Source organism: Pseudomonas helleri, assembly GCF_001043025.1.
Classification (GTDB): Bacteria; Pseudomonadota; Gammaproteobacteria; order Pseudomonadales; family Pseudomonadaceae; genus Aquipseudomonas; species Aquipseudomonas helleri.
In genome coordinates, this window is sequence record NZ_JYLD01000009.1 from 1 (window position 1) to 57,671 (window position 57,671).

At 59.1% G+C, this 57,671-nt stretch carries 47 protein-coding genes (1 of these 47 running past the window's edge); 19 read left to right on the top strand and 28 right to left on the bottom strand.

Annotated features, from left to right (window positions below):
- Positions 1-156: 156 nt before the first annotated feature.
- Both cysS and TU84_RS15435 read right to left on the bottom strand, forming a co-directional pair.
- Complete coding sequence (gene cysS, locus TU84_RS15430) at positions 157-1,539, bottom strand: cysteine--tRNA ligase (protein ID WP_048370409.1); 1,383 nt, start codon at positions 1,537-1,539, stop codon at positions 157-159.
- Between the two features lie 21 nt (positions 1,540-1,560).
- Positions 1,561-3,258 (bottom strand): glutamine--tRNA ligase/YqeY domain fusion protein, encoded by a 1,698-nt coding sequence (locus tag TU84_RS15435; RefSeq protein ID WP_048370411.1) that lies wholly within the window; start codon positions 3,256-3,258, stop codon positions 1,561-1,563.
- Positions 3,259-3,529: 271 nt separating this feature from the next.
- On the opposite strand from TU84_RS15435, the gene TU84_RS15440 reads away from it, so the two are divergent.
- Both TU84_RS15440 and lpxH read left to right on the top strand, forming a co-directional pair.
- Positions 3,530-4,033, top strand: coding sequence for a peptidylprolyl isomerase (locus tag TU84_RS15440; RefSeq protein ID WP_048370414.1), 504 nt, complete (start codon positions 3,530-3,532; stop codon positions 4,031-4,033).
- Positions 4,030-4,785: a UDP-2,3-diacylglucosamine diphosphatase gene (gene lpxH / locus TU84_RS15445; RefSeq protein WP_048370416.1), complete on the top strand. Its 756-nt coding sequence runs from the start codon at positions 4,030-4,032 to the stop codon at positions 4,783-4,785. Before TU84_RS15440 ends, lpxH begins: the two co-directional genes overlap by 4 nt.
- A 100-nt stretch (positions 4,786-4,885) precedes the next feature.
- Here lpxH and TU84_RS15450 read toward each other — a convergent pair whose 3' ends face one another.
- From TU84_RS15450 to miaE, 5 genes are all read right to left on the bottom strand, one after another.
- On the bottom strand, positions 4,886-6,415 hold the full coding sequence (locus TU84_RS15450) for a DHA2 family efflux MFS transporter permease subunit (RefSeq protein ID WP_048370417.1): 1,530 nt from the start codon (positions 6,413-6,415) through the stop codon (positions 4,886-4,888).
- 63 nt (positions 6,416-6,478) lie between these two features.
- The gene (locus TU84_RS15455; RefSeq protein WP_048370419.1) at positions 6,479-7,684 is read right to left on the bottom strand and encodes an HlyD family secretion protein; all 1,206 of its coding nucleotides are present in this window, start codon (positions 7,682-7,684) and stop codon (positions 6,479-6,481) included.
- Positions 7,685-7,698: 14 nt separating this feature from the next.
- The gene (locus tag TU84_RS15460) at positions 7,699-9,168 is read right to left on the bottom strand and encodes an efflux transporter outer membrane subunit (RefSeq protein ID WP_048370420.1); all 1,470 of its coding nucleotides are present in this window, start codon (positions 9,166-9,168) and stop codon (positions 7,699-7,701) included.
- Entirely contained in the window at positions 9,165-9,638 is a 474-nt protein-coding gene (locus TU84_RS15465) for a MarR family winged helix-turn-helix transcriptional regulator (RefSeq protein WP_048370423.1), read from the bottom strand. The genes TU84_RS15460 and TU84_RS15465 overlap by 4 nt, the downstream gene beginning before the upstream one ends.
- Before the next feature lie 213 nt (positions 9,639-9,851).
- Positions 9,852-10,460: a tRNA-(ms[2]io[6]A)-hydroxylase gene (gene miaE / locus TU84_RS15470; RefSeq protein ID WP_048370424.1), complete on the bottom strand. Its 609-nt coding sequence runs from the start codon at positions 10,458-10,460 to the stop codon at positions 9,852-9,854.
- A 220-nt stretch (positions 10,461-10,680) separates the two neighbouring features.
- Between miaE and TU84_RS15475 the strand changes: the two genes are divergently transcribed.
- Positions 10,681-11,535, top strand: coding sequence for a universal stress protein (locus TU84_RS15475; RefSeq protein WP_048370426.1), 855 nt, complete (start codon positions 10,681-10,683; stop codon positions 11,533-11,535).
- Positions 11,536-11,595: 60 nt separating this feature from the next.
- Here the strand turns inward: TU84_RS15475 and TU84_RS15480 are convergent, their stop codons facing one another.
- Complete coding sequence (locus TU84_RS15480; RefSeq protein ID WP_048370428.1) at positions 11,596-12,066, bottom strand: DUF1289 domain-containing protein; 471 nt, start codon at positions 12,064-12,066, stop codon at positions 11,596-11,598.
- 405 nt (positions 12,067-12,471) lie between these two features.
- Here TU84_RS15480 and acnB point away from each other — a divergent pair, with 405 nt between their 5' ends.
- Complete coding sequence (gene acnB, locus TU84_RS15485) at positions 12,472-15,072, top strand: bifunctional aconitate hydratase 2/2-methylisocitrate dehydratase (RefSeq protein WP_048370429.1); 2,601 nt, start codon at positions 12,472-12,474, stop codon at positions 15,070-15,072.
- Positions 15,073-15,144: 72 nt separating this feature from the next.
- Here the strand turns inward: acnB and TU84_RS15490 are convergent, their stop codons facing one another.
- Positions 15,145-16,215 (bottom strand): AI-2E family transporter, encoded by a 1,071-nt coding sequence (locus tag TU84_RS15490; RefSeq protein ID WP_048370431.1) that lies wholly within the window; start codon positions 16,213-16,215, stop codon positions 15,145-15,147.
- A 32-nt stretch (positions 16,216-16,247) separates the two neighbouring features.
- Positions 16,248-16,487, bottom strand: coding sequence for a sulfurtransferase TusA family protein (locus TU84_RS15495; RefSeq protein ID WP_048370433.1), 240 nt, complete (start codon positions 16,485-16,487; stop codon positions 16,248-16,250).
- Between the two features lie 128 nt (positions 16,488-16,615).
- Here TU84_RS15495 and TU84_RS15500 point away from each other — a divergent pair, with 128 nt between their 5' ends.
- Positions 16,616-18,046: a M48 family metalloprotease gene (locus TU84_RS15500; RefSeq protein ID WP_048370435.1), complete on the top strand. Its 1,431-nt coding sequence runs from the start codon at positions 16,616-16,618 to the stop codon at positions 18,044-18,046.
- Positions 18,047-18,146: 100 nt separating this feature from the next.
- Here TU84_RS15500 and nadA read toward each other — a convergent pair whose 3' ends face one another.
- From nadA to TU84_RS15525, 5 genes are all read right to left on the bottom strand, one after another.
- Positions 18,147-19,205: a quinolinate synthase NadA gene (nadA, locus tag TU84_RS15505; protein ID WP_048370437.1), complete on the bottom strand. Its 1,059-nt coding sequence runs from the start codon at positions 19,203-19,205 to the stop codon at positions 18,147-18,149.
- 226 nt (positions 19,206-19,431) lie between these two features.
- Complete coding sequence (locus TU84_RS15510; RefSeq protein ID WP_048370438.1) at positions 19,432-20,118, bottom strand: type 1 glutamine amidotransferase domain-containing protein; 687 nt, start codon at positions 20,116-20,118, stop codon at positions 19,432-19,434.
- 129 nt (positions 20,119-20,247) lie between these two features.
- Positions 20,248-21,627 carry an efflux transporter outer membrane subunit gene (locus tag TU84_RS15515; protein WP_048370440.1) on the bottom strand — a complete coding sequence of 460 codons (1,380 nt, stop codon included), beginning with the start codon at positions 21,625-21,627 and terminating at the stop codon, positions 20,248-20,250.
- A complete protein-coding gene (locus tag TU84_RS15520) occupies positions 21,624-24,752 on the bottom strand; it encodes an efflux RND transporter permease subunit (protein ID WP_048370442.1) in 3,129 nt (1,042 codons plus the stop codon). Before TU84_RS15520 ends, TU84_RS15515 begins: the two co-directional genes overlap by 4 nt.
- A 2-nt stretch (positions 24,753-24,754) precedes the next feature.
- Positions 24,755-25,954, bottom strand: a complete 1,200-nt coding sequence (locus tag TU84_RS15525) for an efflux RND transporter periplasmic adaptor subunit (RefSeq protein ID WP_048370444.1) — start codon at positions 25,952-25,954, stop codon at positions 24,755-24,757.
- Between the two features lie 112 nt (positions 25,955-26,066).
- Here TU84_RS15525 and baeS point away from each other — a divergent pair, with 112 nt between their 5' ends.
- Positions 26,067-27,485, top strand: a complete 1,419-nt coding sequence (gene baeS, locus TU84_RS15530) for a sensor histidine kinase efflux regulator BaeS (RefSeq protein ID WP_048370446.1) — start codon at positions 26,067-26,069, stop codon at positions 27,483-27,485.
- A 3-nt stretch (positions 27,486-27,488) separates the two neighbouring features.
- On the top strand, positions 27,489-28,151 hold the full coding sequence (locus tag TU84_RS15535; protein WP_048370449.1) for a response regulator: 663 nt from the start codon (positions 27,489-27,491) through the stop codon (positions 28,149-28,151).
- On the opposite strand, the gene TU84_RS15540 is transcribed toward TU84_RS15535, so the two are convergent.
- Together TU84_RS15540 and TU84_RS15545 are read right to left on the bottom strand one after the other, a co-directional pair.
- Complete coding sequence (locus TU84_RS15540) at positions 28,148-28,762, bottom strand: FMN-dependent NADH-azoreductase (protein WP_048370451.1); 615 nt, start codon at positions 28,760-28,762, stop codon at positions 28,148-28,150. The genes TU84_RS15535 and TU84_RS15540 overlap by 4 nt on opposite strands.
- Positions 28,759-29,202 carry a GNAT family N-acetyltransferase gene (locus tag TU84_RS15545; RefSeq protein ID WP_048370452.1) on the bottom strand — a complete coding sequence of 148 codons (444 nt, stop codon included), beginning with the start codon at positions 29,200-29,202 and terminating at the stop codon, positions 28,759-28,761. The genes TU84_RS15540 and TU84_RS15545 overlap by 4 nt, the downstream gene beginning before the upstream one ends.
- Before the next feature lie 201 nt (positions 29,203-29,403).
- On the opposite strand from TU84_RS15545, the gene TU84_RS15550 reads away from it, so the two are divergent.
- The gene (locus tag TU84_RS15550; protein ID WP_048370454.1) at positions 29,404-30,288 is read left to right on the top strand and encodes a hypothetical protein; all 885 of its coding nucleotides are present in this window, start codon (positions 29,404-29,406) and stop codon (positions 30,286-30,288) included.
- 58 nt (positions 30,289-30,346) lie between these two features.
- On the opposite strand, the gene fabF is transcribed toward TU84_RS15550, so the two are convergent.
- Positions 30,347-31,615 (bottom strand): beta-ketoacyl-ACP synthase II, encoded by a 1,269-nt coding sequence (gene fabF, locus TU84_RS15555; RefSeq protein WP_048370457.1) that lies wholly within the window; start codon positions 31,613-31,615, stop codon positions 30,347-30,349.
- Between the two features lie 105 nt (positions 31,616-31,720).
- Between fabF and TU84_RS15560 the strand changes: the two genes are divergently transcribed.
- Positions 31,721-32,224 (top strand): winged helix-turn-helix transcriptional regulator, encoded by a 504-nt coding sequence (locus tag TU84_RS15560; RefSeq protein WP_048370459.1) that lies wholly within the window; start codon positions 31,721-31,723, stop codon positions 32,222-32,224.
- A 119-nt stretch (positions 32,225-32,343) separates the two neighbouring features.
- On the opposite strand, the gene TU84_RS15565 is transcribed toward TU84_RS15560, so the two are convergent.
- On the bottom strand, positions 32,344-32,862 hold the full coding sequence (locus tag TU84_RS15565) for a cupin domain-containing protein (RefSeq protein ID WP_048370461.1): 519 nt from the start codon (positions 32,860-32,862) through the stop codon (positions 32,344-32,346).
- 206 nt (positions 32,863-33,068) lie between these two features.
- Between TU84_RS15565 and TU84_RS15570 the strand changes: the two genes are divergently transcribed.
- Together TU84_RS15570 and TU84_RS15575 are read left to right on the top strand one after the other, a co-directional pair.
- Positions 33,069-33,542, top strand: a complete 474-nt coding sequence (locus tag TU84_RS15570) for a MarR family winged helix-turn-helix transcriptional regulator (RefSeq protein ID WP_048370463.1) — start codon at positions 33,069-33,071, stop codon at positions 33,540-33,542.
- Between the two features lie 274 nt (positions 33,543-33,816).
- A complete protein-coding gene (locus TU84_RS15575; protein WP_048370465.1) occupies positions 33,817-34,236 on the top strand; it encodes an organic hydroperoxide resistance protein in 420 nt (139 codons plus the stop codon).
- A 75-nt stretch (positions 34,237-34,311) separates the two neighbouring features.
- Here TU84_RS15575 and TU84_RS15580 read toward each other — a convergent pair whose 3' ends face one another.
- Positions 34,312-35,487: a cystathionine gamma-synthase gene (locus TU84_RS15580; protein ID WP_048370466.1), complete on the bottom strand. Its 1,176-nt coding sequence runs from the start codon at positions 35,485-35,487 to the stop codon at positions 34,312-34,314.
- Entirely contained in the window at positions 35,484-36,860 is a 1,377-nt protein-coding gene (locus tag TU84_RS15585) for a pyridoxal-phosphate dependent enzyme (protein ID WP_048370467.1), read from the bottom strand. Before TU84_RS15585 ends, TU84_RS15580 begins: the two co-directional genes overlap by 4 nt.
- Before the next feature lie 326 nt (positions 36,861-37,186).
- On the opposite strand from TU84_RS15585, the gene TU84_RS15590 reads away from it, so the two are divergent.
- The 5 genes from TU84_RS15590 (at position 37,187) to TU84_RS15610 (ending at position 42,639) form a co-directional block, all read left to right on the top strand.
- A complete protein-coding gene (locus tag TU84_RS15590; RefSeq protein ID WP_048370800.1) occupies positions 37,187-37,906 on the top strand; it encodes an energy transducer TonB in 720 nt (239 codons plus the stop codon).
- Positions 37,907-37,977: 71 nt separating this feature from the next.
- On the top strand, positions 37,978-38,706 hold the full coding sequence (locus TU84_RS15595; protein WP_048370469.1) for a MotA/TolQ/ExbB proton channel family protein: 729 nt from the start codon (positions 37,978-37,980) through the stop codon (positions 38,704-38,706).
- Positions 38,706-39,131, top strand: coding sequence for an ExbD/TolR family protein (locus tag TU84_RS15600; RefSeq protein WP_048370472.1), 426 nt, complete (start codon positions 38,706-38,708; stop codon positions 39,129-39,131). The genes TU84_RS15595 and TU84_RS15600 overlap by 1 nt, the downstream gene beginning before the upstream one ends.
- A gap of 114 nt (positions 39,132-39,245) precedes the next feature.
- Positions 39,246-41,366: a TonB-dependent siderophore receptor gene (locus TU84_RS15605; protein ID WP_048370801.1), complete on the top strand. Its 2,121-nt coding sequence runs from the start codon at positions 39,246-39,248 to the stop codon at positions 41,364-41,366.
- Positions 41,367-41,373: 7 nt separating this feature from the next.
- Positions 41,374-42,639, top strand: a complete 1,266-nt coding sequence (locus TU84_RS15610) for a histidine-type phosphatase (RefSeq protein ID WP_048370473.1) — start codon at positions 41,374-41,376, stop codon at positions 42,637-42,639.
- Positions 42,640-42,654: 15 nt separating this feature from the next.
- Here TU84_RS15610 and TU84_RS15615 read toward each other — a convergent pair whose 3' ends face one another.
- Positions 42,655-43,581 (bottom strand): AEC family transporter, encoded by a 927-nt coding sequence (locus tag TU84_RS15615; RefSeq protein WP_048370475.1) that lies wholly within the window; start codon positions 43,579-43,581, stop codon positions 42,655-42,657.
- A gap of 172 nt (positions 43,582-43,753) precedes the next feature.
- Entirely contained in the window at positions 43,754-44,632 is an 879-nt protein-coding gene (locus tag TU84_RS15620; RefSeq protein ID WP_048370478.1) for a LysR family transcriptional regulator, read from the bottom strand.
- Between the two features lie 109 nt (positions 44,633-44,741).
- Between TU84_RS15620 and TU84_RS15625 the strand changes: the two genes are divergently transcribed.
- Positions 44,742-45,212: an RES family NAD+ phosphorylase gene (locus TU84_RS15625; protein WP_048370480.1), complete on the top strand. Its 471-nt coding sequence runs from the start codon at positions 44,742-44,744 to the stop codon at positions 45,210-45,212.
- Here the strand turns inward: TU84_RS15625 and ptrR are convergent.
- Positions 45,209-46,096 (bottom strand): putrescine utilization regulator PtrR, encoded by an 888-nt coding sequence (ptrR, locus tag TU84_RS15630; protein ID WP_048370481.1) that lies wholly within the window; start codon positions 46,094-46,096, stop codon positions 45,209-45,211. The two genes, TU84_RS15625 and ptrR, sit on opposite strands and share 4 nt — an antisense overlap.
- Positions 46,097-46,199: 103 nt before the next feature.
- On the opposite strand from ptrR, the gene TU84_RS15635 reads away from it, so the two are divergent.
- Entirely contained in the window at positions 46,200-47,591 is a 1,392-nt protein-coding gene (locus TU84_RS15635; protein WP_048370483.1) for an aldehyde dehydrogenase family protein, read from the top strand.
- Positions 47,592-47,671: 80 nt separating this feature from the next.
- Here the strand turns inward: TU84_RS15635 and TU84_RS25250 are convergent, their stop codons facing one another.
- From TU84_RS25250 to TU84_RS15655, 3 genes are all read right to left on the bottom strand, one after another.
- Entirely contained in the window at positions 47,672-54,619 is a 6,948-nt protein-coding gene (locus TU84_RS25250; protein ID WP_053225248.1) for an NEL-type E3 ubiquitin ligase domain-containing protein, read from the bottom strand.
- A gap of 128 nt (positions 54,620-54,747) precedes the next feature.
- Positions 54,748-55,620 carry an NAD(P)-dependent oxidoreductase gene (locus TU84_RS15650; RefSeq protein ID WP_048370485.1) on the bottom strand — a complete coding sequence of 291 codons (873 nt, stop codon included), beginning with the start codon at positions 55,618-55,620 and terminating at the stop codon, positions 54,748-54,750.
- Between the two features lie 15 nt (positions 55,621-55,635).
- Entirely contained in the window at positions 55,636-56,262 is a 627-nt protein-coding gene (locus tag TU84_RS15655; protein WP_048370487.1) for an RraA family protein, read from the bottom strand.
- Positions 56,263-56,361: 99 nt separating this feature from the next.
- On the opposite strand from TU84_RS15655, the gene TU84_RS15660 reads away from it, so the two are divergent.
- Positions 56,362-57,261, top strand: coding sequence for a LysR family transcriptional regulator (locus tag TU84_RS15660; RefSeq protein WP_048370489.1), 900 nt, complete (start codon positions 56,362-56,364; stop codon positions 57,259-57,261).
- 69 nt (positions 57,262-57,330) lie between these two features.
- Here the strand turns inward: TU84_RS15660 and TU84_RS15665 are convergent, their stop codons facing one another.
- Positions 57,331-57,671 carry the 3' portion of an MFS transporter gene (locus TU84_RS15665; protein WP_048370491.1) on the bottom strand. It continues 1,003 nt past the right edge of the window, so only the last 341 of its 1,344 coding nucleotides appear in the window; its start codon lies beyond the right edge, outside the window — the gene reads right to left on this strand; its stop codon occupies positions 57,331-57,333.

Genomic DNA, 57,671 nt, shown 5'->3' on the forward strand with positions numbered 1-57,671 from the left:
TCGGTTGGCACGTACTGATTGGTCGTCGTATTCTTTTTCATGGACTCGCCCTCGCTGTCGTTGGCTTCTAATAGAATGCCACCGTGGCGCACAGACGCCTCGGCTTGGGCGAGTCCATGTAATTACAGGGAATGTCGCCAACCCTGTAGTCGCGATTTAGTCAGCCAGACGCCAGGTAGTGCCACCCTTGCCGTCTTCCAGCACAACGCCCATTGCCGTGAGCTGGTCGCGGATGCGATCCGACTCAGCCCAGTCCTTGCCCGCGCGCGCAGCCAAACGAGCCGCAATCAAAGCATCAACTTGCGCCGCATCAACTCGCCCTTCAGCGCCCGCCTGCAAAAAGTCATCGGCTTCGAGCTGCAATACACCCAGCACATCGGCCAACTCTTTAAGACGCGCTGCCAAACCGGCCGCCGCCAATTCGTCCGACTCACGCAAACGGTTAATCTCGCGAACCATTTCGAATAGCACCGCACAGGCTTCGGGCGTACCGAAGTCGTCATTCATCACTTGAGTGAAGCGTTCTACAAACGCCTCACCACCGGCCGGCGCCACTTTCGGCAAGCCTTTGAGTGCGTGATAGAACCGCTCAAGCGCCGCTTTCGCGTCCTTGAGGTTGTCTTCGGAGTAATTGATCGAGCTACGGTAGTGGCTGGAAACCAATAGGTAACGCACCACTTCCGGATGATATTTCTCCAGAACGTCGCGAATGGTGAAGAAGTTGTTCAAGGATTTGGACATCTTCTCGCCATTGATGCGAATCATCCCACAGTGCATCCAGGCATTGGCGTAGGTTTTACCCGTGGCCGCCTCGCTTTGGGCGATTTCGTTTTCATGGTGCGGGAATTCCAGATCGCTGCCGCCGCCATGAATATCGAAGGTCTCGCCCAGGCAGCAGGTCGACATCACCGAGCACTCAATGTGCCAGCCCGGACGCCCTGGACCCCACGGCGACTCCCAGCTTGGCTCGCCCGGCTTGACGCCTTTCCACAGCACGAAGTCCAGCGGATCGTCTTTGGCCTCGTCAACTTCGATGCGAGCACCGATGCGCAAGTCTTCGATCTTTTTGCGCGACAGCTTGCCGTAGCCCATGAACTTGGCAACGCGGTAGTACACGTCACCATTGCCGGGAGCGTAGGCGTAGCCCTTGTCGATCAAGGTCTGGATCATCGCGTGCATGCCGGCGATATGGTCGGTGGCACGCGGCTCCATGTCCGGCTTCTTAATGTTCAGCAGGGCTTCGTCTTCATGCATCGCGGCGATCATGCGCTCCGTCAGCGCTTCAAACGTTTCACCGTTTTCATTCGCACGATTGATGATCTTGTCGTCGATATCGGTGATGTTGCGCACATACGTCAAATCGTAACCGCTAAAACGCAACCAGCGCGTCACCAGGTCGAAGGCAACCATGCTGCGACCGTGACCCAGGTGGCAGTAGTCGTACACGGTCATGCCGCACACGTACATGCGCACCTTGTTGCCATCCAGAGGCTTGAAAACTTCTTTGCTCTTGGTGAGCGTGTTGTAGATCGTTAGCACGAGCTCTTCCTTAAAACTTGATCACTGGCCCCACGAATCACGCAGAGTCACGGTACGGTTGAATACCGGCTGACCTGGTTTCGAGTCCTTGATGTCTGCGCAGAAGTAACCTTCGCGCTCGAACTGGAAACGGTCTTCCGGCAGTGCATTGCCCAGCGAGGGTTCAGCACGACAACCGGTCAGCACTTGCAGTGAGTCAGGGTTGATGTTTTCCAGGAAGCCAGCGCCATCCTCGGCCTTTTCAGGGTTCGGCGAACGGAACAGGCGATCGTACAGACGCACTTCACACTCGACGCTGGCAGCCGCCGGCACCCAGTGCACCACACCTTTGACCTTGCGGCCCTCAGGGTTTTTGCCCAGGGTTTCAGGGTCGTACGAGCAGTGCAGCTCAATGATGTTGCCGTCAGCATCTTTAATCGCTTCATCGGCACGGATCACATAGCTGCCGCGCAGACGCACTTCGCCCGCAGGCTCAAGGCGCTTGTAACCTTTTGGCGGCTCTTCCATGAAATCGTCACGATCGATGTAAATCTCACGCGCGAATGGCAGCACGCGCACACCCATGTCTTCTTTAGGGTGGCAAGGCAGCTCAAGGTTTTCGACCTTGTCTTCAGGGTAGTTGGTGATGATCACTTTCAACGGGCGCAGCACGCACATGGCACGCGGGGCGCTGTGATCGAGGTCATCACGGATGCTGAATTCCAGCATGCCGAAATCCACTACACCGTCCGAGCGGTTAGTGCCGACCATGTCGCAGAAGTTGCGGATCGACTTGGGCGTGTAACCACGACGGCGGAAACCCGACAGCGTCGACATGCGCGGGTCGTCCCAACCGTTCACGTGCTTTTCATCCACCAGCAGTTTGAGCTTGCGCTTGCTGGTGATGGTGTAGTTCAGGTTCAGGCGCGAGAACTCGTACTGACGCGGCTTGCTCGGCACCGGCAGGCTGTCGAGGAACCACTCATACAGAGGGCGATGGCTTTCGAACTCCAGGGTGCAGATGGAATGGGTGATGCCTTCGATGGCGTCCGACTGACCGTGAGTGAAGTCGTAGTTCGGGTAGATGCACCACTTGTCACCGGTCTGGTGGTGGTGGGAATGGCGGATGCGATACATGATCGGGTCGCGCAGGTTCATGTTCGGCGAAGCCATGTCGATCTTGGCACGCAGCACGCGGGCGCCGTCCGGAAATTCACCGGCGCGCATGCGGGCGAACCAGTCCAGGTTCTCTTCGACCGAACGGTCGCGGAACGGGCTGTTCTTGCCTGGCTCGGTCAGGGTGCCACGGTATTCCTTGGCTTGCTCAGGACTCAGGTCGTCGACATAGGCCTTGCCAGCCTTGATCAGCTCGACCGCCCAGTCATGCAACTGATCGAAATAGTGCGATGCATAGCGCACTTCGCCAGACCACTGGAAGCCCAGCCACTTCACGTCGCTTTCGATCGCGTCGATGTATTCCTGGTCTTCCTTGGCCGGGTTGGTGTCGTCAAAGCGCAAGTGCGTAACGCCGCCAAATTCCTCAGCCAGGCCAAAGTTCACGCAAATGGATTTGGCGTGGCCAATGTGCAAGTAGCCGTTAGGCTCAGGCGGGAAGCGGGTCACGATCTGTTGGCATTTACCCGATTCAAGGTCCGCCTGCACGATTGGGCGCAGAAAATTGGCCGGTACAGCTGGGCCAGCCTTTGGATTCAGAGTGGGGTCGACAGTGGGCTTGCTCATAGGATCCTTGAACGTAACGGGTGCGCGGCCTGGAGCGGCCGACGAAATCAAAGCGCCTATCATAGCCGATGCTGTCAAGTCCCTGACAGAGCAGGCGACCAATCAAAGCAATTGAAATAGGGCTTTTAGCCCCCATATCGCAAAAACACCATCGAAATGCTCTGCGGTCAGGCTAAACTTCGCCCGCGGCTGTATCTACCCAGCCCAACCGGGGCTGACGGTGTCATACGATTTCCTCGCCCAACGAATTCTCTGATAGAGCGATAACGACATGTCAAAAGTAAAACTGACCACCAACCACGGCGACATCGTGATTGAACTGAACGCTGAAAAGGCGCCAATTACTGTCGCTAACTTCCTCGAATACGTAAAAGCCGGCCACTACGAAAACACTGTTTTCCACCGTGTAATCGGTAACTTCATGATTCAGGGCGGCGGTTTTGAACCTGGCATGAAAGAAAAGAAAGACAAGCGCCCAAGCATCCAGAACGAGGCGGATAACGGCCTGTCGAACGACAAATACACCATCGCCATGGCTCGCACCATGGAGCCGCATTCGGCTTCCGCGCAGTTCTTCATCAACGTGGCTGACAACAGCTTCCTGAACCACAGCGGCAAAAACGTTCAGGGCTGGGGCTACGCAGTGTTCGGCAAAGTGACCGAAGGCCAGGACGTTGTTGACAAGATCAAAGGCGTTTCGACCGGTTCCAAAGCGGGCCACCAGGACGTACCGGCAGAAGACGTGATCATCGAGAAAGCCGAGATCGTTGAGTGATACTGCTGATTTCAGATTTGCATCTGGAAGAGGAGCGCCCGGACATTACCCGGGCGTTTCTGGATTTCCTGTCCGGGCGCGCGCGCTCGGCACAGGCGCTGTACATTTTGGGAGATTTCTTTGAAGCCTGGATCGGCGACGATGCAATGACGCCCTACCAGCGCTCCATCTGCGAAGCGCTACGCGAATTGAGTGACAGCGGTACGAAGGTATTCCTGATGCACGGCAATCGCGATTTTCTGCTCGGCCAGGCCTTTTGCAAGGCGGCTGGCTGCACCCTGCTTAAAGACCCGAGCGTGGTCGATTTCTACGGCGAGCCGGTTTTATTGATGCACGGCGACAGCCTGTGCACCCGCGACGAAGCCTACATGCGTATGCGACGCTACCTGCGCAACCCGGTGACGGTGTGGATCTTGCGCCACTTGCCGTTGAGCACTCGCCATAAGTTGGCGCGCAAGCTGCGCAGCGAAAGCCGTGCGCAAACCCGCATGAAAGCCAACGACATTGTCGACGTGACCCCCGAGGAAGTACCGCGGATCATGGAGCACTTCGGCGTCAAGACCCTGATCCATGGCCACACCCACCGCCCCGCGATACACAAATTGCAACTTGGCGATTACGCCGCCAAGCGCATCGTACTCGGCGACTGGGACAAACAAGGCTGGGCCTTGCAAGTGGATGAACAAGGCATGCAACTGGCGCCGTTTGAGTTCGTCAATTCGCAACTGGCGCTACCTCACGCCACCCAATAAACACTGCCCACTGTAGGAGCGAGCTTGCCTCGCGATCTTTTAAAAGATCAAAAGATCGCGAGACAAGCTCGCTCCTACGAGGTTTGCGTCCAATCAGGCGTTAATGCCCGCTCGCTGCCGGTCCTGGCTTGGCGGCAAATGGCGGCTTGGCCAGCCATACCAGCAAGATCAAGCCCATAAACATCCAGCCCATCAGCGTGAAGTAGTCCACGGTCGAGAGCATGTACGCCTGGCTGGTCAGCACTTGATCGAGCTGGGCATACGCCTGGTTGCTCGCCCCACCCAAGCTGTCCAGCGCATGCCGGGTGACCGGATCATAGGTACTCAAGCTTTCACTCATGTAGGCATGATGCTGATCGGCACGACGAATCCAGATCCAGGTGGTCAGGGACGCAGCAAAACTACCGCCCAATGTCCGCAGGAACGTGGCCAGGCCCGCGCCGTCAGCAATTTGATGAGGCGGCAAGTCCGACATCAAAATGCTCAAGGTCGGCATAAAGAACAGCGCCACCCCGATCCCCATAAACAGTTGCACCAGTGCAACGTGCTGGAAGTCGACCTCATTGGTGAAATCGGCACGCATAAAGCAGCTCAGGCCGATCGCCAAAAAGGCCAGCCCGGCCAGCAGGCGCAGGTCGAACTTGTTCGCGTACTTGCCCACAAAAGGCGACATCAATACCGGCAAGATCCCAATCGGCGCCACCGCCAAGCCCGCCCATGTCGCGGTATAACCCATTTGAGTCTGCAACCATTGCGGCAAGATCAGGTTGATACCGAAGAACCCGGCATAACCCAGCACCAACACGATGGTGCCGATACGGAAGTTGCGGTAGGCAAACAGGCGCAGGTTCACAATCGGGTGTTTGTCAGTCATTTCCCATATGACAAAAGCCGCCAACGCCACCACAGACAACGCCGTGCCCATCAGGATGAAGTTGGATTCGAACCAGTCCAGGTCATTACCCTTGTCGAGCACAATCTGTAGCGCGCCGACGCCAATGATCAGCGTAATAAGCCCTACGTAGTCCATCGGCTGACGAGTAATCACCACCGGCCGCGCCTTGAGCTGCTGACGCACCACCAGCACCGCAAAGATGCCAATCGGGATGTTAATAAAGAAGATCCATGGCCAACTGTAACTGTCCGTGATCCAGCCACCCAAAATTGGCCCGGCAATCGGCGCCACCACCGTGACCATCGCCAGCAATGCCAATGCCATCCCCCGTTTCGCTGGGGGGTACACCGCAATCAACAAGGTTTGCGTCATCGGATACAGCGGCCCGGCCACCAGACCTTGCAGCACACGAAAACCCACCAGCTCAGGCATGGACGTCGAAATACCGCACAAGAATGAAGCCAGTACAAACAGCACCGTGGCCCACAAAAACAGTTTCACTTCGCCAAAGCGCCGGCTCAACCAGCCCGTCAATGGCAACGCAATCGCGTTACTCACCGCAAAAGAAGTAATAACCCACGTACCCTGCTCCGAACTCACCCCCAGGTTGCCGGAGATGGTCGGCAAGGCAACGTTGGCGATGGTGGTGTCGAGCACCTGCATAAAGGTCGCCAGCGACAGGCCAATGGTGGCGAACAGCAGGCTGGGCGGGGTAAAAGACGCGTTTGTGCTCATCGCAAATCCTTTAAAACCAAGGGGACAGCCCCGCCAGTGCAGCGGGGCTTATGGATTGGCGAATTAGCGTTGGGCGGCGGAATTGCCCGCCACAGCGCTGTTGCTTTCAATCAGGCGGGAAATCAGGGTGTCTGCTTCAGCCAGCTGTTGCTCGTACACGTTGGTGGTGAACATCGCCTTCTGCGGCGGCTGTTGCGCCAGCACCGGGCCGCTCTGGTCATGCAGGTTCACGTCAACCGTGGTCGACAGCCCGATGCGCAGCGGGTGCTTGGCCAGCTCATCGGCATTGATGTGGATACGCACGGGAACACGCTGAACAATTTTGATCCAGTTGCCGGTCGCGTTTTGCGCTGGCAACAGGGCAAACGCGCTGCCGGTGCCCGCACCGATGCTGTCGACGGTACCGCTGTACTTGACGTTGCTGCCATACAGGTCCGATTCAATTTCAACCGGCTGGCCAATGCGCATCTTGTCCAGTTGGGTTTCCTTGAAGTTGGCGTCGATCCACAGCTGGTTAAGCGGGATAACTGCCATCAACGCGGTGCCTGGCTGAACCCGCTGCCCCAATTGCACGGTACGTTTGGCGACATAGCCGGTCACCGGCGCAATCAACGTGGTGCGTGCGTGTTCCAGATACGCCTGACGCAACTGCGCAGCGGCGGCCAGCACATCCGGATGGTTGGCAATGGCCGTGTTGTCTACCAGCGCGCTGGTGGTGTCGAGTTGCTGCTCGTTATTGCGTAAGGCACTTTGTGCAGACGCCAGGTCATCCCGCGCATGGGACAGCTCTTCTTGGGAAATAGCCCCGCTTGCTGCCAGGTTTTTCCGGCGATTGAAGTTGTCCTGGGCTTTTTGCACGGCGACTTTTTGCGCCGCCACCTGCGCTTTGGTACCGCTTACGTTACTGAACAGGCCGCGAACCTGACGCACCGTACGGGCCAAGTTGGCTTCGGCGCTCTGCAAGCCGACCAGCGAATCGCTCGGATCAAAGTTAAGCAGCACCTGACCTTCATGAACCAGATCGCCATCATCGGCGCCGATGCTCACCACCGTCCCCGCCACCAACGGCGTGATTTCGACCACGTTGCCGTTGACATAGGCGTCATCGGTGCTCTCGCTCCAGCGGCCATACAACTCATGCCAGCCCCAGACGCCCAGGCCGACCAAGATGACCAAAATGGCCAGGCCACTCAGCCAGAGTTTACGTTTACGCTGATTACCAGCGTCCTGATTGTGTTGCGCTTCATTCGGTGTTTGCACAGTAGCCATGACGATTACCTAAATTATTCTGCCAGGGAGGCTTGAACAGGAACGGCCGCAGCCGCATTGCCGGGCTCAAAGCCACCGCCCAGGGCTTGCATCAGTTGAATCGAAAGCGTGATCTGCTCAGCATTCAGGTCAGCCAGCTGGCGCTGCGCCTGGAGCAATTGCTGCTCGATGCTGAGGACATCCAGGTAACTGCCGATGCCGGATTCGTAGCGCTGTAATCCCGAGTCATACGACTGCTGGGCAATATCAGCCGCACGCTTCTGAGTGCTGACCTGCTCGCTCATGGCGTTCAATTGCTCGAGGGTATCGCTGACATCACCGAGGGCGGCCACCAGCGTCTTGTTGTACTGCGCGACGGCCAGGTCGTAATTGGCGTCTTCGGCATCCAGCCCGGCACGCAGACGGCCGCCGTCAAAAATCGGCAGTGAAATGGCCGGGGCGATGCTCATAAAGCGGCTGGCCGAACCAAACAGCGCATCGCCCAGCAACGACTGAGTCCCGGCAGCGGCACTCAAGTTGAGGTTGGGGTAAAAACGTGTTTTGGCGGCGGCAATATTTTTACTGGCCGCTTCGACCCGCCAGCGTGCCGCCACAATATCGGGGCGACGGCCCAGCAACTCGGCGGGCAATGTACTCGGCACAGCCACGGCGGCGGGGGTCAAAATCTGCGGCCGGGCAATCTCGAAGCCACGGTCCGGGCCTTTGCCCAGCAACACGGCCAGGGCGATATGAGCGCTCTTGACCTGTTTCTGTGCATTGATCACCTGCTCCTGGGAGCTGGCTTCCAGGCTTTCGGTCTGCTGGTACTGATAGTGGCTGTCGATACCGGCCTGCAACCGCTGCTTGCTCAAATCGAGCATTTTGCGGGTGCGCTGAAGGTCATCTTTCGACAGATCCAGCACGCTGTAGGCATGCCCCAGATTGCTGTAGGCCTTTGCCACATCGGCCGCCAGGGTCAGGCTCGCAGCATGGCTGTCGACTTCGGCAGCGCGGGCTTCGCTCAAAGCCGCTTCCCAGGCATCCCGCTGGCCGCCCCACAGGTCGAAGGTGTAATTGAAGGTCAGACCGATGTCTCGCACCGTGTCATAACGACCGCCCTGGCCGGTTGGATCCTGGGAGCGCGACAGGCGCGAGCGCGTCACATCGGCCTCGGCGTCCAGCGTCGGCATGCGTGCCGCATTGGCAGCGCCGGCGGCGGCAGTGGCCTGATGCGCACGGGCACTGGCTATCTGCATGTCCGGGCTGTCACGCAATGCCTCGTCGACCAAGCCATTCAACTGGCTGTCGCCCAAGCGCTTCCACCAGTCCTTTTGCGGCCAGGCTGCCGGGGTCACATTGATGCCCTTGAGGGCTTGAGCGGACTGGAGGCTTTTCGCATCCAGGCGCGTGCCTTCGGTGGTCAAACCGCTGTAGCTGGCACACCCCGCCAGCGCAAGGGACACACACATCAGGCTTAAGCCTGTTCGTAGCGTTCTGTTGCTCATTTTTCACCCAAGCGCATGATGGTGATCGGATCCCCGGCCGCCAGCAGTATTTTTTTAAGAATATCTTCCAGCGTTTGCAGCTCTTGCGGGCTGATCTCGCCCGCCAATTGATTCATTGCATTGGTACCGATAATCGGTAGTTCATCGGCCAGCGCCAGGCCGTCATCGGTCAGCACAAGGCGCACCTGACGCCGATCAGCTTCCGAGCGTTGGCGAATCAAAAGATTTTTCTGTTCCAGGCGATCGAGCATGCGCGTCATCGAGCCGCTGTCCAGGGACAGGTGGCGGCACAGCTCGGCCGGGGTATCGACCGCGTACTGAGCCATGATGATCAGCACCTTGAACTGCGCGGCGGTAATGCCGTAAGGCTCCATGTGCGTGTCGATGATGCGATCTTTAAGCAGCGCTGCACGTCCCAGTAACAAACCCAGGGTGCAGTTTCGAAAGGTATCGGGGTGGAAGTGTTTCATCAGGGCACCAGAAAGCTGCCTAAGCAGTAATGTAACCAAATACTACTGCTTAGGCAGCTAATGTCAAGATTATAAATAGCAGGCTAACTATTTAGTCGTAACTGTAGGAACTGCCGCAGGCTGCGATCTTTGAAAAATCAAAAGATCGCAGCCTTCGGCAGCTCCTACGGTCAGGTATCGAACACAGAAAGCCGTAGCCGGTAAATCGGCGACTTAAGGCTGAGCGGGCACGCCGCTGTGGAAGCGGAATTCAACATCGGGGGTTTCAATAAGCTCTTGCTCGGCCGCCCTCACCCGCTCAATGACTTGAGCAATGTCTTTGGCGTCGCCGTATTGATAGGCCAGTTTCAAATAGCCCTGAAAATGACGGGCCTCGCTTTTGAGCAGGCCGTAGTAGAACTTGCCGAGTTCTTCGTCCAAATGCGGCACCAACGCTTCGAAACGCTCGCAACTGCGCGCTTCAATAAACGCCCCGACCACCAACGTATCCACCAGCTTTACCGGCTCGTGGTTACGCACCACTTTGCGTAAACCCGAGGCGTAACGGCCCGCCGACAACTGGCGCAATTCGATTTTGCGCTTTTTCATCAAGCGCATGACCTGCTCGTGGTGCACCAGCTCTTCACGGGCCAGGCGCGACATCATATTGATCAGGTCAACGTGCGAGTGGTACTTGGCAATCAGGCTCAACGCCGTACTGGCGGCCTTGAATTCGCAGTTTTTGTGGTCGATCAACAGGGTTTCCTGATCGGCCAATGCAGCAGCGATCCAGCCGTCAGGGGTACGGCAACCCAGAAACTCATGGATTTCAGGAAGGTTCATCCACGCACTCCCGAACACTGGAGATTGCACAACGGGCCGAACGTGTTTTGAGGTATCGCTGACATGAGGCTCACAAAGGCTGGACGAGGCGAAAGGCGCCGATTATACGGGCCATGTGCCACAGCACCAACCGCGCAACTTGATATGCATCAACGTCCGAATTACTGATGAGCAACTATAGTGCTCGCATCCACCCTTATTGCACATGGAGTGAACGGTCATGCAAACCATACGTAGCCTGTTGGTCGTCATCGAGCCCCATCTGATGGAAAGCTTCGCCCTCAAGCGCGCCAAAGAAATCGCCAAAGCCTCCAAAGCGCATTTGCACCTGTTGATCGGCGACAAAGAGCACGATCACTCAGCCTTGCTCAATGTCCTGACCAACAGCCTGATTACCGAAGGCTACAGCGTGACGTCGCGTCAGGCCTGGCACGACAACCTGCACACCACCATCATCAAGGAGCAGCAAATCGAGGGTTGCGGGCTGGTGATCAAGCAACACGTTGACGACTCCATCCTGAAAAAAATCCTGCTCACCCCCGAAGACTGGAAACTGCTGCGCGACTGCCCTACCCCGGTCTTGCTGGTCAGAACCACCAAGCCATGGAGCAACGGCGTGGTGCTGGCCGCCGTCGATGTAGGCAACGGCGACGAAGACCACATGGCGCTGCACAAAACCATCATCGACCAGGGTTTTCGCATTGCCAGCCTGACCCACGGCGAACTGCACGTCGTCAGCGCGCACCCGGCGCCCACCCTGGCGGTGATGGATGCGGCTTACCCGATCGACACCGAATACGAAGCCAGCTTTCGGGCGGCCAGCAAGGAGTTCCAGCGCCGCTTCGAAATCAGCGACGAGCGCATGCACATTAAAGAAGGCCCGGCAGACATCATCATTCAGCAGGTCGCCAGAAAGCTCGACGCTGTGGTGACGGTAATCGGTACTGTGGCGCGCACCGGCTTGTCAGCGGCCTTGATCGGCAACACCGCAGAAATCGTGATCGACAAGCTTGAGTCCGACGTTCTGGTGCTCAAGCCCGAAGACATCGTCAAGGAACTGGAACAAAAAGTGTAGGAGCGAGCTTGCCTCGCGATCTTTTGATCGTTTAAAGATCGCGAGGCAGAAGGCCGGGACCTATTGCCCCATCGCATCCTTGAGAAAGCCCGGGGCGATGTAGCGCTCGTAGTGCGCTTCGGACAAGAGGAAAAATTCCCGATCAATGGCGTCACGCAACTCCGGCAGCCCCCAGTCACGAAACTCAGGCAACAACACCATCCCGTACATCTCCAACTGATTGATCACCCGTGCGCCACGGGCTATCAATTGGTACGCCCAGCAATATTCAGATTGCTTCTCTACGAAACGTATTTTTCGGGTAATCAACTGATTGCGCAGCGCCGGCGGGTCGAACACCTCGACCTTGGCCGCCATGACCTGCACTAAAAGCTGTTCGAGCCGCAGCCAGACAGCGCGTTTTTCGTCCTCGTTGTAACCGTTCCAGTGGATCACTTCGTGGTGAAAACGCTTGCAGCCACGGCACACGAGGTCTCCGTAAACCGTTGAGCACAGGCCGATACAAGGGGTCTTGATGGTTTGGTTGGGCATGGCGAAATAGAGCACTGCAGAGTGAAACAGACGGCCATGTTAGCCCTTTGTCTAACGCAGATCACCCCTCAACCTTCAGGGCCTAACTTACCTTTAACAAGTTTTTGCCGTAGAATCAGCCTGCCTTTTAAGGCGCCAATGTCCGTTGGAAGCTGTTTTCAAAGCGTCACGAGCACAGTTGATCCTGAAGAACGGTGTTGGTGCGGGGTGTTTGCACAGCAAGTGCCCCCATCAACCTTCATCATCCCGCCGTTCGGATGGCGTAAAACTTTGAAAACAGCTTCTGTTGGAAATCCTTGAAACTCTGGCTAAGCGGCCCAAAAAGCCCTGCAGCGCATGAGTACCTGGCATTCCTGGATGAGCGTCCCGGACACCCATTTGGGACCAATGATGAGGGTAATAACTGTGCTTGAAGCCTACCGCAAACATATCGAAGAGCGCGCAGCCCTGGGTATCGTTCCCCAGCCGCTTAACGCCGAACAAACTGCAGGCCTGGTTGAGCTGCTGAAAAACCCGCCTGCCGGCGAAGAAGAATTCCTCGTTGACCTGATCACCAACCGCATTCCACCTGGTGTTGACGAAGCTGCCTACGTAAAAGCCGGCTTCCTGGCCGCCATCGCGAAAGGTGAAGCAACCTCCCCCCTGATCACCAAACAACGCGCTGTTGAACTGCTTGGCACCATGCAAGGCGGCTACAACATCGTGACCCTGGTTGATCTGCTGGACGACGCAGAGCTGGCACCGGTTGCCGCTGCGCAACTCAAGCACACCCTGCTGATGTTTGATGCCTTCCACGACGTCGCTGAAAAAGCCAAAAACGGCAATGCTCACGCTAAAGCCGTGATTGAGTCCTGGGCTGACGGCGAGTGGTTCAAAAACCGCCCGACACTGGCAGACAAAATCAGCCTGCGCGTGTTCAAGGTTACCGGCGAAACCAACACCGACGACCTGTCGCCTGCACCAGACGCCTGGTCGCGCCCGGACATCCCGCTGCACGCCCTGGCCATGCTGAAAATGGCCCGTGACGGTATCGTGCCGGACGTTCAAGGCTCCATCGGTCCGATGAAGCAAATCGAAGAAATGCGCGGTCAGGGCTTCCCTATCGCCTACGTCGGTGACGTAGTCGGTACCGGTTCCTCGCGTAAGTCGGCCACCAACTCCGTACTGTGGTTCTTCGGCGACGACGTTCCTTATGTACCGAACAAGCGTGCAGGCGGCTTCTGCTTCGGCAGCAAAATCGCTCCAATTTTCTACAACACCATGGAAGATGCTGGCGCACTGCCAATCGAGTTCGACGTCAGCAACATCAACATGGGCGACGTGATCGACCTGTACCCGCACGCTGGCAAAGTGTGCAAGCACGGTACTGACGAAGTCATCACCACCTTCGAACTGAAAACTCCCGTTCTGCTGGACGAAGTTCGCGCCGGTGGCCGTATCCCTCTGATCATCGGCCGTGGCCTGACCGAGAAGGCTCGTGCCGAGCTGGGTCTGGGCCCTACCGATCTGTTCAAAAAGCCTGAAGCACCTGTTGAAAGCACCAAGGGTTACACCCTGGCGCAAAAAATGGTTGGCAAGGCGTGCGGCGTGACTGGCGTTCGTCCAGGCACTTACTGCGAGCCGAAGATGACCACCGTAGGTTCTCAGGACACCACCGGTCCAATGACCCGTGACGAACTGAAAGACCTGGCGTGCCTGGGCTTCTCCGCTGACCTGGTGATGCAGTCGTTCTGCCACACCGCGGCCTATCCAAAGCCGATCGACGTCACCACGCACCACACCCTGCCAGACTTCATCATGACCCGTGGCGGTGTTTCCCTGCGTCCGGGCGACGGCATCATCCACAGCTGGCTGAACCGCATGCTGCTGCCTGACACCGTCGGCACCGGTGGCGACTCCCACACGCGTTTCCCAATGGGCATCTCGTTCCCTGCCGGTTCGGGTCTGGTAGCGTTCGCTGCAGCCACTGGCGTAATGCCACTGGACATGCCGGAATCGGTTCTGGTTCGCTTCAAAGGCGAAATGCAGCCGGGCATCACCCTGCGTGACCTGGTACACGCCATTCCTTACGTCGCTATCCAGAAAGGTCTGCTGACGGTCGAGAAGAAAGGCAAGATCAACGAATTCTCGGGTCGCATCCTGGAAATCGAAGGTCTGGACAACCTGAGCATCGAGCAAGCCTTCGAACTGTCCGACGCCTCGGCAGAACGTTCGGCGGCTGGCTGCACCATCAAGCTGTCCAAAGAATCGATCACCGAATACCTGAACTCCAACATCACCCTGCTGCGCTGGATGATCGCGGAAGGTTACGGCGACGTGCGTACCCTTGAGCGTCGCGCTCAAGCGATGGAAGCCTGGGTTGCCAACCCTGAGCTGATGGAAGCCGATGCTGACGCCGAATACGCGCACATCATCGAAATCGATCTGGCCGACATCAAAGAGCCTGTGCTCTGCGCACCAAACGACCCGGATGACGCTCGCCTGCTGTCCAGCGTTACCGGCGAGAAGATCGACGAAGTGTTCATCGGTTCGTGCATGACCAACATCGGCCACTTCCGCGCTGCGGGCAAGTTGCTGGACAAGGTCAAAGGTCAGCTGCCAACCCGTCTGTGGCTGTCGCCTCCGACCAAAATGGACGCTCACCAACTGACCGAAGAAGGCTACTACGGCATCTACGGCAAAGCTGGCGCACGCATGGAAATGCCAGGCTGCTCGCTGTGCATGGGTAACCAGGCACGCGTTGAGCCGAACTCCACCGTGGTGTCGACTTCGACCCGTAACTTCCCGAACCGTCTGGGTGACGGCGCCAACGTTTACCTGGCTTCGGCTGAGTTGGCGTCGGTGGCTTCGATCCTGGGCCGTCTGCCTTCGGTTGAGGAATACATGGCCTACGCGGCAGAGATCAACACCATGGCAGCGGACGTGTACCGTTACCTGAGCTTTGATCAGATCGCTGAATTCCGTGAGTCGGCAGCCAATGCCAACATCCCGGTCATTCAAGCGTAAGCTGATGCCGTAACGAAAAAGCCCCGGTTCTCTTGCGAGAGCCGGGGCTTTTTCTTTCCTGCGATTCAGGCTTTACAGCAGAGGCGCTACCACCTGCTGCTCACGTGGCCAGGCATCCAGCACCGCCTTGCACAGGGTGGCCAGCGGGATCGCAAAAAACACCCCCCAAAAGCCCCACAACCCGCCGAACAGCAACACCGCACAAATGATGGCCACCGGGTGCAAACTCACCGCCTCAGAGAACAACAATGGCACCAGCACGTTGCCGTCCAGGGTCTGAATGATCCCGTACACCGCCATCAGGTAGATGAACTGGTCGCTCCAGCCCCACTGGAACAACGCAATCAGCATGACCGGCACCGTCACCACCACCGCGCCCACATACGGCACCACCACCGACACCCCCACCAGCAACGCCAGCAAGGCTGCGTAGTTAAGGCCCATGGTCACAAAGGCGATGTAAGTCACGCCGCCGCAGATGATGATTTCGATAACCTTGCCGCGAATATAGTTGGCGATCTGCCGATTCATTTCCTCGGCCACACGGGTAATCAGCGCACGCTCGCGGGGTAAATAACCGCGAACCCAACGACCAATCAGCGCACGGTCTTTAAGAAAGAAGAACACCAGAATCGGCACCAGCACCAGATAGATCATGATGTTGACCAGCAGCGGCAAACTGGACAGCGAGAAGGTCAGCGCCAATTGGCCAAACTTGCCGATCTCACCGCGCGCCACTTCGATGGCTTGCAGCACCTGCTCGTCCGACACCAGATGCGGGTAACGCTCAGGCAGCAACAACAACAGCGACTGCCACTTGGCCAGCATGCCCGGCAATTCATTGAACAAGGTGATCAACTGGTGCCACAGCAAAGGCACGACCACGATCATAAACACCAGCAGTAGCCCCATAAACAGGGCAAACACCAGCCCGACCGCCGCCCCGGCAGGCACTCGCAGGCGTTCAAGCGCCACCACCAGGCCCTGCATCAGATACGCCAGCACCATGCCGGCCAACACTGGCGCGAGCATGCCGCCCAAGGTCAGCACCGCCGTAAAGGCCAGCACCAACAACACCGCCAGCACCACGGCCTCCTCATCAGAGAAGTAGCGCTGTACCCAATTTCGTAACACTTTGAACATCGATATTCCTTAAGAGAAAGCGCCGCCCGGCCTCAAGCCTTGCGTAACCAGTAGCGATAGGTGCCAGAATCTTCTTCTTCACGCAGTAGCTCATGCCCTGCCAGACGTGCGAAAGCCCGAAAATCGCGTAGCGAACCGGCGTCCGTCGCGATGACTTTCAAGGTCTGCCCCTGGGCCAGACGGTTAAGCTCCAGCTTGGCCTTGAGCAACGGCAGTGGGCAGCTCAGGCCACTGGCATCCACTAGCGCATCATGCGCCAACGCATCAGTCATTTTTTACTTCCTCAGGCATGCCTATGGGTGGCATTTTTTAGCTCGCTAGAATACCCCAAGCAGACCGCCACTGGTCGCCAGCCGAGTGTCCAGCTACAGTAAGCGCTTTAATGATTAGAGCTTTGTGCATGAATTTTCTGCGCCCGACCCTATTGACGCTCGCTTGCCTGCTCGCATCACCGAGTTTCGCAGACGATTTACCGTCTCTGGGTGACGCCAGCTCGGCCATCGTTTCTCCGCAGCAAGAGTATCAACTCGGCCGTGCCTGGTTGAGCATGCTGCGCAGCCAGGTGTCGCAGCTCAATGACCCGCAACTCAAGGACTACGTCGAAACCAGCGTCTACAAACTGGTCGAAACCAGCCAGGTGCAGGACCGGCGTCTGGAATTCATTCTGATCAACAGCCCGCAGCTCAACGCCTTCGCGGCGCCCGGCGGGATTATCGGGGTCAACGGCGGGTTGTTCCTCAACGCCCAGACCGAAGGCGAATACGCCTCGGTACTCGCCCACGAACTTGCTCACTTGTCGCAACGCCACTTTGCCCGCGGCGTAGAAGCCCAGCAACGCATGCAACTGCCCATGATGGCGGCCCTGCTCGCCGGTATTGTGATCGCCGCCTCGGGCGCCGGTGACGCCGGTATTGCCACCATCGCCGGTACCCAGGCAGCGGCCTTTCAGGAACAACGACGTTTCTCGCGTCAGAACGAGCAAGAGGCTGACCGTATCGGCATCCTCAACCTTGAAAAGGCCGGTTACGACCCGCGCTCCATGCCCACCATGTTTGAGCGCTTGATGCGCCAGTACCGCTTTGACGCCAAGCCGCCTGAATTTTTGCTGACTCACCCGGTGACCGAGTCGCGTATTGCCGACACCCGCAACCGCGCCGAACAGGCCAAAATCGGTGGCACAGAAGACAGCCTGCGCTATCAACTGATTCGCGCCCGGGTACAACTGCAATACGAAGACACGCCGGGCCTGGCCGCCAAGCGGTTCCGCCAGCAGTTGGATGAAAACCCAAAAAATGACGTCGCCCGTTATGGCCTGGCGATTGCCCAAATCAAGGGCAGCCAGTTCAACGAAGCCCGCACCACCCTGAAGCCGTTGCTGGACAAGGCGCCCAACGACATCACCTACAACCTGGCGCAAATCGAGCTGGACATGGACAGCAACCGCTTGGTCGATGCCCAGCAGCGGGTCGACAGAATGCGCACGCTGTACCCTGGCAACTATCCGTTGAATCAGGTCCGGGTCGACTTGCTGCTCAAGCAAAATCGCCCGGCCGATGCCGAAAAAGCCCTGGACGCCCTGCTCAAAAGCCGCCCGGATGACCCGGACGTCTGGTATCAGGTAGCAGAAACCCGCGGGTTGTCGGGCAACATCATTGGCCTGCACCAGGCCCGCGCCGAGTACTTCGCCTTGATGGGCGACTACCGTCAGGCCATCCAGCAAATCGCCTTTGCGAAAAAGCTCACCAACAACTTCCAGCTGTCGTCACGCCTCGATGCACGCCAGCGCGAGCTGATGGATCAAGAGCGGGCGATCAAAGACATGATGAACTGACCCAACACCATAAACCGGTAGGAGCGAGCTTGCCTCGCGATCTTTTAAGGTTCAAAAGATCGCGAGGCAAGCTCGCTCCTACAAGTGGATCTGGTTGGGTTTAGGCGTTACCCGCCAGTTTCAAGCGCGCGGCCTGGGTAAAATCCAGCATGCGTTTGAGCGGGCGAACGGCGTGGGGCACCAGAGCCGGGTCGACAAAGATCTCGTTTGTGCCCTTTTGCAGACACTCAAGGGTGCGCTCCAGGGTGTTCATGGCCATCCACGGGCAATGCGCACAACTGCGGCACGCCGCGCCGTTACCGGCAGTCGGGGCTTCGATAAAGACTTTGTCCGGGCACAACTGCTGCATTTTGTAAAAAATGCCGCGGTCGGTAGCGACGATAAAGGTTTTGTTCGGCAGCTTTTGCGCAGCGGCAATCAGTTGGCTGGTGGAACCCACCGCGTCTGCCAGCTCAATCACCGACTCCGGCGACTCCGGGTGCACCAGAATCGCGGCGTCCGGGTACAAAGCCTTCATGTCTTCCAGTTGCTTGGACTTGAACTCTTCGTGAACGATGCAAGCACCGTCCCACAGCAGCATGTCTGCCCCGGTCTGACGCTGGATGTAACGCCCCAGGTGCTTGTCCGGGCCCCAAATGATTTTCTCGCCGTTGTCCATCAGGGTTTCGACGATTTCCAGTGCACAACTGGACGTCACCACCCAATCGGCCCGCGCTTTAACGGCCGCCGAGGTGTTGGCGTACACCACCACGGTGCGCTCGGGGTGTTGATCGCAAAACGCCGAGAACTCTTCGACCGGGCAGCCCAGGTCCAGCGAACACGTGGCCTCCAGGGTCGGCATCAGCACGCGTTTTTCAGGGGTCAGGATTTTTGCCGTCTCCCCCATGAACCGCACGCCTGCCACCAAAATGGTCTTGGCCGGGTGAGCAGCGCCAAAACGCGCCATTTCAAGGGAGTCAGACACGCAACCACCGGTTTCTTCGGCCAGGGCCTGGATCACCGGGTCACAGTAGAAGTGCGCGACCAGTACCGCATCACGCGCTTTGAGTTCGGCAGCAATGGCTGCACGCAGCGTCGCCTCTTGCTCGGCAGTCAAAGGCGTTGGCTGCTTGGCATCGAGGTGGGCTTGGACCAGAAGTCGTTCAGAAATTTGCGTCATGTTCGCAAGACCTGCAAGCGCTAAGGCGCGAAAGTCGAGTGTACCACCGGCTCCGGACTGTCGAGTCCCGCCGGGAGAATGTGTGTTATCAGGCACGGACCAGCTATCAAGCGCGCTAAGGCTACAGAATAAGCTTGCGATTCAAAAGTTTAATGTTGGTTTTGCCCATGCAGGCAAGGCGCCGATGCGGGCTGGCAAACCCGCATCGGCCGGGGGGCGGGTCCGTTTATTTGAGCGCTGCCAGCACGTGCTCTGCCACCGGGCCACCCGAGGCCGGGTTCTGCCCGGTGATCAAACGTCCATCGGCGATAGCGAACGGCGCCCACGGAGCGTCAGCCTTTTCATAGTGAGCGCCGCACTTCACCAATTCGGTCTCGGTGAGATACGGCACCACATCAGCCAGACCGGCCAGGGTCTCTTCCTCATTGGAAAAGCCGGTGACCCGCTTGCCCTTGATCAGTAGCTCGCCATTGGACAGTTTGATATTGAGCAAGCCCACCGCTCCATGGCACACCGACGACACCACCCCGCCGTGCTCATAGATGTGGCGGCTGATCGCCTGCAACTGCGCGTTGTCCGGGAAGTCCCAAATCACCCCATGCCCACCGGCATAATAAATCGCCGCGTAATCGTCAGGATTGATCTCGTCCGGTTTTAGCGTCGCGCCCAGGCGGTTCATGAACGCCTTGTCGTGATACCACTTCCAGTCAATCTCCGAGGCCATGTCCTTGGCCAGGCTGTGCGGGTCAATCGGGGTGTAACCGCCTTGCGGGCTGACGTAATCCACGGCATACCCGGCGGCCTCGACCTTGTGCACAAAATGCACGGCCTCACCCAGCCATAAACCCGTCGCGCGATCCAGATTGGGGTACTTCTCGACGCTGGTCAGTACCACTAGTATTTTTTTGCTCATCGCTGCCTCCTGTCAGAACGACGGGCCATTCGGCCCTCGAGCTGTACGACATGCTTACGTACAGAGTCAGGAGCATAGACAAGCGCTTGCGGGCATTAGTGCCGTGCATCCAAAGCACCTGTCCATTCATCAGTTGGCATTCCAGCCGCCCCCCAGCACTTTGTACAACGTCACCCGGTTGCTCTGCTCGGCCAGCCGAAGGGTGATCAAATCTTGCTCGGCGCTGTACAGCGAGCGCTGGGTCACCAGGGCTTCGAGGTAGCTTTGCGAACCGCCCTGATACAGGGCCTGTGACAAGTCATAGCTGGTGCGGCTGGCCTTGGTCAGCGCCATTTGGGCAGCCAGACGCTGATCCAGAGTACTGCGCACGGCCAGGGCATCGGCCACTTCGCTGAAAGCGGTCTCCAGGGTTTTCTGGTAGGTCTGCACCTCAATGTCGCGGGCGACCTTGGCGGAGTCCAGCGCAGCCCGATGGCTGCCGGCGTCGAAAATTGGCAGGCTGATACTCGGCGCAAAGTTCCACGCGCCGCTACCACCGCTGAACAGGCTCGACAGGCTGGAGCTGGCCGAGCCCGCCCCTGCCGTCAGGGTAATACTGGGGAAGAACGCGGCGCGGGCGGCACCGATATCGATGTTGGCCGACTTGAGCGTGTGCTCGGCCGCCAGCACGTCAGGGCGACGCTGCAACAGGGTGGAGGGCAATTCCCCCGGCACCTGCACCAGCATCGCGACCGACTGCAAGCTGTCGCCGGGCAAGTATTGCGCCGGGATGGCATTGCCGACCAACAGGCGCAAGGCATTCTGATCTTGCAGGACCTGGCTGGCATACACCCCGACGTCGACCTTGGCCGACTCCACGGTGGTTTGGGCTTCAGACACCGCCAAACCGGCGGCCCCGCCCAGTGCATGGCTGCGCTGGGTCAGGTCATAGGTGGCCTGCTGGCTGACCAGGGTTTGCCGGGCCAACGCCAAGCGTTCGTTGTCGGCCGCCAGGGTCAACCAGGCGATGCCGACTTCGGCCACCAGGCTGATCTGTGTGCTGCGCCGGGTTTCGGCCAGCGACAGGTACGCTTCCAGCGCCTCGTCCTCGAGGTTCTGCACGCGGCCAAAGAGATCCAGCTCGTAACTGCTCAGCCCCAATTGGGCGCTGTAATCGTGGCTGGTGGTGCCGGACGTTCGACTATGGCTGCCACTTACGCTCGCGTCGATCGCCGGTAAACCCGCCGCGCGCTGGATGCGATACTGCGCCTGGGCCTTTTCAATGTTCAGTGTCGCCACCCGCAAGTCTCGGTTGTTGGTCAACGCCAGCGCCTGAAGGTGCGCCAGGCGCGGGTCGGTAAAAAACTGCTGCCAACGGATGTCCGCCGCGGCTTGGCCGTTGGGCACAGCAGTGCCCGGCAGCCATTGTTCATCGACCGCAGCCTGAGGGCGCTCATACGTGGGCGCCAGATTGATGCAACCGCTGAGCAGCGCCAAGGCTGCCAGCAAGGGCCAACGAAAACGACTCATGCGTCACCTTTTGGGTCAGGGGTGCGAACGCGACTGAAGCGGCGGCGAATCAGCACGAAAAACAGCGGTACAAAGAAGATGCCCAACAGCGTGGCGCTGAACATGCCGCCCAGTACTCCGGTACCGATGGCACGGCGCCCGGCAGAACCTGCGCCCGTGCTCAGCGACAGCGGCAAGACACCAAACATAAAGGCCAGTGAGGTCATCAGAATCGGTCGCAGGCGCTGGCGCACCGCGATCAGGGTGGCCTCGATCAAGCTATTGCCCTGCTCATGCAGGTGCTTGGCGAACTCCACAATCAAAATCGCGTTCTTCGCCGCCAGGCCCACGGTGGTCAGCAAACCCACTTGAAAGTACACGTCATTGCTCAACCCGCTGAAACGCGTGGCCAGCACGGCGCCCACCACACCTAGCGGCACCACCAGCATCACCGAGAAAGGCACTGACCAGCTCTCGTAGAGTGCCGCCAGACACAGGAACACAAACAGCACCGATATCCCGTACAGCAACGGTGCTTGCGAGCCCGACAAACGCAGTTGATAAGACTGCCCGGTCCACTCGTAGCCGATGCCTTCGGGCAACTGCCGGATGATGCTCTCCACGGCGTCCATGGCCACCCCGGAGCTCACGCCCGGCGCGGGATCACCCACCACCTCCAGCGACGAACTGCCGTTATAGCGCTCGAGCAATGGCGAGCCGTAACTCCACGAGGTGCTGGCGAACGAAGAGAACGGGACCATTTCATCGTTGCTGTTACGTACAAACCAATGGTCCAGGTCGGCGGCCTGCATGCGCGCGGTCGCCTCGCCCTGCACGTAGACCTTTTTCACCCGGCCCTGGTTAAGAAAATCGTTAACGTAAGTGCCGCCCAGCGCGGTGGACAAGGTGGCGTTGATGTCGCTGGTGCTCAGGCTCAAGGCGCCCGCCTTGCGATCATCAATGTTGACCTTGAGCTGCGGTGTGTCGTCCAGGCCGTTGCTGCGCACGCCTTGCAGACGCGGGTCTTTTTGCGCCAGTTCGATAAATTGCTCGCGCGCCGCCACCAACGCGTCATGCCCCAGCCCCGCGAGGTCCTTGAGCTGCAAATCGAACCCGGAGCTTTGCCCCAGCCCGCGCACGGCAGGCGGTTGCATGACAAATACGTTGGCATCGCCAATGCTCGACAACGCCTCGGTTGCCCGCTGCGCGATAGACGCGGCGTCCTGGCCTGCGCCCGTGCGCTCGCTCCAGTCCTTGAGCCGGATAAAGGCCCGGGCCGAGTTCTGACTGTTGCCGCCCATGCCCAGGCCCGAGATGCTGATCAGCGCTTCGACTTCCGGCTGCTCGAGCATATAGCCCTCGAACTGCTTGAGCACCGCCTGGGTTCGGTAATCCGTTGCGCCCACGGGCAACTGCACTTGGGCCATCAAGATGCCCTGGTCTTCATCGGGCAAAAATGAGGTTGGCAAGCTGGAGTAACCAGCCGCCATGGCGGCGATCACCAATAGGTACACGACCAGGCTGCGACCTCCCCGGCGTACGATCACTCCTACGCCTTTTTGATAAGCCTCTGCGCTGCGCTCAAAGGTGCGGTTGAACCCTCCGAAGAAGCCGCTAGCAGCAGCGTGCCCTGTGGCATCGGAAGGCTTGAGCAAGGTCGCGCACAGCGCGGGCGTCAGGGTCATGGCCACCAGCACCGAGAGCACCATGGCCGAAACGATGGTCACCGAAAACTGCCGATAAATGATCCCGGTTGAACCCCCAAAAAACGCCATGGGGATAAACACCGCGCTCAGCACCAACGCGATGCCCACCAGCGCGCTGGTGATTTCGGCCATCGACTTGCGCGTGGCTTCCAGCGGCGAAAGCCCTTCTTCGCTCATCACCCGTTCGACGTTTTCCACCACCACAATCGCGTCGTCCACCAACAGGCCGATGGCCAATACCATGGCGAACATGGTCAAGGTGTTGATCGAATAGCCGAACAGCGCCAGCACCCCGAACGTGCCCAGCAAGACTACCGGCACAGTGATGGCCGGGATCAGCGTGGCGCGTACATTTTGCAAGAACAAAAACATGATCAGCACCACCAGCACGATGGCTTCGCCCAACGACTTGACCACCTCTTCGATGGACAGGCTGACGAACGGGGTCGTGTCATAGGCGATCACATTTTTGAGCTGCATTTCGCTCGGGTAAAACGGCTGGAGCTCGGCGAGCCTGGCCTTGACGGCCTCCCCGACCTTAAGCGCATTGGCGCCCGTGGCCAGCTGTACGCCCATCGCAGCGGCGGGCTTGCCATTGAGGGCCGAGTTCACGTCGTAGCTGTCACTGCCCAGCTCAACCCGCGCCACCTCACCGAGCAACACCACCGCGCCCGTGCTGTCGGACTTGACCAACACATTGCGGAACTCTTCGGCGGTCTGCAATTTGCTGCGCGCACTGATCGTTGCATTCAGTTGCTGCTTGGCCACGGCTGGCAACGCCCCGAGCTGGCCCGCCGACACTTCGGTGTTTTGTGCCTCCAGCGCGGTGATCACATCCGAGGGCATCAAGGCGTATTTTTCGAGCAGCGCCGGGTCCAGCCAGATGCGCATGGCGTAGCCCGAACCGAGGGTTTGCACCTCGCCGACTCCGTCGATCCGGGCAATCGAGTCAAGCAAGGTGCTGGAGATGTAATCGCCAATTTGCGTGCCGGTCACGCTAGGGTTGTCGGACGCGAGGGCTGCAATCATCAAGAAGTCAGAGCCGCCCTTGGTCACGGTCAGGCCTTCGCTCTGCACCGAAGCGGGTAGCCGCGACTCCACTTGTTGCAGCTTGTTCTGCACCTGCATCTGCGCCACGTCTGGGTCGGTGCCGGCATCGAAGGTCAAACTGATACTGGCGCTGCCTGCCGAACTGCTGGACGCCGACATGTAGGTGAGCTTGTCGAGCCCGGTCATTTGCTGCTCGATGATCTGGGTCACCGAGTCTTCAACGGTCTTGGCCGAGGCGCCGGTGTAGGTTGCAGAAATGCGCACGGTGGGCGGTGCGATGTCCGGGTATTGCTCCAGCGGCAACTGACTGATCGACATCGCCCCCGCGAGCATGATGACGATGGCGATCACCCAGGCAAAAATCGGCCGGTCGATAAAAAAGCGCGCCATGCTCAGTTCCCCTGCGCAATGGCGGTGGGTGTCACGGCGCGTGGCACGCCCCGGGCTTCACTGTTTTGCGCCAGCACCTCGGCGCCGACCCGAACCTTCTGCCCGCCTTCGATAATCACTTGGTCACCCGCATTCAACCCGGCGCTGACCCACCACTGGTTACCCACCGCCCGGTCAATCGCCAGTACCCGTTGCTCAACCTTGCCGTTGACTACCACCAGCACCGAAGTCACGCCACTGGCGCTTCGGGTCACGGCTTTTTGCGGTATCAAAATGGCCTTGTCATCGCTGGCCAGCTCCAGAACCGCGCGCACATACATGCCCGGCAACAACAGGTGCTCAGGGTTGGCGAACACGGCGCGCAGGGTCACGGTGCCGGTGCCTTGGTTGACCGCGACACCGCTGAACTTGAGGGTGCCGGCATGGTTGTAGGGGCTGCCATCATCGAGCGTCAGCAACACCGGTGCTTCGCCTTCGGCGCTATTGCCTTGCAACGCACCGCTGGCCAGGTCGCGCTTGAGGCGCAGCAGCTCAGTGGTCGATTGGGTGATATCGACGTAGATCGGGTCCAGTTGCTGCACCGTGGTCAGCGCCGTGGTTTGCGCGGCGACCAACAACGCGCCGGGGGTGACGGTCGAGGTTTCGATACGGCCGCTGAGCGGCGAGGTGATCCGGGTATAGCCCAGATTGATCCGGGCCGTGTCGACCCCGGCTTGCGCCACCTGCAACTCGGCCTGGGCCGTGAGCAAGCTGACTTGGGCATCTTCGTTGTCTTGCTGGCTGATGGCGTCAATTTTTACCAACGCTGCATTACGCGTGGCCGTGGCCTGCGCCGACTTGAGCGTGGCGCGGGCCTTGCTTGCTGTCGCTTGCGCTTCGGCCAGCGTGGCCTTGTACGGCGCCGGGTCGATTTGGTACAGCGCCTGCCCGGCCTTGACCTCGGCGCCCTCGACAAACAGCCGCTGCTGAACAATTCCGCCCACCTGCGGGCGAATGTCAGCCAGCATAAAAGCCTGGGTGCGCCCGGCCAGCTCGGTGGTCAGCGCCTGGCGTTGCGGCTGCACCGTCATCACCTGGACTTTCGGGGTTTGCGCCACGGGCGGGGCATCGTCAGCCGAGCAGCCGCCCAAGGCAAAAAGAACCAGTACGGCAACCACCACCGCGGCGGTTACCAGAGATTTAGCAAAAAGTTTGGTCGGCATAGCGGCCTCTGCAAGTGGGGTGGCTTAAGCCATGCGCCATCGTGCGAGGCAAATGTGCAGGAAATTTGAAGATTGCCCACACGCCTTGAATCTTCGGCCAGCGGGGGCCTAAATGAGCAGGCCATTCACTGACAAGCCCGAGCCCATGAAGCTGAGCATCTCCACCAAACTGTTTATTGCGATTCTCGCCAGTGTGTTGTTGGTCATCCTGAGCATGGGCCTGGCCACCAGTTGGAGCTTCGGCCGCGGCTTTCTCGGCTACCTCAACGAACAGGCCCTGGAACGCATGGCCCCGGTGTTACCACGATTGGCCAGCGCGTATGAACGCGAAGGCAGTTGGGAGTTTCTGCGCAATAAACCTGATCGCTGGTTTGAGGTGATGCGTCCGGAGCCAGAAGATGAAGTGCGCACCCGCGACCTTAAAAACCCGCTGCCGTCCGACCTCACCGGCGCGTTATTTCGTATTGCCTTGCTCGACCAGCACAAAAAAAGGGTCACGGGTTACCCCTCGATCGGTGACGACGCCCTGCTGCGCCCCATCGACGTGGGCGGCAAAACCGTCGGCTGGCTGGCCGTGACGCCCTTTCAAAGCGTGACCGAGGCCGGGGGCGAGCGTTTTCAGCAGTATCAATTGCGCACCAGCCTGGCCGTGGGGGTGCTGTCGTTGCTGCTGGCGATGCTGATTGCCTGGTGGATCGCGCGCACCTTGCTCGACCCGGTCAAGCGTGTGGCCGCCGCCACCCATCGGCTGGCCCAGGGCGAATACAGCAACCGGGTGGCGGTGTCGTCCAACGATGAAGTGGGCCAATTGGCCCGGGACTTCAACCAACTGGCCTTCACCCTGGAGCGCAATGAAACCATGCGCCGCGAATTCATGGCCGATGTATCCCACGAGTTACGCACGCCACTGTCGATCTTGCGCGGCGAGCTGGAGGCCATCGAAGACGGCGTGCGCAGCCTTGATCACGCCTCGATGAAGTCTTTGCAAGCTGAAGTCGGGATGCTCAGCAAATTGGTAGATGACCTGTATGAACTCTCGTTGGCAGACGTGGGCGCATTGACCTATCGCAAGAGCGAATGCGTACTCAATGACGTGCTGAAGGAATCACTGGCGATGTTTCAGGAGCGCTGCAACGCGGCGCAATTGCACATTGATATGGAACTGCCTGCACAACCGCTGGTGCTCGAAGCGGACGCCAAGCGCCTGCAACAACTGTTCAGCAACCTGTTGGAAAACGCCGTGCGCTACACCGATCCCGGTGGCCGGGTGGAAATCCGCGCCAGCCAGGAGGACGATGCCGTGTGCGTCAGCATCATGGATTCCGCGCCCGGTGTTGACCCCCAGCAACTGCCGCGGCTGTTTGAGCGCTTCTATCGTGGCGAAGCCTCGCGCAACCGGGCCAGCGGCGGTGCCGGGCTGGGCTTGGCGATCTGTCACAGCATTGCCCTCGCCCACGGCGGCAGCCTGACAGCCGACCACTCCCCGCTCGGCGGCCTCTGGCTGAACCTGCGGCTACCACGCAAAGGGTGATTCATGAGCATTCTGATCGTCGAAGACGAACCCAAACTGGTCGCCCTGATGCGCGATTATTTATCGCTCGAAGGCTACCCGGTCCATTGCCTGGGCAACGGCCTTGAGGTGGTGCCGTGGGTTCGCGCGCATTCGCCACGCTTGATCTTGCTCGACCTGATGCTGCCGGGCCGCGATGGCCCGGACATCTGCAGGGAACTGCGCAGTTTCAGCGCGGTGCCGATCATCATGATCACCGCTCGGGTCGAAGAAGTGGACCGCTTGCTAGGGCTGGATCTAGGCGCCGATGACTACATCTGCAAACCCTTCAGCCCACGGGAGGTGGTGGCCCGAGTCAAAGCGATACTGCGCCGCAGCCCGCACCTGGAGACCGTGGCGCAAGCGCGTATCGAGATCGACGAAAGCCGCTACAGCGCTGCCTTTGATGGTGTGCCGCTGGACCTGACGCCGGTTGAGCTGCGCCTGCTCAACACCTTTGCCCGCGCTCCGGGCCGGGTGTTCTCCCGCGACCAATTGCTCGACAAGCTGTATTCCGATCACCGGGTGGTCACCGACCGCACGGTCGACAGCCATATCCGCAACCTGCGGCGCAAGCTTGCGCAGGCGTGCCCCGCAGAGGACCCGATCCAGTCGCTGTATGGCGTGGGGTACAAGCTGGAGCTTTAAAGCGACTCATTGAACAGCGCAAAACTCGCAAGGTGTTGCCGGGCGTTTTGCAGCGCCGTGGCCACCGCCTCTTCGCCAAACACCAGCCCTTCCAAATACACAAAGTGGATGTCAGACAGCCCAAGCATCGTGAAGACTTCACGCAGGTAGTCGGTCAGGAAGTCACGCTGTTTGGCCCTCGGCCCTTGATGAAAGCCACCCGAACCCACCAACACGTAAACCGGGCGAGAGGCGAGCAAGCCGGTTTTGCCGTCTGGCCCCGAGCTAAAGGTGCGATGGATGCGCAACACGTAGTCAATCCACAGCTTCAGCGACGCCGGAACCGTCAGGTTGTGCATGGGCGTGCAAACAAACACGACATCGCTGCGCTCCAGCTCCTGAATCAATGCTTCGGACACATCAAACACCGGCGCATCGAACGCCGTGGGCTTGGTCAACGCCGCGCCGTACTCAATGTTCAACGGGGGCAAAGGCTGTTCTGCCAGGTTTCGTTCGATCAACTCCAGATCCGGGTAACGTTGGCGCAGGCTCTGCAGTTGCTCGTGCGCCAGTTGCCGGGCGTGGGAAAAATCACCGTGGGGGCTGGCGTTGATCAGCAGTGCGGTTTTCATGGGTGGGCCTCGCTCAGTTTTTCGGTGAAGTGCATACCACGGGCCAGCAGCCCCTGACGGAAGTAAAAGCGCTGGGCCAACGCCATGTGCAGCCCTGTATCCAGTACAAAATGATCGCAACCGCGTCGAACGGCCTCCTCGCGTACGGCGTTCAACAACGTGGTGCCCACGCCTGAGCCTTGAAGCTGCGGGCTGATCACCAGGTCATCAACGTAAATAAAGCGGCCATAGATCAGGTTTTCAAGTTCGCGATAGCCGGCCAACCCGACCATCCCTTGGCCGTTGCTGATCGCCAACAACCGGTAGCCCTGCCGGGTCTGCCGCGACAATTGCGCGACATAAGCATCCGGGTCAGATAAATGCGGACGCAACACGCGCATCAGATCAAAACTGGCGTGTTGGTCTGTCGGGGTTTCCAGAAGCTGAAAGGTGTAGTCCATGCTCGTCTGCCCTCTGTAAAAGTTGGCTTACTGTAGGGACATAACGGCACAGGCCACAGATCCAAAAAATGCCTTCAGGACTGGGCCATAGAAACGTCAGAGCCTCCAATACGTGTTCTATTCAGACGAATAAACGTGACAAGGATGCCTTGTTGAAATCCGCGTCTATAATCTGCCGAAAAAATCCATGGAGGAAACGCTGTGACCATTGCGCTGCATCTCTTAGTCATCATTCTTTCGTTGGGTCTTGTCCGCTACTTGGGCCCCAAATGGCTGATCCCCATCGGTATTGTCTGGTCCGCGGTGACGGTATTCACTCTTTTTTGGCCCCCCCTTATCGCCCTTCAATTGAGTGTCATCTGGGCGACGGTCTGGCTGTTGAAAGCCCATGCAGCCAAGTCCCGGCAGGACGAAACGTCCAGACAACCTGCATACGGATCCAGCGCAGTGTTGACCGACAACAAAGCGATACCGCAGACCAGTGCCTATCAGGACAGCATTAAATCCGGTGAAATTAACTGGCGCCCCGACGAACCCGCTGAAGAGCCGCACACTCACGCGAGCCTGGACCACGACTATCACCAGCAAGAGATCATGGCCGCCACCGGCCAAATGCTGGCCTCGCGCAAGCTTGAACAGGATCACATCGAATCGATACTGGCACGGGCCGAAAAGCACCATCAAACCGCGCTCAAGTTGCTTGAAGACGAGTCGTTCAAACGAGGATATGAAGAGGCGTACGCCATGTATGAGGCACTGCTTCGGGGGGAAAAAGCTGCAACTGCGTCCATTCCCTTTACTGATTTCAGCCGCCCCGACACGCATGTTGTCAAACCGGTGGACGATGCCATTCAGAACACGTTTGAAAGCTCCGCCAATGAATACTCGGCGTTTTTGAAAAATACGGTTGTGCGTTTACAACAACGCAAAGGTCTGCGTGAGTTGTTTGAAAAAGAGATGCTCATCGCAGGCGGTTCGCAGGTGCTGAACCGGATCAAAAGCTTTGAAGCCGGGGACGAATGGCGCTACGCGGACCGCCGCAAGAAGGTACGCGGCACACTCGCTGACCGACAATTAAAAGCCTGAAAGGCGCTAGGGCCTCACCCATGGGGGAGGCCCTGACATCCGTCAGTTACATCAACACTCACTGCCAACGCTTGAACAGCACGCTCGCATTGACCCCGCCAAAGCCGAAACCATTTGAAATCGCGTATTCAATCGCCAGCTTTTGCGCCTGCCCGCGAACCAGATTGAGCCCGGCAGCCGCAGGGTCTGGCGTCTCAAGGTTCAGGGTTGCCGGGGCGATCTGGTCGCGCAAGGCCAGCAAGGTGAAGATCGCCTCAATGCCACCTGCCGCGCCCAACAAGTGCCCGGTCGCTGATTTGGTGGCGCTGATGGCAACGTCGGGGTTGTCGCCAAACAGGCTGTTGATGGCGGCCAACTCGCCTTTGTCACCCACTGGGGTCGAGGTGGCATGGGCGTTCAAATGCTGGATCTGCGCCGGGGTTATACCCGCCTGCTTAATCGCCTGCTCCATCGCCCGCCGTGCACCTGAGCCATCTTCCGGCCCGGCGGTCATGTGGTAAGCATCGGCACTGGTGCCATACCCCACCAGTTCCGCAATCGGCTTGGCGCCTCGGGCCAGGGCGTGCTCCAGCTCTTCGATCACCAGCAAACCGGCGCCCTCGCCCATCACAAAACCGTCGCGCGCTTTATCGAACGGGCGTGAGGCGCGCTCAGGGGTGTCGTTGAAACCGTGGTACAATGCCCGCGCCGCCGCAAAACCACCCAGGCTCACGCGATGGATACAGGCTTCGGCGCCGCCACACACGGCCACGTCCACTTCACCAGCACGAATCATCCGCGCCGCATCGCCAATCGCCTGCACACCGGCAGCACACGCCGTGACCGGGGCGCCCAGCGGGCCTTTGAGGTGATGCAGAATCGACACATGCCCGGCCGCCAAGTTGCACAGAAACGACGGGATGGTGAACGGTGACAAGCGGCGCGGGCCCTTACTGTCAGCGGTGCGCACCGCCTCGGCAATAGCCGGAAACCCGCCCACACCGGACGCGATAATCGTGGCTGTACGCTCTTGCTGCAGTTCGGTTTGCGGCGCCCAGCCCGCTTGCTCCAGCGCTTCTTTAGCGGCGGCAAGCGCAAACAGAATGAAGCGGTCCATCTTGCGCTGTTCTTTGGCGGGGATCAGCGCGTCGGGGTCAAACCCGGCTTGCGGGTCCTGATCACGGTCCAGCACCTGACCGCCAATGCTGACGGCCAAATTACCGACCAGCGCTTCAGGCAGTCGACGGATCCCGGACTGCCCTGCCAGCAAACGGCTCCAGGTCTGTTCGACCCCACAGCCCAGCGGGGTCACCGCGCCCATGCCCGTCACAACAATGCGTCTACTCACGATGGCTCACTCCATAAATTTTGCTTGGTAGCGGTACAGTGACGAAACTATCATTATGAAAGTAACATCAGTGAGCAAAACTTTTCTCGTCTCTCAGGAACCGCAATGCAACGCACATCGCTTACAAACGCCGAATGCCCTGTCGCCCGTGGACTGGAACGGGTAGGAGAATGGTGGAGCATCTTGATCATGCGCGATGCGCTGCAAGGGTTAAGGCGCTTTGACGAATTTTCGCAAAGCCTGGGGATTGCCCCGAACATGCTGACGCGCAGGCTCAACACTCTGGTCGAAGAAGGATTACTGGAGCGCAGACGCTACAGCGAGCGCCCGCCCCGGTATGAATACGTACCGACGGCGGTGGGAGAAGATTTCAAAATCGTGATCATGGCGTTTATTGCCTGGGGCAATCGGCATTACACGCCCGAGGGCGAAAGTGTGCAGATCATTGATCAACAGACCCGCCATCCACTCCAGGTGGTGCTGATGGACGCGGTTGAAGGCCGTGCGGTGCCCATTGAACAGTGCACCGTCAAGGCCGGGCCGGCAGCGAGTCCAGGCATGCAGGAGCGCCTGGCCTTTGTAGCGGGCAGACAGCCGCAAGACGCCTGAGGTGATGCCTCAAGTGCAATAAAAGGTAGTCGCCGCCCCAATGACAAGACGTTGATCGGTGTGATGCGGCACCCCTGATCAGCGCATTGCGGCCTCGGCAGCGACTACAGGAACGGGGCTTACTGGCAGACTTTCGCAGCCGCCGGGTCGTTAGGCACGAATGAATCGGCGGCACCCGGTTTCAGAACCACGTAGCCACGACGCCACGGTTGATCATCGACCATTTTCCAGCGGTGCCCGGAGCCGGTGTTGTCGGCTGCCAGCAGCACTTCGCCCGGGTGCAAAGTAAACGTCTCACCGGTGCGCGTCTCAAAGGCCAGCGTGCCGGACAAGGTCATGACGTACTGCGGCTCCGGGTCGTTATGCCAGTCAAACGAGGCATGCGCCGGGCTTTGCTTGAAGTGAATGGCCGTCACGTCGTTGCGCATGTTCTGGTTGATGGTCCCTTGCAGAACATGCGAGGCGTCGTCCGCGCCGGTGCACAGCTTGTAGGCCTTGATGGTATCAGTGGCGGACGTGGCCGCTTGAGCCCCGCTCAGTGTCGCGAGGGTGATTGCGACAGCACCCGCCGTCCGCAAGCTGAGGTTGCACAGACCGTGAATGACCGTGTGCCGCGACGAACGTTTTTTCTGATGCATGAAACCGGTTTCCCTTGTCCTGAAATTGCCCTGAAATGGCCTGATAGGCGTTGCTTGCAGAACATGTTCGACGCCGTTGGCCTTCGCGACAACTAACTAATAATTCATAGATCGCACAAGGCTGATGCAGCTGGCGTGGAAACTACATTGTGCGCTAAAGGTATTGACGCTAAATTGTTGGCTCTTTTAACGCCAAGGTTCCTGTGATGACTGTCGACGACCACTCCGCCCCGGCAGACGCTGGCAGTTGTGATTACCTGCTGCTGCAAAACCAGCTGTGTTTTTCACTGCACTCCACCTCGCTGATGATGACCAAGGTGTACAAGCCCCTGCTTCAGGCCTTGAACCTGACCTACCCGCAATACCTGGCGATGCTGGTGTTATGGGAAGAAGACGGTCTGACCGTAGGGGAAGTCAGTGCGCGTCTGCTGACAGATCCGGGGTCGTTGACGCCGTTGCTCAAGCGCCTGGAAGCCGAAGGCATGCTCAGCCGGGTTCGCAGCCATGAAGACCAGCGAGTGGTTCACCTGCGCTTGACCGAGCAGGGCAAAGCGCTGCAAGAAAAAGCCAAGGCCATCCCCCAGTGCATCCTGGCCGCCAGCGGGCTGAGCCTGGAGCAGTTGCAAGACATCCAGAAAAACCTGCTGCTGCTGCGCCGCAACCTGCACGCCAGCCTCTGAATATTATTCCGTCTGTAGGAGCGAGCTTGCCTCGCGATCTTTTGATTTTTAAAGATCAAGAGATCGCGAGGCAAGCTCGCTCCTACAGTCAGTTTGTTTCCTGAAAATAAATAGTCTTTTAGATCAACGAGATAGATCTGTTTTAGGTGCGCTTTGAAAAAATAGCTTGCGCACAAACTATTTGAGCGCTAATTTTTAGCTATCTTCTTAGCGCGCAAACAATTAGCGCTAAAGATAAATCTCATCAGACACTTATCAGTAAGGAAAGACCGCCATGAACGTTCTCTATACCGCTGTTGCAACCGCTACCGGTGGCCGTGATGGTCGCGCTGTTTCGAGTGACAAGGTCCTCGACGTCAAGCTGGCCACGCCAAAAGAACTGGGCGGTGCGGGCGGTGAAGCCACGAACCCTGAGCAACTGTTTGCCGCCGGTTACTCGGCCTGCTTTATCGGTGCCTTGAAATTTGTCGCCAGCCAGACCAAGCGCAGTATTCCGGCCGACGCCTCGATCACGGCCCACGTGGGTATTGGCCAGATCCCGGGCGGTTTCGGTCTGGACATCGACCTGCACATCAGCCTGCCGGGCCTTGAGCAAGCCGACGCTCAAGCGCTGGTAGACGCTGCGCACCAGGTGTGCCCTTACTCCAACGCCACACGCGGTAACGTCGACGTGCGTCTGCACGTCAGCGTTTAAAGTCTGAAAAAAATGCCTCGCGATCGTTTAAAAGATCGCGAGGCAAGCTCGCTCCTACAGAGGGTTAGGCAAGATTTAAATCCGCGCCAGCGCCTGTGCCAGGTCAGCGCGCAAATCGTCGACATCCTCAACACCCACCGACAGCCGCACCAGACCATCGCCGATACCCAACTGCGCACGGGTTTGGGCGGGGATGGTGGCGTGGGTCATGATGGCCGGGTGTTCGATCAGGCTTTCAACCCCGCCCAGGCTTTCGGCCAGGGCAAAAATCTGCACGCTTTCAAGGAAGCGCCGGGCGCCCGCCAGGTCGGTGTTCAAGTCGATGGAAATCATCCCGCCAAACCCACGCATCTGCCGACGCGCCAAGTCATGCTGCGGGTGCGATGCCAGCCCCGGGTAGTGCACACGCGACACGTGCGGCTGGCGCTCCAGCCATTGCGCCAGCTCCAGCGCGTTGCTGCAGTGACGCTCCATGCGCAGGGCCAGAGTTTTCACGCCGCGCAGGGTGAGGAAGGCATCAAACGGCCCGGCAATCGCGCCGACCGCGTTTTGCAGGAAGCGCAAGCGCTCGGCCAGTTCCAGGTGCTTGACGATGGCGATGCCGCCGATCACATCCGAGTGGCCGTTCAGGTACTTGGTGGTCGAATGCACCACCACATCAAAACCCAACTCCAGCGGGCGCTGCACCCAAGGACTGGCGAAGGTGTTATCGGCCACGCAAATGATGCCGCGCGCCCGGCAGATGCTCGCCACGGCCGCCAGGTCAGTCAGGCTGAGCAGCGGGTTGCTCGGGGTTTCGACCCAGACCATCCGCGTGTTGTCCTGCAACGACGCTTCAAAAGCGCTGAGGTCTGTCAGGTCGACGAAGCTGAAGCTGTGCCCGGCGCTGCGCTGGCGGACTTTGTCGAACAGGCGGAACGTACCGCCGTACAAATCGTTGCCCGAGACGATATGCGAACCGGCGTCCAATAACTCCAGCACCGTCGAAATGGCCGCAAGCCCGGAAGCAAAAGCGAAGGCATCTGTGCCGCCTTCAAGGTCCGCAACACAGCGCTCCAGGGCAAACCGCGTCGGGTTGTGCGAACGCCCGTAGTCCAGGCCTTTGTGCACGCCGGGGCTTTCTTGCAAATAGGTGGAGTTGGCATAAATCGGCGGCATCAAGGCCCCGGTGGAAGGGTCCGGCACCTGCCCTGCGTGGATGACGCGGGTGGCAAAAGCGCGGTGCGCGCCGTTTTCATCGTGCTGACTCATGCAAGGGATCTCCGTAGGTGATTGAGCAGGTCGACGCGGGTGATCAGGCCATGAAAGCCCGAAGCGTCAGCAATAATCGCCACCAGCCCGCGGTCGAGTTCGGCCTGTAGCTCAGCCAGACTGGCCTGCGGCGCCAAGGTGTGCAACGTGTCCGTCATGGCGCTCGCGACCGTGCGGCTAAAGTGCGACGCATCGGCATGCAGGCCCAGCAAAATATCGGACTCATCGATCACCCCGACCAGCCGCTTGCCGTCCACCAATACCGGCAGTTGCGACACATCGGCCAGGCGCATGCGCTGGAAAGCGGTGAGCAAGGTGTCGTCCGGGCTGGCGCTGATCACCCGGCCATCCTCAAAACGTCGGGCAATCAGGTCACGCAAATCGCCGTAATGTTTGAACTGCAGCAGGCCCTGGTCCTTCATCCACTGGTCGTTGTAGACCTTGGACAAATAACGCGTCCCGGTGTCACACACAAAGCTAACCACGCGCTTGGGCTCGGTTTGCTCGCGGCAATAACGCAACGCGGCGGCCAGCAAGGTGCCGGTGGAAGAACCTCCCAAAATGCCTTCAGCCCGCAGCAATTGGCGGGCGTGATCAAAGCTTTCTTCATCGCTGATCGAGTAGGCATGACGCACGCTGGACAGGTCGCTGATCGACGGGATGAAGTCCTCGCCAATGCCCTCCACCGCCCAGGAACCGGCTTTGCCGATCACGCCGCTGCGGCTGTATTCGGCCATCACCGAACCCACCGGGTCGGCCAGAACCATTTCCAGATCCGGTTGCACGCGCTTAAAAAAACGGGTCAAGCCGGTCAACGTACCGGCAGACCCGACACCCACCACAATGGCATCCAGATCGTGCTGGGTTTGCGACCAGATTTCCGGGGCGGTGCTGCATTCGTGGGCCAGCGGGTTGGCCGGATTATTGAATTGATCGGCGAAAAAAGCATCGGGGATGTCGGCGGCCAAGCGCGCGGCCACGTCCTGGTAATACTCCGGGTGGCCCTTGCCGACGTCAGACCGGGTGATATGCACCTCAGCGCCCATGGCCTTGAGGTGCAACACCTTCTCGGTGGACATCTTGTCCGGTACTACCAGCACCACCCGGTAGCCTTTGGCCCGACCGACCAGCGCCAGCCCCAGGCCAGTGTTACCGGCCGTTGCTTCAACAATGGTGCCGCCGGGGCGCAAACGCCCGTCGCGCTCGGCGGCATCAATCATGGCCAGGCCGACCCGGTCCTTGATCGAGCCTCCGGGGTTTTGCGATTCAAGCTTGAGGAACAGCGTACAAGGCCCGGTATCGAACCGGCTGACACGCACCAGCGGCGTATTGCCGATCAATTCCAGAACGGCAGGTTGAGGGTTGCTTGGCATGACGTCACTTCCCGTGTTTTGGCACTGGATGGACAGCGACTGGCAACGATTCAGGTCGCGCCAATCACCGGAAACCTCCTAGGACCATAGGCCGGGATGGGGTTGGCCGCAACTTGAAGGGCGATTACTCCAGAGCGTTTAAGGCCAAGCCTTATGACGGCGTGGCATCCGCCTCATGAACAATTTTTCATGTCACGGCCCCGTCATTTTCCATTCCTATATTCCTACGTCACACGTTACGAACGGCCTGTATCGGGCCTTGGACTCAACGTTCGCAAGGAGTGCGCATGCTGTGCCCGGCAGTTAGGCCCGGGGAGGAATTTATTGTGGATGCAACGCTGACACCCTTGCCGCACCTTGAGCCATTGCCTGCAGGCAGTACTTCGCGATTGCTGCGCCGTGGCGGCGCGGTGGTGCTGGTGGTGGCGCTGCATCTGTTGGTGCTGAGCCTGGTGAACCGGGCTTCGCCGGTCACGGTGACGCCAGCCGTCACGCGCACTATTTATGCCTCGGTCATTCATCAACCCGCGCCGGCACCCGCCGCCCCTGCAGCACCAACACCGCCCTCCGAGCCCCCTCCTCCCGTGGCCCAGCCCGCCCCCGCGCCAGAGGCTGTTCACCCGGTCGCCCGGCCCAAGCCGTTGGCCAAGCCGCATGCCGTGCAGCGCCCGGTAACGCCTGTGGTCAAGTCAGATCCCGCACCCGCCCCACCTGCGGCGGCCGCTCCGGTGGTTGCGCCCACGCCCGCTCCGCCGCCTCAGCCCAAGACGATCACCCGAGGCGTGGAGTACGTGCATGAGCCCGAACCCGAATACCCCGACAGTGCCCGTGAAGAGGGCAACGAAGGCACCGTGATTTTGCGCGTGCTGGTGGATATTCACGGCAAGCCCGGCGCCGTGGACATCGTGCGTTCCTCGGGTTTCGGCAGCCTCGATGAAGCGGGCAAGACGGCAGTGCGCGGCGCGCTGTTCAAGCCTTACCTGGAGGATGGGCATGCGGTGTCGGTGTACGTGATCGTGCCGCTGCGCTTTCAGCTCGACAGCTAGCACTCACCCCTATTTTTTATTGACGGGCCTGCCGGTCAGGGCAGCGCTCACCCCAAAGAAAGGAAAAACACATGGAAACCGGAACACTGGGTTTGAATGTTTTGTGGCAACAGGCCGACGTGGTCACCCGAGGCGTGGCCTTGATGTTGTTGGTGATGTCAGTGGCGTCCTGGTATGTGATGCTCGACAAACTGTTGCGTCTGGCGCTGTTTCGGCTGCGCTCGGGCAAACTTTTGGCGGCGTTCTGGGGCGCGCCGACGCTCAAGGATGGCGTACAGCAATTGGGCCAGGGCAGCGCCTGGGCTGAAGTGACCCACGCCGGTATCAGCGCCGCGCGCCAGCACCGTGATGCGCTGGATGGCGACATGAACCCGCCGCCGTTTAGCGAATGGCTGACCCGCGCCTTGCGCCAGTCCACCGCGACCATCGGCGGCAAGTTGCAAGGCGGTATGGCGATTCTGGCCACCGTGGGTTCCAGCGCGCCCTTTGTCGGTTTGCTTGGCACCGTGTGGGGCATTTACCACGCCTTGATGAAGATCGGTTTGTCCGGTGACGCCAGCATCGACAAAGTCGCCGGGCCCGTGGGCGAAACCCTGATCATGACGGCCCTGGGCCTGGCCGTGGCCATCCCCGCCACCCTGGGCTACAACCTGCTGGTGCGCAGCAACAAGCAGACCCTGGCAGAGCTGAGCAAGTTTGCCTTCGAGCTGCACGACCTGCTGGTGATCGGCGCCCGCGCAACCCCACGCAACGGGCTGCCTGCCCACAGCACCTTCAATGCCCAAGCGGAGTACGTCTGATGGCCGGTGGACTGTCGGGCGGGGACGACCTGGAAGAAGACGGCTTTAACCCCGAGATCAATACCACGCCGCTGGTGGACGTGATGCTGGTGCTGTTGGTGATTTTCATCATCACCGTCCCGGCCATTCAGCACTCGGTGAAGATCGACCTGCCCAAGGCCGCCGCGCAGCAAGACAACAAACCACCGCCCTCGGTAGACCTGGCGCTGGACAACGATGGCCACCTGCATTGGGAGGACCACGACATCAGCGACAGCGACTTGCCCGCGCTGATCGCCGAAGCCGCCGCGCGCCAGCCGGTACCGGAATTGCACCTGCGCGCCGAGCGCAACACGCCCTATGAAAAGGTCGTGCAGGTGATGGCGGCGGCGCAGTCCGGGGGTCTGGACAAGATCGGTTTCGTGACCCAGGCCGTTACCCCTTAACCACGGCGTCGCCCTTCGCCCCACCCGTTTGGTCGGCCTTTATAGCCGACCACGGCGAAGTGCGCGCCACAGAAATCAACCAGGCCGTGAATGGCCGTTTTCGAAGGTGCAGTCATGTTTCGCAAATCCCCGTTGTATGTGCGTGCAGGTCTCGGTTTCGCAGCGCTTGCCATGGCCACGCCGTCTTTTGCCGCCGATGCCGCAGCAGCCATCGACGACAGTGCCTTGGCCACTTTGCCGCAAGTCACGGTCAAAGCCGCCAAGCGCAAACCGGCGCTGCATCAGCAGACCAACAGCGGTGCCCTGGGCAGCCGTGCGGTGATCGATACACCGTTCTCGTTCAAGAGCGTCGGCAGCAGCGAAATCCAGGACCGCCAGGCGGGCATTTTGTCTGAGGCGGTCAAGTATGACGCATCGGTCACCTCCATCAGTTCCAGCTACGGCACCCACCCGGCCACCCTCGCGGTGCGCGGCCTGCCGCTGGATGACCTGAACGGCTACAAGGTGGATGGCATGGCCAACATCAACCGTGGCGTGGAAATGCCCCTTGAGATGTTTGACCGCATCGATGTGCTCAAAGGCCTGTCGGGCTTCATGTACGGCTTCGGCAGCCCGGGCGGGATCGTCAACTACGTGACCAAACGGCCAACCGACAAGACCACCTTCAGCGTCGACGCCGGTTACGCGTCCAACAACCTGTACAAGGAACACCTGGACGTCGGCGGCCGCCTGGATGACCCGCGTTTTGGCTACCGGGTCAACCTGGTGCACGAAGAAGGCGATGCCGTTTCGGGTGACGCCAAGGTCAACCGCACAGCCGTCGGCGTGGCCCTCAACGCGCAACTCAGCGATGACCTGAGCCTGGACTTCGACACCCTGTACCAGACGCGTGATACCAGCGGCGGCACCGACATCATCGTCAACGCTAAAAATGCCTTGCCCAAACCCATTGATGGCAGCAAACGCCTGTACAGCAATGGCTCCTTTACCGATGTGGATTACAGCCTGTCGACGCTCAGTGCGACCTACAAGTTCTCGCCAGACTGGACCGGCAAGCTGGCCTATCGGTACAGCGATTCGACACGCCGTTATTTGAAAGACCAGTACATCATTTCCAGCGATGCGGGCGGCTACTCCGACAAAGCGTCGGCCGAGTACCACGGCTACGACTACAACGACGCCATGGGCACCCTGGAAGGCAAGTTCACCACCGGCTGGTTCAGCCATGACCTGGTACTGGGCAGCAGTTACTCGCAACTGAACTCCGAAAAATCCGTGGTCAGCCCCAAAGGCACCGTGGGCAAGGGCAACCTGTACGACCCGACGATTTTCTCGGTGTACAACATTGACTACAGCGGCGGCACCTATGGCGATGACAACATCAAGGAAAGCGCCGTATTTGCCAGCGATACCATCGGCCTGGGTGAACACTGGTCGCTGCTGGCGGGCCTTCGCAACGAAGACTTCCGCGAGGAGACTCACGCCTCCTCGACCGCCCCTGCTGTCCAGTACAAGGCTCGACCGGCCACGCCAACCGTGGCGTTGATGTACAAACCCAACAAAGACGTGACCGTGTATGCCAGTTACGTCGAATCCCTGGAAAACGGCGGCACCGCGCCCACCACGGCGGTCAACTCCGAACAGACCCTGGGCCCGCTGCGCAGCAAGCAATATGAAGTGGGCGTGAAAGCCCAGCAGCGTAACTGGAGCGCGACGGCGGCGGCGTTTCGCATCGACCGGGGCGCCGAGTACACCAACGATGCCAACGTCTTCGTGCAGAGCGGCACCATCCGCTATCAAGGTCTGGAGTTGAACGCCAGCGTCGACGCCACCCCCAACCTGACCGTGGACGGCAGCGTCATGTCACTGGACTCGGCCTACCACGATGCGGGCGATGGCGTTGATGGCAACCGCGCCGCCGGTGCAGCGCATTATCAAGCTGCAACACAAGTCACGTACCGTGTCCCGCAAGTGCCCGGCATGTTCCTGCACACCGGCGCCCAGCGTATCGGCGAAATGGCGGTGGACTCAGGCAACGTGCACACCCTGCCGGCCTACAGCCTGTTCGATGCCGGTGGCGGTTATCGTCTGCATTTGAGCGGTGGGCATGCACTGACCTTTGGCGCCAACGTCAGCAACCTGGCCAACAAAAAGTACTGGACCTTCTATCAGGAAAACTACCTGCAGCCGGGTTCGCCCCGTACGTTAACCTTCAACACGCGTTATGACTTCTAGGCCCGCAATGATAAAAACAACGTTCTTGAAGTACACGGTTCTGGCGCTGGGCATTTGCCTTTCGTTGCCCTCTGTGGCCGCACCCCTGGACACCGGCGGGCTGCGCCTGGACAAAGTGGTGCTGGTGATGCGCCACGGCATCCGACCGGCAACCGACACCGCGGCGCTGCAAAGCTGGTCGGCCAAGCCATGGCCAGCGTTTGACGTGGCCGACGGCCAGTTGACCGACCATGGCCGCGCAGCCATCGTGCTGCTCGGCCAATGGCAACGCGGCCTGCTCGATTCACTCGGTTTGTTCAAGGCCGGCCAATGCCCGCCGGCGCAAGCGGCCTACGTATGGTCGAGCCCGGTCGCGCGCACGCAAGCCACCAGTGCGGCGTTGGTACAAGGGATGTTCCCGGGCTGCAACGTCCCGGTAAACCATGCGCAGAAAAGCCAGGACCGCTTGTTCCACGCGACCGAAAATGGCCTGGCCCCCTTGGACCCGGCGCAGACTAAAGCGGCAATATTGCACGCCATGGGCGGCAGCCTCGACGCTGCCCGCGAACGCTATGCTGCACCGGTGCTGGCCATGCAGCAAGTGGTCGGCGTGCCAACCACCTGCGAGCAAAAAAACTGCGCCCTGAGCGAGCAACCCTGGGCGCTGAAAGAGAAAAACGGCGTGGTCAAACTCAGCAGCCCATTGGGCGTGGGCGCGGGCATGAGCGAAACCTTTCGCATGCAATATGCCGAAGGTTTGCCGCTGGATCAGGTCGCGTTTGGTCAAGGCCGCAGCGCTGAAGAGGTATCGCGTCTGATGGCATTGCGTTCGGCTAAATACGCCCTCAGCAACCACATCCCGTACATCGCCCGGCGCGGTGCTTCGCAGTTGCTCGGGCAAATCCTGTTGGCCCTGCAACCGACCGCAGCCGGCAGCCCGCCGGGCACCCAATGGCTGGCCTTCGTGGGCCACGACACCAACATCGCGCAGCTGCGCACACTGCTGGGCTTTGACTGGAAAATCGCTGAGTACCCCGAGAACGATGCCGCACCGGGCGGCACCCTTCTGTTTGAACGCTGGATCGACGACCACACCGGCGCGCAGTTTGTCAGCGTGGCCTATGTGGCGCAGAGCATGGACCAATTGCGCAGCTTGTCCGACGCACCGCCCTATCAGGTGCAATACCCTGGTTATGCGGGCAAAGCCTTGATGCCATTGAAGGGGTTTGTCGCCGAAATGGAAAAACGCATCGACCCTTCGGCGACCGAAGTGCAGCATTACCTGGGCCAGTAAGTCGCTCTGCGGCGATTAGATCCAGGGAATCAAAACAATCGCGGCAAGGGGCAGCGTCACCGCCGCGAGCAAGGTTTGGCTCGCCACGATGCCGGCCATCAGCGGGGCATCGCCCCCCAGTTGCCGCGCCATGATGTAGGACGACGATGCGGTGGGCAGTGCTTGAAAAAGGACTGCCGCAATCGCCGCTTTGCCGTCCAGGCCAAACACATGGCACGCGCCTACCGTCGCCAGCGGCATGACCACAAACTTGGCCAGTGATGAGTACGCAACCGGCCGCACCCAACTGCGCACCGAACCCAACTCCAGGGCCGCCCCGACGCAGAGCAAACCGAGGGGCAACGACGCCTGCCCCAGCGCCTTGAGCACGGGTTCAATAACCACCGGCAGTCCTAGCCCCAGCACCTGAAGTGCTATCCCGCCAAAGCAGGCCAGCACCAGCGGATTAAGTGCCAATTGCCGGGCCACCTTGCCCGCCGTCATCTTGGCCCCGGTGCCGTACCGTGCGAACACCAGCACACACAGAATGTTCACCGTCGGCACGATGGCCGCGTTGGCGACCGCCGCCAGAGCAATGCCCTGGGCGCCGAACAAGCCCGCGACGATCGACACGCCGACATAGTTGTTAAAGCGTATGCCGCCCTGAAAAGCCGAGGTAAACGCCGCATCACTGCCCTTGAGCAGTGGCCTGCTGGCGACCAGTGCCACAGTGACTGCACAGGTCGAAAGCACCAGCACCAGGGCCATGCCCTTCACGGGCACGTTGTCCAGGCTGGCCGTGGCCAAGCCATGTAAAAACAGCGCCGGCAAGAGAACGTAATACCCCAAACGCTCTGCCTGAGCCCAAAAACTGTCGGCCAGAAAACGACTGTGATTGAGCCAGGCGCCGAGGGCGATAAGCAACGCGATAGGCGCCAGGGCGAGCAGCAGTGCGAGGGTCATTACCGAGCCCCTGCAGGGCGAATTGACCCGTTACAGCCTTCAATCATTTTTACGCAAGCGACAGGTGACATGGAGCTCTCCGGGCAACGGTTGGATGAGCACCACGATAAGAACTCGCGACCTAAAATAAAATCGACTTAATATTCAGCCATCAACAAGTTTTGCTCATAGGTCATCTGGCCGGAGCATGCCGTTGAACGGCCTGCGCGAGGGCGGCGGCCAATCTGGCCAATGGGCGGTCTTCGCGTTCCAGCAAGACCACGCGGCGGGTCTTTTGCGGCGAGCCGAAGGGCTGAATGTCGAGATGGCCCAACTGCGCGAGGTTGTGACTGGACAGCGGAATCACCGCCACCCCAAGCCCGCTGCTGACCATCTGGATGATCGCCTCCTGGCTGTCCAGTTCCATGCTGGTGTGCACGCGCAGGCGCATCCGCCGCAGCTCCTGCTCGATGGTGCGTCCGGCCCAGGCCCGGCGATCAAAACGAATGAACGGTTGCTGTTGCAGTAACTGCCGAAAATCCTGCCCCGCCAGAGAACCCGGCGCAATTATCCAGAAGCCCTCTTCATAAAGCGTGGTACTGACCAGGCCATAAGGGTGCGGGCGTACAGGCTCGGTGGTGATCGCAACGTCCAGTTCGCCCGCCTCAACGCGCACGGCCAGTTCCGCCGACATACCAGAGGCCACGTTGATACGCACATGCGGGTGCTCGGCCGCCAACGCAGCCAAGGCCGCAGGCAACGTGCTGGCGAGCGCTGTGTGAATGGCGCCAATCCTCAACCTGCCGCGCAGCTCGTTATCCCCGCCAATTTCAGCCGCAATGCCGTCATACAGCGCCACTATCTCCCGCGCCCGCTCCACCGCCACATGGCCCGCCTCGGTGAGCACCGGCAAACGCCGCGAGCGGTCGAACAACGTCGCATTGAACGTCTCTTCAAGGGACTTTATGTGCAGGCTCACCGCAGACTGCGTGAGATGTACAGCCTCCGCAGCGCGCACAAACGAACCGTACTGAGCAATGGCGATCAAGGTGTGAAGGGCGCGTAGTGACATGGTGATCTCTGGGTAATGGACACAGGCTGTCCCACTTTAACTCGAAGCACTTAGACATGATTTCTCTGTACGAGACCTATCGGCGCATTGATGTACTGCGGGGGTCGCAATGGTGACCTTGAACCAGTTGGCAGATCTGCCCGGCGCGTCGCTGCTGGCCTATCGACTGGTCAATTCAAAATTCCCGCCCATTGCCCTATTTGATGACGTGGCCGATGCCGCCGTCTTTGAAGCGCTGTACCAGATTCAGGCACTGACCAATCCCCGAATGCAAAATGAAGTCGGGCGCCTTGAGTTGATACCGCGAGCAGAGATTCCGTTTGGTATCCCGGGTTGCTCTTATGCGACCGCCCCGTTCACCCACGTTAACCCCGACGTTTACACGCACTCGCATGCGTTGGGCAAGGCCGTGAAAGACGCCCGATGCCCAGGGCTGCGGTACAACTCTGTGCGCTTGGAAGGCAACCACTGCTGGGCACTTATGACCCCAAGCGCCGTGTCGTCGATGGTTCAGTCAGCCCACTACGAGATGATCTGGAATGGGCGTATCACCAGCGTCAATAAAATCAGCGAAGCTTAATCGCCAAGAGCAGGCGTAGCGCTCAGCCCTTGTTCCTCCAGCAACTGCACAAAGCTGCTGAGGTTTCGCGACACGGCTCCGCGCCGCCAGACCAGCCAGGTGGTCAGGTAGCGGAACTCGGCGGCCAGCGGCCAGATGCTGACCGTCGCGCACCCCGGCATGCTGTTGAGCATGCTGCGGGGCATCAGCGCCAACCCGGCACCGGCGCTGACGCAGGCGAGCATGCCGTGGTAAGACTCCATTTCGAAGATTTTGCCGGGCACAGCGGCGTCAGTGTTGAACCACTTTTCAAAGTGATGGCGGTACGAGCAATTGGCCCGAAAGGCGTAGATGCTCTCGCCGTTGACGTCGGTTGCGCAGCGGATCGGCGCGTGATGAAGCGGCGCGATAATGACCATTTCTTCTTCGAACACCGGCACACCTTCCAGCGCCGGGTGCAGCACCGGGCCGTCGACGAACGCAGCCACCAGTCGACCCGACAATACGCCTTCAATCATGGCACCGGACGGCCCCGTCGAGAGGTCCAGGTCGACCTTGGGGTGCTGTTGGTTGTAGGCCGCCAGCAAGGCGGGGATCCTCACCGCGGCGGTGCTTTCCAGCGAACCCAGCGGGAATGCACCCTGGGGGTCTTCGCCCGCCACTGTCGCCCGCGCTTCTTGTACCAGGTCGAGAATGCGCCGCGCGTAGTCAAGGAAACTCCAGCCAGCCGGTGACAGGCGCAAACGGCTTTTCTCGCGGATGAACAGGTCGACACCCAAATCCTCTTCGAGCTGTTTGATCCGCGTCGTCAGGTTTGAGGGCACACGATGGATGTGGGCCGCCGCAGCGCTGATGCTGCCGTGGTCCACCACCGCCTTGAAGATTTCCAATTGCACCAGATCCACAGTCATTCTCCAATCGTGAAAGAAACGATCTCTATTATTCAGTTTCAAGAAATCTTTAGCCACCCTACTCTGTGCCCATCTACTCACTCAGCAGGACCATGCCATGAGCCCGATTTCCAGCCAGACCCACGCCCTTTCGATCAACCCGACCACGGGCGAGCAGATTGGCCACTACGCGTATGAGTCCGCCGAGGCTCTGGACGCGGCCCTCACCCGCGCCGCGTCGTGCTTCAGCCGCTGGAAGCGCACGCCGTTGCAAGCGCGCTCTGCCGCCATGGTTGCACTGGCCCAGGCGCTGCGCGACAACGCTGACGCCATGGCAACCATGATCACCGAGGAAATGGGCAAGCCGATCACCCAGGCCCGTGGCGAAATCGAGAAATGCGCCAAGCTCTGCGAGTGGTACGCCGAACACGGCCCAGCCATGCTGGCCGCTGAACCGACCCAGGTCGAAGGCGGCAAGGCACGCATCGAATACCGTCCGCTGGGCCCGATTCTGGCGGTGATGCCGTGGAACTTCCCGGTCTGGCAAGTGCTGCGCGGCGCGGTACCCGCCTTGCTGGCAGGCAACACCTACGTGCTCAAGCACGCACCGAATGTGATGGGCAGCGCCTACCTGATTCGCGACGCCTTTGTGCGCGCCGGTTTTGCCGAGGGCGTGTTTGAAGTGGTCAACGTCACCCCGGACGGTGTGTCGCGCGCCATTGCCGACCCGCGCATCAGCGCCGTGACCCTCACCGGCAGTGTTCGCGCCGGTACCGCCATCGGCGCACAGGCTGGCGCTGCCCTGAAGAAATGCGTGCTGGAACTGGGCGGCTCCGACCCGTTCATCGTGCTCAATGACGCCGATCTCGACGCCGCCGTGCAGGCTGCCGTGGTCGGTCGTTACCAAAACTCGGGGCAAGTCTGTGCCGCCGCCAAGCGCCTGATCATTGAAAAAGGCGTGGTTGAGGCATTCACTGAAAAATTCGTCGAGGCCACCCGCAAACTGGTGGTGGGCAACCCGCTGTCCAGCGATACCTACATCGGCCCGATGGCGCGCTATGACCTGCGTGACGAACTGGACCAACAAGTGCGCGACACCCTGGAAGAAGGCGCGACGCTGTTGCTCGGCGGCGGCAAAGCCGAAGGGTCTGGCAACTTCTATGAGCCGACGATTCTGGCCAACGTGACCGACCAAATGACCTCGTTCAAACAGGAACTGTTCGGCCCGGTGGCGTCGATCATTACCGCACAAGACTGTGCGCATGCGGTGGCGCTCGCTAACGACAGCGACTTCGGCCTGACAGCGACCATTTACACGGCCAATGTTGAACTGGCCCAGCAACTGACCGGCGAACTGGAAACCGGCGGCGTGTTCATCAACGGTTACTCGGCCAGCGACCCCCGCGTGGCTTTCGGCGGCGTGAAGAAAAGCGGTTTCGGCCGTGAACTGTCGCACTTCGGCGTGCGGGAATTCTGCAACGTGCAAACCGTGTGGCTGGACCGCCACTGAGTGGATGCCCGCCACTGAACAGGGATAACAGGGGCCAGCACGGGATCATCGCTCCCGTGCTGGCCCTGTCAATGACGCTTCTATTCCAGTAACGCACGCTGAAGACCGCTGAGTCGCAGCAGGAGGTCATGCTCTCTGACAGACACCTCTATACGCGCGATATCTGCCGCTATTTCATACCCCTCACTGGCAGGGCTGTCGTATTGCTGATCCAGTGCATTAATCAGCTCATCGCTATAAGCTTGCAGCGCCTCGAACTCTTGAGGGTATTGCGCTTTCAGATAAGTGAGCCAGTGGTCCTGGGTCGTCAGATGCTCTAGAAACTCACTGCTTTTTTCAGCCAAGATGACCTTTTCATAAGCCTCTTCTATGGCTGCAGGCGTGACTTCGGGCGCACTAGCTCTATACAACATGTCGGCGGCCTGCTTGGGCAAGTCCAGCCTGTTGGCCAGGGCAGTGCGATAAGCCAAACGTACCTCTACGACTTCAATAGTTCCTGAGGCATTGGCCGTCGCCTGAGCAATGCTTTCCACTTTACCGAGACGAAACATCCGTTTATAAAACGTAAACAGCTCATGACCACTTTTACTCGCGGCACCCATACCAAACTCATTGAACTCATACACTTTTAATTCAATGTCGTTAAATACAAGCATCCTTCCATCGGAGCAGGTACCGCGCGAGCGGGCCAGGCTGAAAAGCTCATCACGCAACGTCTCATCTTTGTAAGCTGCCTCCAGTACCTCCCATACTCGCTGGTTCAACTCAGCCCTGACGAGGGCAAAATCCTTACTCCCTTGAAGTAACTCAAGCAGGCGAAAAAAATACTGGGAGCCGGGGGCTGCTCTAAGCACGTCCCACATTTCGTGTTTTGTTGAATCAGCAGACACGTCCTGGAACCACGGTGTTTTTTCATCTCCCAAGGCCTGCGCACCCGGTAACTCATCAGTTATTTCTTCATCGGTCTCTACATCGCTCTGCCCATCAGAATCTTCATCCGAACCGGCTTCAGAACTGTCGACCTGCAAGTCTTCCAATGAATACCCCAAGTCATTGCCTGTGAAATCACGGTAGTCGTACAACGACCTTAGTTCACTGTTGGGTAGATAATTATTGGACAGGTCAGTCCCGGCCATCAGCAGGTCGTGATGACCTTGCAGAGCGCGAAAGGGAATGGCCTCGATCTGATTGGTATCGAGTTTTAAAACACGCAATTGCGCAAGATCCAGTACGCCCTCAGGCCATTCACTCAATCGATTGCCACTGAGTATCAGTGTCTGCAAGTTATCCATGCCCTGGACGTCGACTTCGGTCAGCGCGTTTCGACTTAGATCCAGCGATTTCAACCCACGCAGGGGTTCTAGATCAACTGAAATCAAATGGTTGCCAGCGGCTTCCAGGCTGTTCAAATGCTGGAGCGCCCCAATGGACTCAGGCAGTCTGGTCAAGCTTGCATTGTTCAGTTGCAAGGTGCGTAACTGGCTAAACGATCGGATACATGCTTGCACTCCCGACTCCGTTAAACCCGAACCACTCAAGTTCAAAGCGGTAATGTCATAAAGCGCGCCTGGAAACTGAGGAATGTCGCCGATGCATAAACCTGAGAAGTCGAGCGCCTGCTGTTCGACGCCTGAACGGGCCACGCTATATCGCCAGGCCTGGAGAATACGATCCGAGGCAGTCTTGCGGTCTGCCGAGTTAACCCAACGCCTGCCCCCTTCTATTCGGTAATTGCGGCTCGCGATCCAGTCATTGAGGCGACTCGTGAGTGCGCCGAGTTCCTGTTCCCACGCCTCAAGCCTGACTTCAATGGAGACTTCACCTGTTTGAATTTGCTCCAGGCGTGCTTGCGCCTGCGCGGGCGTCAGATCGGGGGTCAGTCGCTGCAAGCGAGTCAGAGGGGTATCATCGGGGGCGGTCGTGAACGGCTCAGGCAGCAGCAAGTCCGGGTTGTCTACGACCTGAATCGGGAAGGGTTCAGGCTCGCCGTCCGTCACGCCCTCGGCCAGCCTGTCCAGGCCGATGCCTCCTACCCGGTTACGTTTATGTTTGAGCGCATAACTCAATAAGTCATCACAGCTTTTACGGGTTAACCGGCACCCTTGCACCAGCGTTTTGCTTAACACGGTTGGATGATTTACGACCTCAGGTGGAATCTCGGTTAACGCGCTGAAACTTAAATTCAGGAACCTTAACGAACGACACCGTTCAATGCCTGCCGGCCAGTGCTTTATTGAAGTGCTATTCAAGTTGAGTTCTTGCAGCTCATCGAGTGAACTGACATCCAGCTCGTCTACCCAGTTACCACTCAGGTCCAATTGCTTAAGCCCGAGCATTGAATTAAGGCTCTCCTGCATCTGCGGCGTGACCCTCAACTCATTGAACCCGAGGTTTAAACTGCGTAACTGCTGCATGTCTGCCAACGCGGATGGAAAATCCAGTAATTGGCTTCGCGAAAGATCCACTGCTTGTACATTTATGAAGGCGCCCAGGAACGTGTTCAACTCGTCTACAGGCACGTTAAGCGCAGGTATTCTCAAGCGCGTGACATGGGTAAAAGAATGGGCTTCAAGCTTTGGCAAGTCGCCATATGCGTCCCCTTCCAGGTCGAGCATGCCGCCCTCCTCCGGTAGTTTCCAGGCAACGCCCAGATCATCGCCTTCCAGACCCAGCCGTCCGGCCAACCCGCTGCGCCAGCAACCTGTAATCCGATCGCAAACCGTTTGCCGAAAGTGAGTGTAAGCGCCTGAAGATACCTGGCTTTTCCAGTGGTTCAGACGCGCAATCAGAGTTCGGTACTCTTCAGAAACTTCACCAACCCGTCTGATCAACACCCCGGCTGGCAACTTGTACAAGGCGCGCTGAATCACAGACTCCGTCAGCGCAGGCACCCGGGTCCCAATGGCTATGGTTCTTAGTCCTTCGCTCACATAACTGGAGGCCAGATCGGACACTTCAGCGGCATAGGCAGGGATAGAGGACAGGAAATCATAGGCCCTCACGATAGTGTCCAGACTCATGCCCGACCAGTTCAGACGCAGCGTTGAAAACGGATGCAGGCTGCTCTCAAAAAAAGTGTCTGGCAGCGTCACAATCGAGGTATTACGCAGGTCCAGCAACTCAAGATGTTCGAGCCCGAAAAGCCCTGTTGGCCATTGACTAATGTTGCCGAACAGGCTCAACCCTCGAAGCCCGGACAACTGCGTGACATCCAGCGCATTGATGTCGCAGCTTAGGGATAACTGCTCGAGCTGTGAGAGTCTCGACAGCGCATCAATAAGCGGTGCGCTTGAGTCTGCTCCGACATTCAACATCAGCGAAAGCTCAGTAATCCCGTCCAATGCAGGCAGAGCCTGTGCAATCGGCCCGATCTGTTCTTTGCTTACGAACAACTCCAGACGTCGTGCATTAGGAAAACGCTGGAGAAGTCCGGCGCCCGGCTCACTGACTAACAAGCTGGCGTCCATACTCAAGGCCCTGACATGCGAGAAGTCAGCTTCCCATGCCGGCAATTGGCTGACGCTTCCCAAATCGAGGGCAATATTGGCGTCATGGTTATAGGGCAGCCCTGTGCGCCAGCACTCAATGACTCTGCTCACAATCCCAGAGCGTCCGCTCCTCTCAGCACTCCAGGCTTGCAAGACGCTACGCAACCCCTGCAGTTCATTTAGCTGCTGTTCTAACTGATCAAATATCTGTTGGTCGGCAATCCCTTGGCTCAACCGCGCTTCAATGTAGCCAAGCGCTTGTTCATCACTCATGTCTGGATAAACATCGCGCAGCCTCACGACTTGCAGGTCTCTGACGCCAAGACCTTTTCCAGTGCCAGACAACGCATAACCGATCTGGTTATTGATCCGCCCAAGAGGAGGCTCCGCCCCTGGAATGCGCTGACGCAATATTTGCGCCACTTCTGAACGATTCGACAATGCATGCTTAGCCAATGCTCCCCGCAAGTCATCAGCCTGACTGATGTCTAAATAGCCCATGGCTTCACGTGTCTGTTCGGGCAACACCTGCAAAATTGCTTCATAAAGGTTCAGATCAGCGCTCAAGGGCACACCTGCCGCTTGCACTACAGAAAAGTGATCACCGGACTTGATCAGGGTTTTACGGACGGGGTCCTGATCAAGGCCAATGCTATCGAGCAAGCGTCCATTGCTGCTATTGGCCCTGATTTGCAGTTGTACGTCATTTGACCATCCCGGCAAATGTTCCAGACCACGCAGAGCCAAGCGCTCGCTGTCCAGAGAAAACAAGCTCTGCTTACACAGTCCTGCCATTGCACGATTCATTCGCCCTTGCTGGACGTAGACGCGTGCACTGTCGTCGATGCGTTTGGGGAATGATCCGTTACGCATATCCGCCAACTCACTGCTGCTGGCGTTCTCCAGAACTTCTTTCACTGCTCTTTCTGACAACGAGGGAAATCTGTTACGCAAGACCTCAACTTCGGTTGAAGAGGACGCACTCTTGACCGCACTTAGCAGGCGTTTAAGCAGGCGTTGTCTATGTTGGCTCAGGCCATCGGCAAGCTTCTGATTGAAGCGCCGGGCTTGCGATACAGGGCCCTCTGTACGACCCAGCAGCTGTGCTGCCTGCTCATCGCTTAATAAGGAGAGAATCCGTTCAGCTAACGTTCCCTGGGCAATGTCAGCACGGGTGATTCTGATAATCGGCCGGGGGTCGCGCTCAACCAGCACCTTCCCATAACGCGTTGAAGGACCCCACATCTGGTCGCCATCAAACACTTCAAGCTCTTGCCCTCGGGGCCAACCTGGTGTTTCAACCAGCACACGCAAAACCTCGTCCTGATAGTGGGTAAAGCCTTTACTACTGGCGATCTGCTCAATCAACGCATCCAGTTCGCGATCAACCCTGAACAGCTCAAACGTGTCGAGTAACACCGAAGGCGTGGGCAAACCCTCGATATGAACTTGACGCAGTGCCGCATCAGACACCCCGCTTAAGTCCCCCATCTGGCCGAGGGTGGCATCGTCAAACAGACGGGTCTCATGCCCAAGGCGACGCAGCAAGGTGGCTCGATTCCACTCCAGCGGCTGTTCATGAGCATGGCGCCATGCCCCCGCGTTATTGTGCTCAAGCGTGGGCTCGAATACGTTCTGGGCATCGGGATGTTTGAGCTTCCACTTATTGGCTGATGGATCAAATGTTTGCTCATAGACGTGTTCACCCACTCGAACATACGTCTTGCCATTGACGTGATACTGCCCCAGAACATTGGGCTCACTGTTGTCCAGCACCTGCTCGGGGACCTGAAAAGCATGAACCTCTGGCTTACACAGACGAATCTCCCCCGTGGGCAGCAAGGCCTGTCTCACCTCTTTAAGAATTCGGGGAATAGTGCCCGCCGGTATCTTGCTAAAGGCATACCCGGCACCGCCCATCACGCCGATGAATGCCACATTCATAGCCACTGATTCCAGGTGCGACCATGCACCCTCCATGTCACCCACACTCCAGCTTTCAAAGCCGTCGTAAACCTCTTTGGCCAACTGCAGCGCCATGACCACCATCATCGCTTCTCCCAGCCCGGGAACAAAAAAGGCAGCGACGTTAAGCACATTCATTCCCACCGACGCCCAGTACTCCAGGGTCTCGACGGTCTGCTCCCAATCCACCACAGCAGTGGGTATGGCGATCGCAAGCGCATCCTCTTTTATCCTTTCTATTTGCCTGAAATAGAGCGTGTTGAAGATATCGCCAGAGATCGGTTGCAACGTTTGCTGGCTCACTCTCAAGTTGACGCTCGATGCGGCAAAATAAACAGGCTCCTCCTGGGTGCCAGGTGTGGGGTGTTTCTCGATCAACTGATGGTTCAGGCGCGTCAGAAAGTCCTTCTGTTTGCCTTGCGGTACCAGGCTTGCAAAAAACTGCTGGTAATTGGCGGAGCCTAAGTTCGCGACCAAGTCCTGAGTGAATTCACCCAGTGAGGAATACTCCTTGAGAGGGCTGATAGGGGCTCCCGGGATATACACCATGACAGGATCAGGGCCGGGCTCATCAAACCGGACTGCCGGCAAAGTAATGCCTGTGTGCTCCTCCACCCAGCCTCTAATGGGGTACGAGCGAGCAGACTCGATGATCACTACATGGCCAATGTTGAAGCCCAACAGCTCCAGCCCACTGAAGACCAGCGGCCCCATCCTCGGGTTTGGGGCACCGTCGAGCAATCCTCGGACCATCTGGTAACCCGCCCCTTTGACATCGCCTACCATCAGGCCGGTATGAAGCCGCACAGCCATTTGCTCTTTCAGGGCAATGATCATCTGATGTCGCAATCCGGCGCGTGTTGCCGGATCATCAAAAACACTGTTCAAGTGCTCCTGATACTGCTTGCCCAAATCAAGCTGGCGGCATAACTGCGAGAAAGCCTGAGGTGCTACGCCGTGCTGCTCTTTAAAACGATAACGGTTGCCCTCTATCGAATCAGGCCGGATGTGTTCTCGCCTGATCAATCCTGGCCCCTCTTCACGCGAAAAGCCTGATGACCAGTCGGCAGTCAAGCCAGCTTTTTCGGTCACCAACGCACCCGCCGGGGCGATCACACTGGATGCTCCCCCGACCACCACCGAGAAGTCTTCTTTACCCGAAAAGTTGAGCAAGGCCGCCTGCAGCAGGCTTTGCTCGTGTACCGCTTGATCACGACGCAGGTAATAGAGGCTGTTTTTATTGACATCGATAGCCGACGAATCGAGCCCCTTCATGGCCTCCACCAGCAGTGGCTCCGCAAACTCGGCGATGCCTTTAAACCCCTGGAGTTTAATGGCCAGCATGGCATGCGCCTTACGGCTTCGCGCCTGGCTCACCAACAATGCCTCACGCAGCCAGGGTGCGGCATGGGTGAACCACTCGGGCAACTGGTCTTCGTTGACATGCCCTGCAAACAAGCCCGCTCTCAAGCGTTGAATATGTGAGGGGTGGCTGTGTTTGATCCAACTGGGCATTTTGTCCTTGATAAATGCGCCATTGGGGCCTGCAACCTGTACTACGGGTGTTCCCGTCATTGAGTCTCTCCTGATAACTCATTCAATAAGTCATCAGAAAACCTCACCTGCGCCCTGCTCGGGTGGTAACTATTTACCGCACGGGCCAGTGCTTGATCACGTTACTGGCCCATTCTCATCGGCGGAATTTATGAGCGGCTGATCCCATTGGCCTTGAAGAGCCATTCAAACGCCTGTTCCAGGGTCGGTGCGGGCGTTTCCAACGGATTTACACTGATCTGTTCGGCGGTGCGCTGAAACAGGTCTTTGACCCCCGGCAGCACAGCCACCGGCATATCGGCGGCGCGCAATTGGCGCTCAGCCTCTTCAACCTCTTTGAGACGACGTGGCGCATGCAGGACGTGCGTGCGGATCAAGGCGCCGAGGAAGTCGCGCAGGCTGGCTTGATCAATGTCGCTCAAGGCGTCGTGCAGCTTGTCGGTCACGCCCTGTTTTTCTGCGGCCATAAAGCACTCGATGGTCAGCGCCTCCAGCCCTTTGGTAAACACGCTGCGCAAAATTTTGAGCGCTGCCGCATCGCCCGCAGCGCCACCTTCGACCGCCTTGAGCGGTGCGCCGATGGCCGCGTACAGGCGCTGCGCAGGTTCAATGCCGGGACCTGCGCCCAGCAAGTTGGTTTTCTCATGGGTCAGCGCGATGGCGCCGAGGATTGCCACGTCGACGTACACGATGCCCGATTGCGCCGCCTGCTCGGCAGCGATTCTGATCTGCGCCGGGTCAGCGGTCGTCATGTCGATGTACAGCGCGCCCTTGCGCATGTGGGCCAGCGCCTGCTCGGCCACAACCAGCGACACTGTGCCGAATACGCACGACACGACAACGTCGCAGTCTGCAGCGATAGCGCCGACTGAGGTGGCGATATCCAGGCCCCGCTCGGCGGCAAACGCCTGGGCGGTGGCTGAGGGTTTCAGGTCGCACAAGATGATGTCATGCCCTGCCGCTGCCCATGGCCGCGCATAAGTGAGGCCGACTTCGCCCGCTCCGACAATTGCGATTTTCATTGTTAGGGTTTCCGATTATTTGGCCCCGTAGGCGCCCTTGTAAGTTCCGGACGCGATTTGCGCCATCATCTCTGCTTCTTTTTGTTCGGTCCCCAGGCACCGTTGCAACAGTTCTTCTGCCTGCTCGGCCGGGAACGCCACGATGCCATCGTGATCACCGACAACGATGTCACCCGGCGAGACGATCATGCCGCCAATGCTGACCGGTACGTTGATTTCCCCCGGCCCGTTTTTATACGGGCCGCGATGGTAGGCGGCCCGGGCAAACACCGGGAAGCTGCCCTTGCCAATCGTCGCCAGATCGCGAATGGCGCCGTCTACCACAATGCCTGCGGCGCCGCGTTTTTGCGCGATGGCGGTCATGATGTCGCCCATCAAGGCCCGGCTGATATCACCTCCGCCATCCACCACCAGCACTTGTCCGGGGCTCAGGATTTCCAGCGCCTGATGGATCGCACGATTGTCACCGCACGGGACTTTCACGGTCAGGGCGGTGCCGACCATGGTGCCTTCAATGCGATGGAATGGCGTGAGTGGCGCGCCAGGCAGGCGGTCCAGGCAATCACTGATAATGGACGTCGAGGTGCGGGCATAAGCGGCCAGCAGCGCATGCAAGTCTGACGTTGAGGCGATAGCGTTCATGGGTGTTCCTCAGGTGGCGTATGGCTTTGAGGATAAAGACCCTGAAAAATAGAAAAAGCGATATTATCGTATGCCCAAACATGCCCAACAGGAATGTTAATGATCAACCTCCGGCAACTCCTTGCGCTGCACTGGATCGAACGCCTCGGCACTTTCGAGCGTGCGGCCGAGCACCTCAATACCACGCAGTCAGCCATCTCCAAGCGCATACAGGAACTGGAGGCCTCCACGGGGCTGCAACTGTTCGACCGCTCGCAACGCGGTGCACGGCTCACGGCCATCGGCGAAGAAATGCTGGTGATCGCCCGGGAAATGCTCACCCTTGCAGAACGCATCACCTCACTCAAGGACGGCACCCACGTGGTGACCCGACGGCTCAGGCTGGGCGTGACCGAGCTGACGGCGCTGACATGGCTGCCCCGGCTGATTGCAAAACTGGTAGAGGATTTTCCGGGGCTAACGGTTGAGGCTGAAGTCGATATGAGCCGCAACCTCCATGAAAAGCTCGTGGATGATCTGGTGGACATGATTATCATCCCCGACACCTTCACAGCGCCCGAGATCACTGCGGTCCCGCTGGGCATGGTTGAAAACGCCTGGATGGCAGCGCCCGGCGTCGTCGAGCATTCGGGGGTGGTCGGGCTGGCCGAACTGGCCAAATACCCGCTGCTGGTACAAGGCAAAAAGTCGGGGTCGGGTTTGTTTGTCAACAAGTGGCTGGGGACCATGGGCATCGAGCTGCCCAAGATGCTGTCCTCGGACAGCCTGACGGCCATGCTCGGGCTGACCGCCGCCGGGCTGGGTGTTACGTACCTGCCGTTGGAGTGCTTTCGCCCGCTGGTGGATGAGGGCAAATTGACGATCATACACACCGACCCGCCCTTGCCGCCTGTACCCTACATGGCGATGTACCGAAATGATCGGCCCTCGGCGTTCGTGAGCGAAGTGGCGATTCGGGCCGTCGAGCAGTGTGATTTTTCGCGGCAACTGCAAAGCTGAGAAGGTGCAGATGACGCTCGTCAGCGCACCTTCCCGGCGTGGGCCGAAGCCCGTTAATGGGCAGCCCGGTTACGCACTCGCCAGCGACTCGTCATGGTTGGCCGGCTCGTTGATCGACAGTACAAAAACCAGCGCCGCCAGTGAGCACACGCCCAGGAAGATGAACACCGCCGTCCAGCTGTAGCTATCCAGGAGCAAGCCGGTGATCAGCGGCGCCATCGCCCCGCCGGCCTGGCCGGCGCTGTTGACCACAGAGGCCGCCACCGGGTAAGTGGTGCGCGTGGTCAGGCCCATGGAGTACACCGAAAATGACGAATAACCGATGTTCAACAGAAAGCCCGTGCCAAACAGCAGCAGGCTGACCGAGAGCAGGTCATTGGGCGCATAGACCAAGGCAACCATCATCAGGC

Excerpts from the sequence above, each read along its gene's own strand:
- TU84_RS15435 (WP_048370411.1), bottom strand. The coding sequence starts at position 3,258 with ATGAGCAAGCCCACTGTCGACCCCACTCTGAATCCAAAGGCTGGCCCA.
- TU84_RS15440 (WP_048370414.1), top strand. The coding sequence starts at position 3,530 with ATGTCAAAAGTAAAACTGACCACCAACCACGGCGACATCGTGATTGAA.
- TU84_RS15450 (WP_048370417.1), bottom strand. The coding sequence starts at position 6,415 with ATGAGCACAAACGCGTCTTTTACCCCGCCCAGCCTGCTGTTCGCCACC.
- TU84_RS15455 (WP_048370419.1), bottom strand. The coding sequence starts at position 7,684 with ATGGCTACTGTGCAAACACCGAATGAAGCGCAACACAATCAGGACGCT.
- TU84_RS15460 (WP_048370420.1), bottom strand. The coding sequence starts at position 9,168 with ATGAGCAACAGAACGCTACGAACAGGCTTAAGCCTGATGTGTGTGTCC.
- TU84_RS15465 (WP_048370423.1), bottom strand. The coding sequence starts at position 9,638 with ATGAAACACTTCCACCCCGATACCTTTCGAAACTGCACCCTGGGTTTG.
- miaE (WP_048370424.1), bottom strand. The coding sequence starts at position 10,460 with ATGAACCTTCCTGAAATCCATGAGTTTCTGGGTTGCCGTACCCCTGAC.
- TU84_RS15475 (WP_048370426.1), top strand. The coding sequence starts at position 10,681 with ATGCAAACCATACGTAGCCTGTTGGTCGTCATCGAGCCCCATCTGATG.
- TU84_RS15480 (WP_048370428.1), bottom strand. The coding sequence starts at position 12,066 with ATGCCCAACCAAACCATCAAGACCCCTTGTATCGGCCTGTGCTCAACG.
- TU84_RS15490 (WP_048370431.1), bottom strand. The coding sequence starts at position 16,215 with ATGTTCAAAGTGTTACGAAATTGGGTACAGCGCTACTTCTCTGATGAG.
- TU84_RS15495 (WP_048370433.1), bottom strand. The coding sequence starts at position 16,487 with ATGACTGATGCGTTGGCGCATGATGCGCTAGTGGATGCCAGTGGCCTG.
- TU84_RS15500 (WP_048370435.1), top strand. The coding sequence starts at position 16,616 with ATGAATTTTCTGCGCCCGACCCTATTGACGCTCGCTTGCCTGCTCGCA.
- nadA (WP_048370437.1), bottom strand. The coding sequence starts at position 19,205 with ATGACGCAAATTTCTGAACGACTTCTGGTCCAAGCCCACCTCGATGCC.
- TU84_RS15510 (WP_048370438.1), bottom strand. The coding sequence starts at position 20,118 with ATGAGCAAAAAAATACTAGTGGTACTGACCAGCGTCGAGAAGTACCCC.
- TU84_RS15515 (WP_048370440.1), bottom strand. The coding sequence starts at position 21,627 with ATGAGTCGTTTTCGTTGGCCCTTGCTGGCAGCCTTGGCGCTGCTCAGC.
- TU84_RS15520 (WP_048370442.1), bottom strand. The coding sequence starts at position 24,752 with ATGGCGCGCTTTTTTATCGACCGGCCGATTTTTGCCTGGGTGATCGCC.
- TU84_RS15525 (WP_048370444.1), bottom strand. The coding sequence starts at position 25,954 with ATGCCGACCAAACTTTTTGCTAAATCTCTGGTAACCGCCGCGGTGGTG.
- baeS (WP_048370446.1), top strand. The coding sequence starts at position 26,067 with ATGAGCAGGCCATTCACTGACAAGCCCGAGCCCATGAAGCTGAGCATC.
- TU84_RS15535 (WP_048370449.1), top strand. The coding sequence starts at position 27,489 with ATGAGCATTCTGATCGTCGAAGACGAACCCAAACTGGTCGCCCTGATG.
- TU84_RS15540 (WP_048370451.1), bottom strand. The coding sequence starts at position 28,762 with ATGAAAACCGCACTGCTGATCAACGCCAGCCCCCACGGTGATTTTTCC.
- TU84_RS15545 (WP_048370452.1), bottom strand. The coding sequence starts at position 29,202 with ATGGACTACACCTTTCAGCTTCTGGAAACCCCGACAGACCAACACGCC.
- TU84_RS15560 (WP_048370459.1), top strand. The coding sequence starts at position 31,721 with ATGCAACGCACATCGCTTACAAACGCCGAATGCCCTGTCGCCCGTGGA.
- TU84_RS15565 (WP_048370461.1), bottom strand. The coding sequence starts at position 32,862 with ATGCATCAGAAAAAACGTTCGTCGCGGCACACGGTCATTCACGGTCTG.
- TU84_RS15570 (WP_048370463.1), top strand. The coding sequence starts at position 33,069 with ATGACTGTCGACGACCACTCCGCCCCGGCAGACGCTGGCAGTTGTGAT.
- TU84_RS15575 (WP_048370465.1), top strand. The coding sequence starts at position 33,817 with ATGAACGTTCTCTATACCGCTGTTGCAACCGCTACCGGTGGCCGTGAT.
- TU84_RS15580 (WP_048370466.1), bottom strand. The coding sequence starts at position 35,487 with ATGAGTCAGCACGATGAAAACGGCGCGCACCGCGCTTTTGCCACCCGC.
- TU84_RS15585 (WP_048370467.1), bottom strand. The coding sequence starts at position 36,860 with ATGCCAAGCAACCCTCAACCTGCCGTTCTGGAATTGATCGGCAATACG.
- TU84_RS15595 (WP_048370469.1), top strand. The coding sequence starts at position 37,978 with ATGGAAACCGGAACACTGGGTTTGAATGTTTTGTGGCAACAGGCCGAC.
- TU84_RS15600 (WP_048370472.1), top strand. The coding sequence starts at position 38,706 with ATGGCCGGTGGACTGTCGGGCGGGGACGACCTGGAAGAAGACGGCTTT.
- TU84_RS15605 (WP_048370801.1), top strand. The coding sequence starts at position 39,246 with ATGTTTCGCAAATCCCCGTTGTATGTGCGTGCAGGTCTCGGTTTCGCA.
- TU84_RS15610 (WP_048370473.1), top strand. The coding sequence starts at position 41,374 with ATGATAAAAACAACGTTCTTGAAGTACACGGTTCTGGCGCTGGGCATT.
- TU84_RS15615 (WP_048370475.1), bottom strand. The coding sequence starts at position 43,581 with ATGACCCTCGCACTGCTGCTCGCCCTGGCGCCTATCGCGTTGCTTATC.
- TU84_RS15620 (WP_048370478.1), bottom strand. The coding sequence starts at position 44,632 with ATGTCACTACGCGCCCTTCACACCTTGATCGCCATTGCTCAGTACGGT.
- TU84_RS15625 (WP_048370480.1), top strand. The coding sequence starts at position 44,742 with ATGGTGACCTTGAACCAGTTGGCAGATCTGCCCGGCGCGTCGCTGCTG.
- TU84_RS15635 (WP_048370483.1), top strand. The coding sequence starts at position 46,200 with ATGAGCCCGATTTCCAGCCAGACCCACGCCCTTTCGATCAACCCGACC.
- TU84_RS25250 (WP_053225248.1), bottom strand. The coding sequence starts at position 54,619 with ATGACGGGAACACCCGTAGTACAGGTTGCAGGCCCCAATGGCGCATTT.
- TU84_RS15650 (WP_048370485.1), bottom strand. The coding sequence starts at position 55,620 with ATGAAAATCGCAATTGTCGGAGCGGGCGAAGTCGGCCTCACTTATGCG.
- TU84_RS15655 (WP_048370487.1), bottom strand. The coding sequence starts at position 56,262 with ATGAACGCTATCGCCTCAACGTCAGACTTGCATGCGCTGCTGGCCGCT.
- TU84_RS15660 (WP_048370489.1), top strand. The coding sequence starts at position 56,362 with ATGATCAACCTCCGGCAACTCCTTGCGCTGCACTGGATCGAACGCCTC.